This window comes from Hymenobacter sp., from assembly GCF_036387835.1.
GTDB lineage: Bacteria > Bacteroidota > Bacteroidia > Cytophagales > Hymenobacteraceae > Hymenobacter.
The window spans coordinates 115,344-173,014 of record NZ_DASVSY010000105.1; the positions used below are offsets into that span (position 1 = coordinate 115,344).

Genomic DNA, 57,671 nt, shown 5'->3' on the forward strand with positions numbered 1-57,671 from the left:
GGAAATAAGCGCCAGAGGCCGACGTTTCCCGCTCAAGCCGCCATTCCGGCTACCTTTGTTTTTCTCATACCCATTCACGCATACTATATTCCCGATGACCCAAGATCAGGTAAAGGAATTGAAGGGCCGCGCCGAGGCCCTGAGGAGGTACCTTTGACTACGATACCCGTAAAGCGCAAGTAGTAGCCACCGAAGAGCAAACCACCGCACCCGGCTTTTGGGACGACTCTAAGGCTGCAGAAACCATCCTGCGCGAAATCAAAGCCGTTAAAACCTGGACCGACGACTATGAGGCCGTGCAGCAAGCCGTAGCCGATACGGAGGTGCTATTCGACTTCTACAAGGAAGGCGACGTATCCGAAGCGGAGATGCAAGCCGACTACGATGCCACCCTCAAGAAAATAGAGCAGTTGGAGTTCAAGCGCATGCTCTCCGACGAAGAAGACCAACTCTCGGCCATCATCGACATCAATCCGGGTGCCGGTGGCACCGAAAGCCAGGATTGGGCCGAAATGCTCATGCGCATGTACATCATGTGGGCGGAAAGTCATGGTTTCGGCGTGCGCCAAATCAGCTACCAGCCCGGCGATGGTGCCGGGATCAAATCCGCTTCCTTGGAAATCGACGGCGACTTCGCCTATGGCTACCTCAAAAGCGAAATTGGAGTGCACCGCCTAGTGCGCATCTCGCCCTTCGACAGTAGCGGCCGGCGCCATACTTCCTTCGCCTCGGTGTTTGCTTACCCCGTGATTGATGACACCATCAACATCGAAATCAACCCGGCTGATATCAGTTGGGACACGTTTCGAGCGGGTGGAGCCGGTGGTCAGAACGTAAACAAGGTAGAGACGGCCGTGCGCCTCACCCACGCTCCTTCCGGCATCATCATCGCCGTGCAGATCGAGCGCAGCCAGCTCATGAACAAGGAACACGCCCTGCGCATGCTCAAGTCGCGCCTCTATCAAATCGAGATGGACAAGCGCCACGCCGAGCGGGATAAGGTGGAAGCCACCAAGAAGCGCATCGACTTCGGCTCCCAGATCCGCAACTACGTGCTCCACCCTTACAAGCTCGTCAAAGACCTGCGCACCAGCATCGAGCGCACCGACGTGCAGAACGTGCTGGATGGCGATTTGGACGAGTACATCAAGGGGTTTCTGATGCAGAGTTGAGGAACCCAATACGTCTTTCAGAATAGCGTAAAACAAAAAAGCTGTCGATTTCGACAGCTTTTTTGTTTTACGCTATTCTGAAAGACACTAGAATTTGTCCCAGAATATCTTCGTTGTCACAACATCTCCCCCGATAGCAGATGAGGCAGTATTGTAATTCGATTTATTAAGGTTTTGCTCGATAACTGGATAGATAAGGCGAAGAGGCAATGCGCTCAATGCCCCGGATGGTGCTGTCAGGGTTGGAGAGTCTAAACGACGATATTCCTTCCAAGATTCTACCGGTTGGCCGTACAGCGCAATCCACTTCTGGTTACCTATCTTCTGCTTGTATGAGGTTCCAGCTGTTGCGTAAGCCACTGATGGTTGAGCCAAATAAGTAGCCGCTTCAGTTGTAGTACCACCCCATTGCTCAATGGAGGCTGCAACTGCATTATCATAATGAGAGGCAGCAGTTTCACTAACAGCAAAACCACGCTCAACTGCCTCTGCCAGCAGGAACTCAACTTCCGTGTACGAAAGCAGAACTCCTGGCAGGGTTGGATCTTCCAATTTATCACCAGGAGCTGAGAACGAAGCATAGTTGTTGTTCGTGCCATATGCGCCACCTCGATAGGTACCATTAGCAGCGAGCTTGAAGTAATCGTTGCGCCGTGGATCATTCAGCGTGTTAAGCCGGTTGATGAATGTGCTTGCCCCAACAAAATCGTAACGGCCGCTTTGCACTAAATCTTCCCACACCGGATTGGTATTGGGAGCAGTAGACAAAAAGACTAGTTGAGCGTTGTCATCATTGCTAGTGAACACGTTAGGAGCTGCTTGCTCAGCTAGCAACTTTGCTTTCGTTGCATCTACATCGGCAAGGGTGAGGGCCATTCGCAGCTTAAGGGAATTAGCAAACTTCTTCCACGCTGCAATATCACCTCCATAGTATAAGTCGCCGCTTTCAAAAGAGCCACTTCCAGCGCTTTCATTCAACTGCCCAATAGCAGTATTAAGGCGCGTGACAAGGTCATTGTAAACTGTGGCCGCATCATCGTATGCTGGCTGCGAGTTGTTGAAATCCAACGCTTGCGTGTAAGGGATATTCCCAAAAGTATCTACCAGCGTTGCCCATGCGTACACTTCCAGAACTTCCGTGATTGCCAGCTGGTTGGTTCGCACCGCTTCCGAGATAAGCGGGTCAACGGTGATGATCTTTTTAGCTTCCCGCAGATCTGCTAATACATCGCGGTATAGAGCAGTCCAGAAGCTACCAGGAATAGGACGCGTTGTGATATTGTAGATGCTTTCATCAAAATAGGTGGTTTGGCCCCAATACTGAACAAACAACCTAAAGATATTGAGATTAACGCTTGAGCTTGTAACTGTGCGGGCCAAGCTACGTTCGGCGTTCGATACCAAGGTTACCCCTGGTACTGCGGTAGCACTCTTAGGATCTACGTTGTAGTCGTCTAGGCTATCCACGCACGACGTTGCCAGGAACAAGGCCGTTGAGCAGAAAAGAAGGGTCTTTTTCATGGTAATATTTCTTAAAACCGGAAGCGAATGTTAGCACCTAAGCTGCGCGTAGTCGGGAAGGCACCCGAAGAATAACCTTGACCTAAGTTGCCAGAGCTCAATGCATCTTCTGGATCAGCATCAGGCAAATTCTTGTGAATCAACCACAAGTTGCGGCCAATGATTGAGAAGTCGATTCCTTTGACCCCGCCTATCCGGCTAACCAAACCCGTTGGCAAAGAATAGGACAAGGACACCTCACGCAGCTTCACAAAGCTGGCATCATAGATGAAAGTTGAATTAGGGTTGCGCAAGTAACCATACAAACCATAGTTGGTATTGCTGGTCCGAACAGTGTTAGGCTGGCCTGAAACGTCCTGTCCATTGAGTACGGTACCAGCTGCATAAACTCCGGGTAGAATAACTCCCCCTGAAGTAGGTGCATAAGAACCATCTGAATTACGTACAATAGGGCTCCGGGTGGGATTCCCCAATTCGTTGTCGCCAGCTGTTTCCGCCGTCATGCCCGTAGCGAGGCCGTAGTAGCGGTCAAGCGAAAACACGTCGCCTCCTTTACGGATGTCGATCAGGAAGTACAATGACAAGCCCTTGTATGTGATAGTATTAGCGATACCTGCCTTCCAATCGGGGTTTGGATCTCCAATCACTTCGTTGGCAGTAGCCGATTGCGCATAATAAGCCGCGGTGGGCAGGCCGGCTGTGTTCTTAGTTACATTCAGAATTTTATCGCCGTTGTCAGCGTACTGGTAGGTGGAGCCGCGTAATACACCGAAAGCTTGTCCTACTGTAGCATTAGACGTCACTCCGCCTTGATACGAGGCCAACACGATGTTGTCGAGCTCGCCAAGTAACGACAGGATTTCGTTGCGGTTTTTATACCAGTTAGCATTTACCGTCCAAGTGATGTTATCATTCTTAACGGGCGTTACGTATCCTGCCAATTCTATTCCCCGGTTACGCACCTCTCCTGAGTTTACATACCGCTGGCTATAACCAGAGGCAGTTGAGATGTTAAGAGGTATTATCTGGTCGATCGTATTCTGCTGATAAACAGTAGCATTCAACCCAACGCGACTATTAAGAAAAGCAAGTTCTACACCGGCCTCTATGCTTTTAGTACGCTCAGGTACCAGATCTTGGTTGTTCTTGATATTCGGTAAGCTGAACAACGGAACCGAACCAAAACCAGTTGGCTTGCTGTAATAGTCGAATATGCTTTGAACTGGAGCGCCTTGTCCTACTTCCGCGTAGTTGATCAGTGCCTTACCATACGATAGCCAAGGGGCACTTTCCTTCGTTAATTCGGAAAAGGCAAGACTCAAAGCAGCCGAAGGATAATAGAAAGCATTATTGGACTGCAACAGTGTCGTAGACTTGTCTCGACGAACCGTAAGGTCGAGAAACAACATATCGCGCAAACCAAAAGTGGTACTAGCAAAAATACCATCCACTCCAACCTTCTGCTCGCTTTCCAACGGAGGTTGCAGCGGGTCAACCGTATTGGAGAGTGCATATAATCCAGGCACAGCAAGGCCATTGTTGGTTGTGGCCCGAATACTACTGAATGCCTGCCGCCGAAGGTTGGTACCTAATAATCCTTTGAAAGAAACCGTACTGGCAATAGTTGCTGAAAAGTTACCAATCAAATCAAAGTTGGCTTCTTTAGAACTACGGTTAAACCGAGAGTACTCCGATACGCCTACGCTCCCAACTGCAATACGCTCTTCCTGTAGTTCACTATACGTATCAAGTGTTACACGACCTAATACATTAAACCAGTCAGCGAATTTATAAGTGGCTGCTACGTTACCAAAATACCGGTCGCGGGAATCTGTTTCGTAGTTCTGTTCGCGCACCCAATAAGGGTTGTTCCAGTAAATAGGAGTCAAGATATCTGGATCAGCGTAATTGAAAGTGGCATGGTAACCGCGGCCAATGTTGCGCTCATAAGCAGCCTTTTGCTCTTTCAAATCAACGTTTGTCTGCCACCACTGCCGGAAGTTGGTTATAACATTACCATCTCCATAGCCAGTACCATATCGCCCAAGTCCTTTCACATTGGTATAGTTGATAGAGGCACTGGTAGTAAGGCGAGGCGTCAGGTTAAGAGAGCCAGCGAAATTGACAATGTTTTTGGTGATTTTACTGTTCGCTAATACTCCCGTATCGTCTACGCGATTGTAGCCTAACTTGAAATAACCATTGTCGTTACCTCCGTCAATTATGACGCTGTTGTTTACCGTAGAGGCCGTCTCAAAAAAGGTATCGGCACCATTTTTGGCGGCAATCCAGGGAGTAGCTTTTTGGTAGTTAGACGAAGTTGGATCAAAAGAATCCCACTGATAAACTAGTAAGCTTGGATCGAAAGCAGCCCCATAGGAGGCATCCTCAGACATAGGAGCTACTAATTCTTCAGTTCCGTTGCCTTGAATGTCGCGATACAGGAAGTAACCAGTGGGGTCTTCATAGTACTGTCCGTAGCCAGCACCATAGCGCGTTTGATGCTTGATGAATGTGCTTTTGTCGATACGACCTACCGTAGCACCTGTGTTTATAGTAACACCTAACCCTTTTCTCCCTTTTTTGGTGGTGATGAGAATTACGCCGTTAGCTGCCCTCTCACCATACAATGCTGTAGCTGCAGCTCCCTTCAATACCGTGGTTGAAGCAATATCATCCGGATTGATATCGGCGGCAGCATTGCCATAGTCATAGCCTCCGGCTCCGGTTGCTTGAGTAGCTGTGTTGGTATTGGCGTTACTGATTGGCACACCATCTACTACAAACAATGCTTGGTTATTGCCAAACAGGGATTTAGTACCTCGAATAACAACATTCGAAGAACTACCTAGACCATTACTCTGCTGAATATTCAAGCCTGCTACTTTACCTGCCAAGCCGTTTACAGCATTGGGGTTACGAGCTACTGTGATACTCTCTCCTTCTATTTGGGTAGCTGAGAAAGGCAGCGAATTGCGTGTTCTTTCAACGCCTAATGCGGTTACAACTACCTCGCTCAGTTGTTTGGTATCAGCACCTAGACCTACATCAATGCTCGATCCGGTTCCAATCGGCCGCTCAATGCTTGTGTAGCCAATGAAGCTAAATGTGATAGTTGTTGCGTTTGCCGGAACACTTAACGAATAGGAGCCGTCAGCATTAGTGGAAGCCCCTACAGAGGTACCCTTAACGAGTACAGTTACACCAGGAAGCCCTTGGCCAGTTGCTGTGTCGGTTACACGGCCTGTAATGTTGCGATTCTGTGCCGCCGCCTGCTGCATCAGGACAGGCGCGGCTAAAAGCGCACTTAGGAGAAGTTTTCTCATAGTGAAGTGAGTAAGAGTTCAACAAATGTTTACTGTCAAGATTGCAAGTAAAGAAGAGTTTTTTTACAATCTTAGCTTTGACGCATAAATGATGAAAAGAAAAATTATAAAAAAAAATTTCAAGAATGGCCGTTAATGAATTATAAATCAACATTTTCTAACTAATGCACTACTACAAGATATACAAAGAACCCTTTTTCATTGAGTATTTTTTCCAGAAGAAACTATCATATTTATGTAAAAAAGTTATACTTTATTGCAGTTATGATTATAATATCAGACCGGATTAACGCTTAGAAAAAAGCGTAACAAGTTGCCCCCGTCCGACTGGTTGTTGACAGCAATAAGAAAAAGCCCCGCTCGGATCTTCCAGCGGGGCTTTTTCTTATTGCTGTCAACAACCAGCGGATGAGACACAACAGATCCTTTGTGAAATAGCTTAGTCTACTACGTCCCAGAAAATCTTTGTAAACTGGTCAACGCCTTGAGGAACGTTAGCTGAGTTGGTGCTGGCTTCGCTCAGCGGATAAAGCAGACGCGTAGCGAACTTGGTAGCCTGAGGTGAAAGCGGAATTTTCGGCAAACCAGTGCGGCGGAAGTCATCCCAAGCCTCTGTGCTGGCAATTGAATTCATAGCCAAGTACTTCTGGTAGATGATGATCGGCTGCTTTCCAAGGGCCCCATTCGTAGCCGCAACGTCGAAATTTACCAATTGGTTGGCAGCATTGCTTCCACCAGGCGCGGTAGTAGCAATGAACGTATTGTACTGCGAAACACCGGCCAGAGCCGAGGTCGTTACGTCGGCTGGGATGGCAGCAGGAGCGGCGGCGGCCGTACGGTAGAAGTACAGGAAGGAAGCCAATATGCCGTTGTTGAAATCAACTTTCGCAGCCGCATTACCACCAGTAAAGAGGCCTCGGGTTTCAGCTTCAGCTTTATTGAACAAATGCTCTGAAAGCAGCATAAGTGGCGTAGCTTGGTTGAACCCTTTGAAAATACCACCGGGAGTTGCAGTGCCAGGGGTAGTAGTTTCCTGCCCGCGGAAGCGCGAGGCTTGGCGCGTGTTCACTGTAGCAGCTCCGGTAGCGGGAGGTGTTCCTTCACCCAGTACCCCACCGATATAGCCTGATGTTGGCATACCGCCGGCAACTGCCAGGGTTGACCCCATTGTATACAACTGCGACAGACGTGGATCGTTGTTGGTCCGGTACTGGTCGAGGATGTACTGAGTTGGAATTTGGTAGTTGCGCTCTGTTGCTCCCACACCAGCTTGGGTGTAGGCGTACCGGTTATACAGCGGGTTTTGCTGGTTCAGGTTCTGAGAATAGCCTGGCTGCGCCACCACATCTGTGGTGATAAAGCCATCAGCAGCAGTCTGCAGGGCCTGTAGCTGCGTCCGAACATCCGCATCGATAGCCGCATTGCCAGTTTGTGACTCGCGTAGCAGAATGCGTAGCTTCAAGCTGTTAGCAAATTGCTTCCACCTAGTCATGTCACCACCGAACACAATGTCTTCAGCCCCTACTGTGCGTGCATTTGAAGGAGTAGCCGTGATATCTGCAATAGCACCTGTCAGCTGTACCAACAGGTCTTTGTAAATATCTTGGGCCTTATCGTAAGTCGGTGTGACGTTAGTAGCGCCCAACAATGCCTGCGTATACGGAATGTCCCCGTACTGGTCCACTAGCAGTAAGAAGTCGTAGGCCTTCATAATGCGCGCAATAGCGGCGTGATTGGGGTAAGCAGCCGCCCCGTTAATCTGAATGATGTTGTAATCATTCAGATTGTCGTACGTGAGATTGAAAAGGTTCGCGTAGAACGACGTCGTGTAGTTAAACGTTTGCTCCTCGGTATAGCCGTTGATCGTATTGGTCTTGGTCCAATAACCGGCTGCCCAACTAGAGTAGCTGTTGAAGTTCTGCGCGTTAGTAGCGCCACCAACACCGCCAGTATAAAGAGAGGCCGTAGTGTTGAGTGCCTGAGCCAGCACTACGTCCGGCGTCACCGACTCGGGCGTGAAAGCGTTTGGGTTCTGATTGATGTCGAGAAAATCGTCGCACCCGGTGGCAGTACTCAGCAGTGCTGCTGCAAATAAAATTCTAGATAAGGTTTTCATGTAGGTGTGAACTGCTTAGAGAGATACGTTCAGCGTTGCCCCGTAAAACTTGGTCGGCGGCGTGTTCAGATTGGAGTTGATGCCGATGGCGTTGCCGTTTGTGAAACTGAATTCCGGGTCGGTGTAGATGTTCTCCTTGGGCACCCACGTATAAAGGTTACGGCCGAAGAGATTGATGGAAGCTCCTTTCACAAAACCCACTTTGCTCAATAGGGCAGTGGGCAACGTATAGCTCAACGACAACTCACGAATCTTGAAGAACCTACCAGAGGTAACGTAGTTCTCGGCCACCGAATAGTTGGTGTTTGCGGTAGCCCAAAACTCATAGCCACCAGGCGTCAGTCCGCTCGTGTTGGGTACGTAAGTCACATTTCCGGCAGCATCCGTTTGTGGAATCGCCGAGTTGGGATACACGAAATTTTGACGGTCATAGGTCACGCTACGGGCACCATTGCCAGTGAAGTCGAGGTCCTCTCCTATTGAGTTATACACGACATAGCCCGTACGAAGTTCCCCCTGTCCAGCCAATGTAATGCCTTTGTAGCTAAACGAGGTGTTGAAGCCATATTTGTACTTAGGCTGCGTGTTACCCGAACCCAACGTTGTCAGGTCAGCGGCTTTTACCGGCTGGTAGTATTGCGTTAAGTCAGTCCGGTCATATGTGTTTCTGACCGGAGTCATGATAACACGATTAGTGCCATCGGTTGTGCGACTGTAGTAAGAACCACGCAATATCGGGAAGGGCTGGCCGGGAATGGCATATAATTGAGCGTTGCCACCTGTGGTCAGCGCCAACTGCGTTAGCCCATCGGGCAGCGAAATAACTTTGTTAGCGTTGTAGTTGAAGTTACCACCTACCGTCCAGGTAAAGCCGTTTGCCTGGCTAATGGGGGTTAGGTTAAGATCGAGCTCAATCCCGGAATTTTGCACCTCGCCCGCGTTAATCAGGTTCGTGGCCGAACCCGTAGCGCGCGAAATGCTCGTCGAAAGCGTTTGGTCAGTGCTGTTCTGCTTATAATAAGTGGCCGCCGCCGATACACGGCGTTGTAGGAAGCTCAGTTCCACACCAGTTTCGTACGAAAGCGTAGTCTCAGGTGATAGAGCAGGGTTCACCAAGTTATCACCAGCTGTGTAGGAAGCAGTTGCTCCAAAGGGATAACCCGTACCCAAACCGAAGGTAGGCTGCAGGGCATAAGCACCAAAGGGAGCGTACACCCCAATTGTGCTGTTGTAAGCCCCAGAGGTAGTACCGCCCAGGTTGATCTGGCTTACTTTGGTTATACCGCCGCGAACCTTAGCATAGTCGAGGAACGACACTTCTTTCAGCGTCGGAATGGCATTGGTAAGGATGAGGGATGCATCAACGGCCGGATAGAAGAAGCTGCGGTTATCATTGTTCAGAGTCGAAACGTTGTCGTAGCGGCCCGAGCCGTGCACGAATACAAAGTCTTTGTAACCAACCGTAGCGTCGAGGTAGAAGGCATACGAACGCGCTTTAGCACTAGCGTCAGCGCCTATCAGGTTACCCACACGGTTCGACAGGTTGTACAGAGCCGGACCGTTGTTTGCCCCCGAAGCCGCCAAACCGGTTGATTGTACGTTACGGTACTCCGAGCTAAACTGCTGCACATTGTTGCCCAGGATGGCCTGCACTGAAACGTCGCTGAATGTTTTGTCAAAGCTCAAGAAAGCATCTGAGTTGATGCGATTCTGATTGCTGGCAATGTCGCGCACAAAACCACCCGGCTGGTAGGTCTTATACGTGTTGTCGGTGATGAATTTACTCAGTGTGAGCTTGTTCTGGAACTGCAAGCTCGACTGATCGATGTTCGTTATGCCAATACGATATTGCGCACGCAGCCAGTCAGTAAGCTTGTACGTTAGGTCAACACTACCGATGAGCGTGTTGCGCTTGTCGTTCGTGCGGTTGTTGTCAATAATGTAGTAGGGGTTGTGGTAGAAGTTATTGTAGTAGCCATCAGGCGAGGCGAACCGGTTGTTCTGCCAGTCCTTATAAGACGTGAGCGGTACCTGTACGCCCGTGTTAAACCAGTTCCAGTATGCCGTCTCGTCACGGGTCAGGTTCGACGTGGCGTCAACGCGCTGTAGGGTGTACGAAATATTGGTACCAACTGTCAGACGGTTGAACTCGTGCGAAGCATTGATACGAAACGTGTTGCGGTCAAACTTATCCTTAGGGATGATGCCATTGTTATGTACGTTCTGATACGAAGCGTAGTATTTGGTCTTCTCGTCGCCGCCGGAGAACGTTACCCCGTTCTGCATCTGATAACCTGTTTCGAAGAATTTGCGCTTCTCATCAGGGCGGGCAATGTATGGCATTGACTGCACATCACCTGGTGTGGCAGATAGCACGTTGCCTAGTACACGCACTGTTCCGTCGAAACGCGGGCCGTACTGCTGGTTTTCAAAGCTATTATACTGCGTATCTTCGTTGACGTCCGGCTCTAAGGGGTCATCGGTGAATGCCGGCCGAGTTCCAGCCCAAGTGGTCGCACCCAGACCAAACTGGTCTTGAAATTTCGGCAGGAACGACACGGACTCAAATTGCGAAGTCTGTGAGAACGTAACCTGCGACGTAGTGCTACCTTTCTTCGTAGTGATAATCATAGCACCGTTCGAGGCCTGCGAACCATAAAGGGCGGCGGCGTTGGCACCTTTCAGAACCGTGATACTGGCCACATCGTCGGCATTCAGAGCTAAGAGTGCGTCGTTGGTCGAGATGTTGCCATCAATAACGATAAGCGCTTCATTGTTACCGGTAAGAGAGCGGTTACCACGCAGAGTGACGCGCACCTGTGGGTTGATACCTGCGCCAATGGTCTGGATTTGCAGACCCGAAACCTTGCCAGCCAAACCGTTAGTCACGTTAGTTACACGCGCTTGGTTAATTTCTTTCGTATCAAGAGTAGCAGTAGCATAACCTACCTGACCTGACTGGCGCTGAATACCAAGGGCGCTAGTTACTACTACCTCACCAAGCTGCTTAGTGTCAGTAGCAAGAGCAACATTGAGAGCTGAAGCGTCACCGATAGGTCGCTCAAGCGTAGTGTAACCAATGAAGCTGAACGTAAGTGTAGTAGCCGTAGCCGGAACGCTCAACGAGTAAGAGCCATCAGCATTGGTAGAAGCTCCAATAGTGGTTCCTTTAGCAAGGACTGTTACACCAGGAAGGCCTTGGCCAGTTGCCGAGTCAGTTACACGACCCGTAATATTGCGATTCTGTGCGGCCGCCTGCTGCACCAGGACGGGTGACACTAAAAGCGCGCTCAAGAGAAGTTTTCTCATAAAAGCAACTAATTGGTGAGTGAAAGTGAATTAATGAAGAAAGTTTATCCCAAACTTAACGAATAAATCTTTCGCCTCCACACTAAATCCTATCTTCGTCAGCCAGATTATTTTTACTGCGTGGCACCTACCCAAATCTTGTTGGCAGTTCCGTGCTTCATATAAGGCCATGGGATCTAATACATAAAAAAATTTATGTAGATATCTTAAAATATTTACATAAATTTTTGTCTAACTCAATCACTGAATGTGCTATTTCTCACCCGGTCGCTCCGGCATCAAAGAGTGGTCCTATTCCAGTATGCGCTAGCTGTTTTATGCTATGTAACATGTTTATACAGTGACTACGATAAAAGTATTATCCCGCTACAATGAAAGCTGGCGTCACTTTTTACTACCAGTTCTAAAGTGTAGACCCACAACGGAGTGTTCAAACGGCTTTATCTTTTTGGTAAAGTCGCTGATTAAATAGCAGTTGAAATGGAGAGTGGCACTGCCTTGAAGTTTATCAAACCAGGACCCTAGCAGAAGCACCTTGCATCTGGAACTCATGCGCCTGCTCGAGGAGGATTTTAACATGCCATACCTTTAAGGACACATGCTGTACACGGGCGACTACCTGCGCCCGCAGGGCTATACCGTCAATGAAAAGCTGGTTTGCCGCCTCGTGCGGCTCGTGAGCTAGGAATAATGTTGCCTCACACTATACCTGCCGGTGCGGGCTAAGAGTGTCACGTGCCACCCATACCTGGTGCGCGAGCGGGTATTATGTGCCCCCAGCACAACAAATTGTTGAAAGCCGACATCACACGTACCTATAAACAAAGGCTTTTTTCTATCTATTCGCCGTGCTCAATTGAGATTTGAGCAACACGACAGGTCTGGGCTTTTGCCTGATGGCCTGCACACGGCGCTAGCCCGACAACTGGCTCCATTTGTCTTCAATTTCAATCAGCAGCCTGTTTACCAGCCAGCCCTCTGAGCAGGCCCTATCCCGACTGCCAGATCAGCCCTGCCACTGACAACACCTTCATCTAACGCCTCTGGCGCTCTGTGAAGTGGGAATAGATCATCTCAACCCGACCCCAACGGCCAGCACTTCCGCCAGTAACTCAACGTCTGCTTCATCTACTACAATCATCGCTACTCTCATCAAATCTTGAAAGGCAAACACTTGCCCTATTTTGACAAAACCCTTACCTGCAACCCTAATTGAATTTGCTTTATAACTTCCTCGTAAAACTGTCCAGCTTTTAGAGAATTGTACAGAGCCAAAAACAATACTCTCTTCTACTGTCTTTATATCGCCACGTAGCGACTTGAGTTATACAGCGAGATTAAAAGATTTAATCAAACTATTATTCACAAACAAACCTGTTTTAACAACACAATTTCTTAATTCTGTTAACCTCTATTGAGACTTGTATTGCTAAATTTTGGGCAGCATTCAACCTTTAAAGCAAAATTTCAGCTGTTTAACTTAGTATTATATTACTAAAAAGTGGCCCTATACTGTTATAAATTGACTGAAGTAGGAGGGCTGCAAAAACAGAGCAATGAACTACCGGCACTATTATCACTAATTGAGCCTAAATAACTGCTACACCCCCCCGTGTGGATATGTCCATTCATAATGCTGTGAGTCAAGGACTTAAATTAATGCAATTACTACGTTTTACTTGTCACATAGTGAGAACAGACCATCAAGGCATAATTGTCATTACGTAGTTACTTCATGATTATAGTTAGTAAAACTTTAAAACAAGGTAGAATATTCAAAAAAAGGATATAAGTCAGATCAATTAATCAGATTTTATATGAATATTCTCCTTATAATTTAAAATATTATTATTTAAAATATAAAGTATATGTCAATAAAGACCAGAGGTAATTTTATTGCCCTTGTAAATGAAAGGTATTCAAATATTGGGTGTAATTTGTGATTACAAACCGTAGCACTTTTCAACGAAAGCAAATTTAATAATATTCACTTTCAAGTTTTTTACATGAATAAAACATTACTCATGAGTTCCATACTCATGGTTGGCTTGTCACAGCAAGTTGCAGCACAGGACCGTAGTATCTCCGGGAAAGTTACAGACCGGCAAACAGGCGAGGGCTTACCTGGTGTAACCGTTCTGCTAAAAGGCACTACAAATGGGGTGTCTACTAATTCGGATGGCAGCTTCAACTTAGGCAACGTGCCTGCCAACGGCGGTACTCTTGTTTTTAGTTCGGTTGGCTATATTTCAGTAGAGCGTGCACTTGGCACTGAAACAACCCTCAACATCGGTCTTGCAACTGATTCCAAGCAGTTGAGCGAAGTTGTGGTAACGGCTTTAGGGCAAGAGGCACAAAAGAAGTCGTTGGGATTTTCTGTGTCTCAAGTGAAAGCCGAAGAGCTTACACAAGCTCGCCAGACTAACGTGGTAAACTCGCTGGCTGGTAAAGTGGCAGGTGTACGAGTCCAGGCTTCGAACGGCATGGTTGGCTCATCCTCGAATATTTTCATTCGTGGTCTAACCACATTCAATGGTAGCAACCAGCCTCTGTTCGTAGTTGATGGAATTCCTATCGATAACGGTGGTGGTACTAACGCTCTACAAGGTGGTGTGTCCAATTCCAACCGGGCTATCGACATCAACCAAGATGATATTGAAACTGTATCTATCCTGAAAGGTCCAGCGGCAGCTGTACTTTATGGCTCGCGCGCCGCTTCCGGTGCTATTCTCATTACCACGAAAAGAGGTGCAACGCTAGGCTCTAAGAAGCAATCCATAAATGTAACCTCGAACTATAACATAGTTAAAGTAGGTCGTTTACCTGACTATCAGAACATTTACGGTCAAGGCAACCGGGGCAACTTCAACAATATAGCTCAGGGCTCATGGGGGCCGCGCGTTACAGGTCAGACAGTTACCAACTTTCGTGGTGAACAGGAAGAATTGACTATCAACCCTGATGTTATCGAGAATATCTTTAAAACGGGCTCCAACTTCCAGAATAACGTTTCTCTGTCGGGAGCTACCGAGCGTACTCGCTATTTTGCCTCCTATGGCAACTTACATGAAGTAGGAGTATTAGATAATAATGACCTGAAGCGTAATACCGTAACTTTCAACGGTAATGCGCAACTAACGGAGAAGCTGCGCACAGGGGTAAACGTGATTTTCTCTAACAGCGTTTCTAAGCGCACTCCACAGGGTAACCAGCTATCTAATCCTTTTTTTCGAACTTGGTTCTTGCCGCGTAGCTACGACGTGAACAAGTACCCGTTTGAGCTACCAAATGGTGGACAACAGGTTCTAAATGCTGCAGGAGGCTCTGCCATTCCAAGCAATACGTGGTATAGCAATGATGATAACCCATTATGGACGATCAAAAACAACCGTTACAACGATGAGGTCAACCGCATCGTTGGCAACGTCAGCATAGGCTACGATTTCACCGAATGGCTGTCATTGGATTATAAACTCGGTACTGATACGTACGTTCAAGAAATCAAGCAGGTTAATGCCCGCGACAGCCGGGGAACAAGTATTGCTAGTACAAACCCAACCCTTATCGGCAACATCCGAGACGAGACGTATACTCGTCGGGAGCTTAGTTCTTATTTGAACTTAACGCTGAAGCACAACATCAACGAGGATCTGAATTTGCGCCTCCTTTTAGGTAACGAAATCAACCAGCGCCGTGATAACGACGTGGGCGTAACTGGAAGTGACATCCAGGTCCGTGGATTCGATAATATCACCAATACCAGAACTTTCATTCCTTTCGGTCTCAGAACCCAAACCCGACTGATTGGTTTCTATGGTGATTTGAATGTTGGGTATAAAGACTTTGTATTTCTTGGCCTGACTGGTCGTAACGATTATTCTTCCACCTTCAGTAAAGAGAACCGGTCGTATTTCTACCCTGGCGCATCTCTTAGCTTTGTCTTCACTGAAGCTATACCAAGCTTAAAAGACAATAAAATCTTTACTTCAGGCAAACTCAGAGGTGCTGCCGCTACAGTAGGTCGTGAAGCGCCAGTATATTCTACGGATACTTACTTTGCTTCTACCAACAACCCTTCAGACGGCTTTGGCCCCGCAATCAACTTTCCATTCCGTGGTCAGCTAGGGCAGTCGTTGGGTAACGTGGGGGGCAACCCTAATTTGGGTCCGGAATTCACAACTACGTACGAGGCTGGTGTTGATTTAAGTTTCTTTAGTGGCCGCTTGGGTCTAGAAGGCACCATTTATAATCAACAGAGCAAGGACATTATCTTCCAGGTACCGGTTGCTGGCGCTTCTGGCTTTACCAATATATTCCAGAATATTGGTAAATCAGAAGCCAAAGGAATAGAACTGCTTATTACCTCAACTCCTGTGAAGATTGGTGGTTTCACATACAGCAATTCGATCAACTGGACACGAATCCGTAACCGCGTTGTATCGTTGGCTCCTGGCGTAGATCAGATTACTTTGGGTGGTTTCACATCACCTAGCACCCGCCTGATTGCTAAGCAACCTTATGGCGTACTATTCGGATCTGTGTTCCAACGCTCACCCCAGGGTGACCTGTTGCTGACTCCTCAAGGACGCACTCAATTGGCATTGGATAACCAGATTGTTGGTGACCCAAACCCGCAATGGACAGGTGGTATTACCAACACTTTTTCTTTCAAAGGCTTAACCCTCAATACCCTTTTAGATATTCGCTATGGTGGCGACATCATCTCACGTAACGTGAGTGACATGCGTCGTCAGGGTGCTGCTAAAGAAACCGCCGACCGCGATAATGTATATGTTATCAAAGGAGTAATTGCACAGGCCGACGGAAGCTTCGCGCCCAATAACGTTCAGATTACTGCCGAGGATTATTTCGAAGACCTCTACGGGTTTGGTAAAGCCGAGCTTGTTGTGTTTGATGCTTCCTGGATTCGTCTGCGTGAGGTAGCTTTAACTTACTCGCTACCTAAAACACTGACTGACAAAACGTTCTTGGGCAATGTAGAGCTGAGCTTAAACGCTCGCAATGTATTCCTGTATGCGCCTAACGTGCCTCATATTGACCCAGAAGTTAACGCCCAGGGTCAAAGCAATTCACAGGGCCTAGAATTCAACGCCTTGCCTCAGTCACGTACGTACGGCGCTTCAATTCGCCTCACTTTCTAATTGCTTAACCTTAGACAACATGCGCTTCTTCCGCTTTACTAAATACGTTGCATTTACAGCCTCATTAGGGTTGCTGAGCGCTTGCGACGATTTTCTAGACGTGAACCAGAGTCCTAATGCAGTGCTGGTTGCTCCAGCACCTAACGTATTAGTGGCCGCCGAAAGTCATCTAGGCTTTCAGATGGGGTCTGATATTAGCCGCTTTAGCCTCCTGTTTGTTCAGCAATTTGCTGGACAGGGAGGAGGTGGCATTCAAGGCGCCGAATATGACCGCTACAACATTACCGCTACAGATGTCAACAATGTGTGGCGTGCCGGGATTTACGGAGGCGGACTAGCTGACCTCCAGAAACTGATTGATCAGACACAGGCTACCAGTCCGCAATACGCAGGTATCAGTAAGATCATGCAAGCTTATTTGTATGGTATTACAACGGACAGCTGGGGAGACATCCCTTATACTGAAGCCCTTAAGTTCGCTACCAACGTTCAGCCGACTTACAACGGCTCCACAGACGTATATACTGGACTTATTACTCTCATCGACTCAGGTATTGAGGATCTGGGTAAGACATCGGAACTTACACTTGGTGCCGACGACCTGATTTATGGGGGTGATCTAACCAAATGGAAAAAGTTTGCAAATACGCTTAAACTGCGACTGTACTTGCATTACTATCCGAAGGTATCAGCTACTGCCTCCAGCAGCATTGCAACGCTGCTTGGACAGGGAGCAGCCGACTTTATGACCAGTAATGCTGATAATTTTCAGTTAACTTTTGCTGCTGTATCAAACAACGAGAATCCTATTCACCAGTTTGATCTTCGTCGTCCCAACCAGATTTTCCCGAGTGCGACGATTGTTAATCTAATGAATGGTAAAGTAGACCCTCGCCGGGCTTCTTATTTCACTGTATTTCCGTCAAGTGGACAACAGTACACCGGCGCCGTTAACGGTACTGGAACAAACGGAGTTAGCACGTCTTTCTCACGTATTCATACCTTCCTCCGTGGCGCTGCTACCACCACAGGCACTGCCATCACGTACACTGGTGCAGCTCCTATTCGGATGCTGACCTTCGCCGAGTATAACTTTATTCGTGCTGAATATTTCCAACGCACAGGTAATACAACTGAGGCTGTAACTGCTTTGAACGCAGGCATCCGCGCTTCTATGACGATGGCAGAAGTATCCGCTGCTGACGCAGATGCTTACTTAGCAAGAATACCCGCTCAGATTGCTACTACTGGGCTGCTAAGAACAATAATTGAGGAAAAGTTCGTAGCGAACTTTGGCGTAGCAGTGGAGCCTTGGACTGATTGGCGCCGCACCGGCTTTCCTGCCCTGTCGGTTGCCGCTAATGCTGCTGTTCCGCAGATTCCGCGTGTTCTGCCTTATTCAGATCTGGAGCGCGTGTCTAATCCAACGAATACACCCGCACGGACCGATTTAACAGTTCCTTCCGTCTTCTGGGATCCAGGCCGTTAGTAATTGTTGCCCCATGGGAGCCTACAGCAACTCAAGGGCCACCTTTCTCCTCTCAACAAGCTTTAATACATGAAAAAATTCATTTACAATATACTGTTGCTTTTAGTAACAGTTATAGCTCTAACCAGCTGCGAAAAAGAAGAAGAGAACTTTCGGGTAACACCTCAAACCCAAATCATCTTTGATGATAATATCGACAAAATCACCGCTAGCTATCGGTCCGCTGGCAGTATTGTATTGAAGATTGCAGCTCCTGGTGCTACTAGTGTTCGGGTTACAAGCCGTTATACAGGGGGGTCCGTGGTTTTAGGTCCTCTGTCTGTAGCTGATGGTTTTGCTACTCTTAATGTGCCTGCTACATCCGTAAGGACGACAGGTACCTTGGTCGGCTCCTACAGCTTCCAAATAGATGCAACGCTACCTGACGGTAGTGTAGTAACCCGTTTTTTTACAGCTGTAATAACTGCTTAAGAAACCTTACCACGTAACAACCAAGCCGAAGATTAGAAAGAAGCGGCTTATTATTAGCTAAATCTTCAAGAAGCGCCAGCTGTTCAGCTGGCGCTTCTTTTATGTGTTTTGCACAAAATCATGTAGCTACACGCGTGTTAGTAGACGCTGTTCTAAATCATGTTTGGCTGCAATCTACATAGGAATGTGTGCGGTGTACTTACACATATCCCTTATTTATACTGCACTAATTATTCATATTAGCGCCGCAAGAACAACTACTAGTTATTTTAAATCAACAGTTATAATACCAATATGTATTGAAAAATTTTTATTGTATCTCCCATTAAATTCAAATTATGGTTATAAATTGTGAATTCAACTCACTCACCAACTCTCTGACGTAGCACTTTCTCTTTCACTTTCACATCTTTTTTCATGAACAAAACCTTACTCATGAGTCCTGTACTCATGGTCGGCCTGTTGCAGCAGGTATCGGCACAAGACCGAAGCATTTCGGGTAGAGTAACCGATCGTCAAACTGGAGAAGGGCTTCCGGGCGTAACGGTACTATTAAAAGGTACTACAAACGGTGTATCAACAAATTCTGATGGTACATTTACGCTAAGTGCTCCTGCTACAGGAGGAATATTAGTTTTTAGCTCTGTGGGCTTTGTTCAGCAAGAAAGAGCCATAGGTAGTGAGAGCCAGATTAATATTGGCTTGGGTAGTGACACTAAGGCACTAAGCGAAGTTGTTGTTACTGGCTATGGAGGATCGCAAGATGTCAAGGACATTACAGGTTCTCAAAGCAGAGTAACTGAGGAAAAATTGCTGAACCAACCTGTACAAAGCTTTGATCAGGCTTTGACAGGTCGTGCTGCTGGCGTTCAAATTACGAATCCAGGTGGTACTCTTGCTGATGGTGTTGCGATTCGTATTCGAGGAGTAAATTCCCTTTCCAATAGTTCGCAACCATTATTCGTAGTAGATGGTGTTCCATTGAATGCTTTGACGAATGCTAACGTATTTAATGGCGGCAACGGTACTCGCTACAATCCACTAGCTGATATCAATCCGAATGATATCCAGTCAATAGATGTCCTTAAAGACGCAGCAGCAGCAGCTATTTATGGTTCGCGAGCGTCAAATGGTGTTATATTGATAACTACAAAACGTGGTAAGGCTGGTCAGAACCGCTTATCCTTTAATTCCTATGTTGGTTTTCAAGAACCTACTAGGGTTCCCGACCTTTTGAACGGTGATGATTTTATTACCATTCAGAATGAAAAGGCGGCTAACGCTAATGCCGCTCGTCCTACTCAATACCCTACTGCAGTTATTGCTCGTGATATCGATGTAGATGGTGATGGGGTACCTGATCGTACAAACTGGATGGATCAAATATTCCAAAAGGGTCTTCAACAGGACTACCAAGTAGCATTGTCAGGTGGCACTGAATTAGCAAACTACTATGCTTCAGGCAATTGGACAGATCAAAAAGGGATTTTAACTAATAATCGTTTGCGGCGTGGCTCGGCTCGTCTGAATGTGGACGTTACTCCTAAGAAATGGTTGAAGGGTGGCGTGAGTAGTAGCTACTCTAAAACTCTCAATAACGGCTTATTGACTGATGGATATCTAGCTGGCGTTACGCTAGCTGGATATAATGCCCCTCCCAACTTACCAATCTATAATCCCGACGGCACTTATTACCTAAACTCAGCTGGCAACTTAGGAAATGGCAATAACTTAACTCAGTATGTATTAAATAACTATAATCATCCTGTTGCTGTAACTGAGTTACAGCGTAACAACAATACAACGCAACGCATTCTAGCTAACGGATATTTAACAATTGAGCCCCTAGCTGGCCTCAAATTCACCTCAAAAATAGGTATTGACTATTTCGACAATTTCGAGGACCAATACAGCAGCCCTCTAATCTCTGGTTTAGGCCGCTCCTATAATGGATTAGTGCAGGATAACCGCTTGGATCAAACCTTATGGAACTGGCAAAACTATGCCAATTATGACAAAACATTTGGTGAACTCCATACCGTCAACCTAACTGCTGGTGTTGAGTATCAAGAAGAAAAACAGCGACAAATCTATACGCCAGCTGAGAACTTTGTCGACCCTAAGTATAAGGATATTCTCGACGGTCTGTATGCGGGTACTTTCATTGGGGGTGGTAGTAGGTACGCTCGTGGCTTTCAGTCATATTTTGGTCGCGCTAACTACTCTTTTGCTAATAAATATTATGCATCTTTCACAATTCGCAATGATGCAGATTCACGCTTTGGTGTGGCAAATCAACGTGGTACATTTCCAGCTGGTTCGGTAGCTTGGCGTATTTCAGAGGAGAACTTCATGGATCCTATCGACCAAGTAGGTGACCTAAAGGTTCGTGCAAGCTATGGCTTAGTAGGTAACTCAAGTGGAATCGGAAATTATGCATCAGTTACGACGATAGGTGGTGGGCAGTACGCCGATGTTAACGGTTTAAGTATCACTCAAGTTGGTAACCCAAGCTTACAATGGGAAACATCTAAGAAGTTTGATATAGGGCTTGATCTTTCTGTACTGAAAGACCGCATAGGTTTTACATTTGACTGGTATAACACCAGAATTGATGGTTTATTACTGAATGCACCTGTCCTTTTAACAACAGGTCTTCCAGGTGGATCAGTTTCAAGGAACGTTGGTGAGATGTACAACCGTGGCGTTGAGGCGTCGTTCAATACAGTCAACGTTCGTCTTGAAAATGGCTTTTCATGGACTTCCCAATTGAACTTTTCGGTAACTAAGAACCGAGTTATAGCTTTAGCTACCCCAACTGATCTTATACAAGGTGTTCAACGCGCTGGTATCGGCAAATCTGTTGCTGTATACTATCTACCTGAATGGGCCGGCGTGAATTCTGACAATGGTAATGCTCAGTTTTACGACAAAGACGGCAACATCAAGCAGTATAATGCCTCTACACTTACATGGAGCACTCTTGGTGGTGAGCCTACTACTGCTATAGGAGCTGCCGACTTCAAGTATACAAAGAAGAGCGGCTATCCTACTATGTATGGCGGTTTTGATAACACATTCGCTTGGAAAGGGCTAGAGCTTGGTGTATTCCTACAATACAGCGGTGGCAATCTTATTTATAATGCCACGCGAGCTGGACTGCTGACGAACTCCCTCAACAACAACTTGAACGAGATAAAAGACCGTTGGACTCAGCCTGGTGACCAAACAGATATTCCTAAACTGGTATTACAAGACAATATCTCGACTCAAGCATCAACTCGCTGGTTGGAGAAGGGTGACTTCTTGCGCCTACGCCAAGTTAGACTTGGCTACAACTTACCTAAGCAAGTGTTAACAACGTTAGGTGGGTTGAATAATGTGAACGTTTACGTTTTAGTACAGAATGCCTACGTCTTTACAGGCTATAAAGGAACGGACCCTGAAGTAAACTCGAACCGGAATACAACTACTGGTAATATTGGTTACGGCATAGATAACCGTTCAGTACCACAGCCACGCAGTTACACTTTTGGTGTAAACATTGGCATCTAATTTCTTTTTGCTCAAACTCCATGATTTGTAAATCAAATTTGCTTTGGAAGGTAGCACTAGGTGCACTGTTCCTAGCTACCACGTCAAGTTGTGATAAAGTTCTAGATCAGGAACCACCTGCTGCATTCACAACAGAGGAAGGCTACAGCACTCCTGCTCGAATAGCCAGTTCGGCACTAGGCATGTATGATGGGCTTCAAAATGCAGAGTTTTTGGGCGGCAGAGCCTTGATTTACTCTGATGTTCGCTCCGATGACACTGATCCTGCTGCTTACTTTGGCACTATATCCAACTCCACTTATTTAGCAGGAGATGCCACTGTTCAGCTTGCTTGGCAAGGAGGATATCGTACAATATATGCCGTAAATTTCTTTTTGCAACAGTTGCAGGCTCACCCAGGGATAGCACCTGCGGACTTAGAAGCGCAGTATACTGGTGAAGGTAAATACATTCGTGCCCTTACCATGTTCCATCTCGTAAATCTGTTTGCTCAGCCTTACAACTACACGGCTGGAGCTTCTCATCTAGGAATTCCGATTCAGTTAGTAGCTCCCGATGCTAACTCGGCATTTGAAACTGGTCAGAATCTTTCTAGAGCAACTGTAGCTGAGGTTTATACTCAGATAGAAACTGACTTAAACGACGCCATCAATAATTTACCCGAAACGTACACTACAAATTTCAACAAGACAGGACGGGCAACAAAAGACGCTGCTCGGGCATTACTCTCGCGAGTAGCTCTTTATAAAGGAGATTATTCCGGAGCAGGTCGCTTAGCCGGCGAAGTTATTACTGGTGGCCGTCATGCACTTAATCCTTCTCCTCTGACTCCCTTCCGCACTTTTTCTACTAGCGAATCTATATTCTCGGTTGCTATGAATAGTGCAGACAATCCTAATACTAATAATGCTATTGGGCAGCACTACGGTGCCACTGGCGCCCGGAGTGACATCACAATAACTCCGTACATAAATATTCCTACGTCACAGTTTCCTGCAACTGACTTAAGGCGTACCTTATTAACAACTAGGTCAGCTTCAAACAACCAATATTATACTTTGAAGTTTGGAGGTATAGCAGGAGCTGCATCAGCGGACTGGGTTCCCATTTCACGTTATCCGGAAGTTCTCTTAAATCGTGCTGAGTCATTGGTTCGAACTACAAATACAGTAAATGCTGATGCTTTTGCTTTGCTTAATCAGGTTCGTGGTCGGTCAACTACTCCATATGCGGTTGGCACTTTCACGACCCCCGACCAATTACTAAACGCTATTTTACTTGAGCGTCGTTTAGAATTAGCATTCGAAGGTCATCGTTTATATGACTTACTTCGGAACAAACAAGGTGTTCCTGCTCGTGGATCAGCAGCGGCACAACCTTATGGAAGTCAAAAATTGGTTCTTCCCATTCCGTTGAGAGAAATTCAGCAGAATCCTAACTTAGTTCAAAACGAAGGTTATAATTAACTCATAGCAAAAGACCCTTAGCTAATTAGCTAGGGGTCTTTTGCTATGAGGGTTTAGGTATCAAGACTCTCCAATCTTAGCACTATCTCTTCTCCTGCTACCAATGGCCTCTGCAGCCAAGCCACTACCTTCTCCGCTACTTCTTCTGGCTTCACTAGTTTCCCCTGCGAATACAAACCAGCAAATCGGGCCGCCTCACTAAAGCTATTTACATCAGCACCGCGAATGTGCTCCTGCATGGTTGTATCCAGCACCCCAGGAGATAAGCTGCGTAAGCGGATGCCGGAGCCACGCAGGTCTTGCTCTTTTTGGGCGGTACGCGTCAGTGCGTCGAGGGCGGCTTTCGAGGCGCTGTAGGCTCCCCACCCATCGACGGCACGCTGGGCAGCCCCGCTGCTGATGTTGAGGATGGTACGCGGAATGCTGGTTTGCCCGCTGTAAGCACTCAGGAACATGTTCATCAGCATGGCGGGCGCAATTACGTTGACGCTGAAGACGAACTCGAAATGCTCGTTTTTATGCTCGCCTAAGTAGCCAATGTCACCTAGAACGGCAGCATTGTTGATCAAGGTAATGCTGGTAGCGTTAGGGCACGTTGGAAACACCTTGTGCAGGTTGTTTTCGACTGCGGTAATATCTGACAGATCTAAAGGCTGGTGCTGGTACCGTTCGTGCTGAATGGTGGCGTGGCGCGAGACGCCGAGTACGCGCGTATCAGGCTGACTTAAAACGGTTTCGGCCAGCGCCTTGCCAAGCCCGCGGCTTGCTCCGGTGATGATGTAGTAGTACATCCGTAAGAAAAGTAAAACAGGTGATGCCGTGCAATGGCAAGAAGAAGCCCCGCACTAGATACGCGGAGATTCAACTTGCCGTTGAACGGCATCACCTGTGTTACTACTTCAGTGAAGTACTCTTAGAGGATATACTGCGACACGTCGCGGTTGCGAACCATGCTTTGCAGACGCTCGTCAACCAGCTCGCGGGTGATAAGGATGCGGGCATTGGGGCCGATGAGGTCAGGAACATCGAAGAGGATGTCGTTGAGCAAGCGGCTCATGACGGTGTGCAAACGACGAGCGCCAATATTCTCAACCTCTGCATTCACTTCAAAGGCAATTTCTGCAAGTCGCTCCAGTGCTGAATCCTCGAAACTCAAAAACACTTCCTCGGCTTGCAGCAAGGCTTCATACTGCTTGGTGAGGGCATTTTTGGGATCTTTCAGAATGCGGAAGAAATCATCTTTCGTCAGGCTTTGAAGTTCCACCCGAATGGGGAAACGGCCCTGCAACTCCGGAATCAGGTCGGAGGGCTTAGCGACGTGGAAGGCACCGGCGGCAATGAACAGGATGTGGTCGGTGTTGATGACGCCATACTTGGTGCTAACTGCCGATCCTTCTACAATGGGTAGTAAGTCGCGCTGCACCCCTTCGCGGCTTACGTCGGGGCCACCGCCGCCTTTGCCGCTGCGGCTAGCTACCTTATCGATTTCGTCGATGAAGATGATGCCGGCATTTTCGGCTTGCCGAATGGCTTCGTCTTTCACTTCATCCATGTCGATGAGTTTGGCGGCTTCCTCGTCGAGCAGGATTTTGCGGGCTTCGGCAATAGTGACTTTACGCTTCCGGGTTTTCTTCGGGAGCATGGAACCTAGCATATCCTGCAGGCCCGCCAAGGAGGCCTCGTCCATGCCGGGGGCGCCGCCTACTACCCCGATACCAGGGGCGCCGCCTTGCTGCACTTTGATTTCAATCTTTCGGTCGTCTAGCTCGCCGTTGCGGATTTTCTCGCGGAACTTTTCACGAGTGCGCTCATTCAGTTCGTAATCGGAATCAGGCACCGTGGATCCATCGGTTAGGCCGCCGAAGCCAACAGAGGTTTTGCTCACGGCGCCGGCACTGCTAACGGGGGGAATCAAGGCGTCCAGAATCAGGTCTTCCACGGCTTGCGCAGCCTGTGCTTTCACCGCTTCCTTACGGCGCTGCTTTACTTGGTTCACCGACTGCTCCACTAAGTCGCGCACCATACTTTCTACGTCACGGCCTACGTAGCCCACTTCCGTAAACTTAGAGGCCTCGACTTTGGTGAAAGGAGCATCGGCAATAGCCGCCAGACGGCGGGCAATTTCTGTTTTACCGACGCCCGTCGAGCCTATCATCAGGATGTTGTTGGGCACGATTTCGCGCTGCATATCCGCGGGGGCATGCAAGCGGCGCCACCGGTTACGGAGGGCAATGGCCACATGGCGCTTGGCTTCGTGCTGACCAATAATGTACTTATCAAGCTCGGCCACAATCTGAGCCGGGGTAAGAAAGCTGCTGGAATCAAGCATAGAAAAAGAGCTTCAACAAAAGAATAGAACAGCATTCTGTTTCGCTTGGTGCTGAACAGAGCGCTATGCTTACAAAACAAAAAGCTCGACCAGTAAATACCCCCGCAGGCTACTGCTTTTTAGTGAACAGGGTGTTCAGGTTGCGGGCTACGGTGAAGTAGTTCGCGGCCCCGCTGGCGTGTAAGCCGGCGCGCGTGTAATCGAGCTGGAATTGACTGATACGCAACATCACCCCAAAAGAGACGCCGGCTCCCCCGCTTGTGTTATCTAAACGCAGTTCACGGCGTTGTAAGTGATTATATCCTAGGCGGACGTTCAAATTTTTACCTAGAATCAACTCCCCTCCTACCGCGAAATGACGAGCAATCTTGTCACCGAGCGATTTCTTCTTCTTGATTTCCTGGCCGTCTTCGCCGATTTGGCCGCGCTGGTTAGGGTCCAGATATACTATATCAAGTTGCTGAAGGTGATGCGCAGTGATAGAGAAGCGCAGCGGCATGTGCTCGGGCTTGATGGAAGCGCCAATTTGCACGTCGAGCGGCATGGGTTCCCGGTCCGCACCCGCATAGGGCCTAAGCTGATAACCGATGTTGCGCGCCGCCAAGCCTACTGTGAAATCCTGTTCCGGGTGCTTGAACACGGCGCCCACATCAGCCAAGGTTGCTACTGAATGATTACCGGAAATACCGGATACAGCCAGCCGGGCCGTACCAGCCAAGGTGAAATTGCCCTGAGTATAAGAATCGGCGACGCTTAAGGCGTATTCGTTTACCGAGAACTCGCCAAGCGCATTACCGGCCGCATCATATTGCTGAAAGTCGCCATAACTAAGATAGCTCAGGCCGACCCCAAAGCGGCCTGCCTTCTCAGTTTTGAATGCATAGGCTGCGGTGCTTTGCTTGATATCGGAGAGGTAATCAACGAAGCTTAAGGCCAACCGACCTTCCATTTCAGCGTTGAGCAGCGCCGGATTGCTTAGGAACATGGTAGGGTCGGAATCGCGGGACGATACATTGACCCCACCTAAAGCAGCAGTTTTGGCGCCGGGAGGCAAATTCAGAAAGGAAAAGGCTTGCTGCCCCCCAATCTGAGCGGTTGCTACCGGGGCAATTCCCATTCCTAACCCAACAGATAAAATAGCAATAGCTCGGCAATGTAGCAGTCGAATCATAAAAGCAAGATACGGCGTTTGAGAAGTATTACCGAGCTAAGACGCTTACCACAGCGTTTTATTGCGCATCATAAAAACGAGTTTCTGGTTGCTTGTTGCTGGTTTCGGTTTCTCTTGCTCACAGATCTTCCGCACGACCATAAAACCAGCAACAAGCACCTGAAAACAATATTTACTGCACTTCTACGCTCGGCGCTGAAGCGGCTATAGGCTCGTCGCGGACGACCAGTTTCAGGGGATGCTCAACCAACTCGTTTAGCAAAGCCACTTTCAGTACCTCGTCTATCCGGTCCGCGTAGTGTATGGTCACATCCTTGAGGTATTCAGTTGAGATTTCAAGGATGTCTTTCCGGTTTTTACTGCACAAAATAATGTCGCGAATGCCAGCACGCTTCGCGGCCAGGATCTTCTCCTTAATGCCTCCCACGGGCAGGACCTTGCCACGCAAGGTGATTTCGCCAGTCATAGCCAGGTGGCTGCGAATTTTGCGCTGCGTGAACACCGAAGCGATGCTGGTGAATATGGCAATGCCGGCGCTCGGGCCATCTTTGGGCACGGCGCCTTCGGGGAAGTGAATGTGCAGATCGTACTGGTCGAAGAGGCGGTAATCAATGCCAAGTTCCTCGGCCCGACTGCGCAAATAACTCAGCGCCGTAATGGCTGATTCCTTCATCACATCGCCGAGCTGGCCTGACAGCGTGAGCTTGCCCCGGCCCCGGCTCAGCAGGCTTTCGATAAACAGAATATCCCCACCCACCGAGGTCCAGGCCAAACCCGTCACAACGCCGGCGGTTTCGTTGTCTTGGTAGATGTCCCGGTCGAAGATGGCGGGACCGAGAATGCGGGCAATATCCTTGGGCTCGAGAGCAGCCGGGAAATCTTCTTTCATCGCCTTGCTCTTGGCAATGTTGCGCACTACCGCCCCAAGCTTACGCTCCAAACTCCGCACCCCCGACTCGCGGGTATAATCGTCGATTACGCGCTGCAAAGCCGGCGTGGTGATGGCTACATCCTTGATGCTAAGGCCGTGGTCGGTGAGCAGTTTGGGCCAGAGGTGCTTTTTGGCAATCTGGCTTTTCTCTTCCAGCGTGTAGCCGGTCAGATCAATTATTTCCATTCGGTCGCGCAGGGCGGGCTGAATGGTATCAAGCGAGTTGGCCGTGGCAATAAACAGCACGCGGCTCAGGTCGTACTCCACTTCCAAATAGTTGTCGGTGAAAGTGGAGTTCTGCTCGGGGTCCAGGACTTCCAGCAGCGCCGACGATGGGTCGCCACGGAAATCAGACGCGAGCTTATCAATTTCATCAAGCACAATGACGGGATTGGAAGCGCCCGCCTTCTTGATTTGCGAGATAATACGGCCGGGCATGGCGCCCACGTAGGTTTTACGGTGCCCCCGAATTTCGGCCTCGTCGCGGACGCCGCCCAAGCTCATGCGCACATACTTGCGGCCTAAAGCTTTGGCAATGGAGCGGCCTAAGCTGGTTTTGCCCACGCCGGGCGGGCCGTAGAGGCACAGAATCGGAGCTTTCAGATCCTGCTTGAGCTTGAGTACTGCCAGATATTCCACAATGCGCTCCTTCACCTTCTCCATACCGTAGTGGTCGGCATCCAAGATTTTGCGGGTGCGCTTGAGATTGAAGTTGTCTTTGGTTTGCTCGCCCCAAGGCAGGTCGAGCAAGAATTCCACGTAGTTGACGGTGAGCGGGTATTCGGCGGCCTGCGGGTTCACGCGGCTCAGCTTATCAAGCTCTTTGCTGAAATGCTTGGCTACGGCCTCGGGCCACTGCTTCTGCTTGGCCCGCTGCCGAAATTTGTCGACATCCTGGTCGGGGCCTTCCGACCCCCCTAGCTCGTCTTGCAGCACTTTGATTTGCTGGCGCAGGAAATAGTCGCGCTGCTGCTGATCGATGTCGGTATGCACCTTGCTCTGGATTTCATGCTTGATTTCCAGGTGCTGAATCTCTTTCATCATCATCTCCAGCAGCAGGGTGCCGCGCTCTACCCCGTCGTTGATTTCAAGCAGCTTCTGCTTCTGCCCTACTTCTACGTTGATGTTGGAGCTCAGAAAATGCGTGAGGAAAGCCGGCGACTCGATATTGTCGAGGGCAACTTGGGCTTCCTGCGGAATCTCAGGATTGAGCCGAAGCATCTTGGCGGCGGCATCCTTTAAAGATGCTACCAAGCCTTTTACCTCCTTGGTGCTCTTGGTAGGAAACGTTTCCGAAAAATAATTGACCCGGGCCGTGAGATAAGGCGTAACCTGGGTTTGCTCCTCGATATGGAAGCGGCTCTGGCCTTGAATAATGATGGTGGTATTGCCATCAGGCAGCACCAACAGCTTCAGGATCCGGGCCATAGTGCCAACTTCATATAAGTCGGAGAGGCCGGGGTCATCTTGCTGATTGTTTTTCTGGGCTACTACCCCCACTAACTTGTCGCCACGGTAGGCCTTACGTACCAAACGCACACTTTTTTTGCGCGTAACAGTGACGGGTAACACCACGCCCGGAAACAATACTGTATTACGTACGGGCAACAAAGGCAGTGTAGAGGGGGCTTCCTGCATCTCGAGTGGATGCTCTGGATCGGTTGCCACAATGGATACTACTTCAGCGGGGTTATTAGCCATCAATAAGAAAACAAAGAAAAGGCGGGGGGAATAGCGGACATAGCAACGTTAGAAAACAAAGAGCAGAAGGCAGTGCCAGAATGACAGGAACATACTGGATGACCTTGCTCATACGTAGGCTAACTTCCGAAGATACTAGTTTGACAAGTGTTGTGCCACGCTACGTTGATCGTACCTTGACAGGCCCTGGCCGATTCGCCGCACCTATACCCCGTCAGTCCGGCAGAGTAGGGCAGCAATTGCCTGATAGGAAGAATAAGGCCGCGAGTACCTGAAAATTCCTATTTTTGAGCTTTAGCGCTATGCCGTCTGGCTCCGGCGCAATTTATTATTATGCTCCGCTCTCTACGTACATTTTTACTGCTGTTGTTGCTCGAATTGCCGGGTGTACTGTGGGCACAGCAAAAAAGCACGGCGCCTCTCCGGCAGCGTAAGCTTTCAACCCGCTCCATGCGGCAGCTTCGGCTACGCCCCGATGCTACCCCGGTTTTTCCGAACATCAACCGGATTCCTTACTACGAAAATAAGAAGGAGCTCCGCGCTATTCAAAAGGCCGAAAAGCGGCGTAACTACGTTGCTGCCCGGGGGTTGCTCGATGCCTATGTCCGCAACTTCGGCATCGAGAACTTTGCCAAGGATACGCCACTGCTTTGGCGCCTAGCGCAGCTCTGGGAAAAAGCGGGCAACGAAGAGGTAGCAAAAGCCTACTTCCGGCTCGCACTTAAGCACCACCGCCAAGATATTAAGAAGATACAGCTCTACTACGATTCACTAGAGCAGAAAACGGCTGATTTCTACGTTCCGCTGAAGACGTACTACAACTTAGTTGAGTATCGTAAGGGCATTGTGGCTTTCCGGCCGCCGAAAGGGGTATATACCAACATGGGCGACGCCATCAACTCGACTGCCGAGGACTATGGTCCCACGTTGAATTCCACAGCCGGGATGATGCTCTTTTCGTCGAAGCGGAAAATGCGCGGCATTCATGGCGTAATCGACGAGGACTTGTATGTGTCGCGCAAGGAAGGCGAAATGTGGAGCGAGGCCGAACCGTTGCCTAAGCCCATCAACTCGCTTTACAACGAAGGCTCGGCCTGCTTCACCAAAGATGGCAAGACCATCTATTTTGCTCGGTGCGAGTGCCCGAGTTGCCACGGCAACTGCGACTTGTTCACCTCTACCTTCAAGGATGGCCAATGGACAGTGCCCAAAAGCCTGGGCGCCTTCGTGAACTCGTCGGCCTGGGATTCGCAGCCGACGCTTTCGCTTAATGAAGACACCCTATACTTTGCCTCCGACCGGCTCGGGGGCTTTGGCTTATCCGACATCTGGTACACCTACAAAAACAAGAACAACCAGTGGGTAAAGGCCGAAAACATGGGTCCGGTGGTAAATACGCGGGAAAGTGAAGTGAGCCCGTTCTATCACCCGCTCTACAACGTGCTGTATTTCTCGTCGCGGGGGCAACTGCTCAACTACGGTGACTTCGACATTTATAAAACCTATCGGGTGAAAGGGCGCTGGCAGGAACCCAAGAACATTGGCCCGCTGGTGAACGGCAAAGGTTCGGAGTACTACTTCACCATCGACTCCGACTCGCAGAACCTCTATTATGCTCGGTCTGAGGAAAAGGACATGAAAAACCTGGACCTCTATTCCTTCCCGTTGCCCATGGAGGCGCAGCCTCTGGCCACCACGCACATCGAGGGCACCCTAGTTGATTCGGTTTCGCAGAAGCCATTGAACGGCATTGTCACTATTATTGATACCGACGATGGCATTGAAGTAGCCGCCAAATACCTTCGGCCCGATGGCTCTTTCGACTTCGACCTGATCGAAGGCTCGCACTACGTGATGCTCATCCAGAGCCCCGAATTTTTCAGCGTCGAAAAGAAGTTTGAACTGAAGGGCGACACCGTCATGAAGCTCATGACGAACTCCATTGACTACGGTTTGCCGCTGATTTTCAAAAACATCGAGTTCGACCAAGACAAGGCGGGCATTCGGACCTCTATGCATCCTACCCTCGACCGAATTGCCCTCTTCATGGTCGACCACCCGGAGTTTCGCCTCAGCATCTCCGGCCACACCGACTCGAAAGGCGACCCGGATTTCAACGAGAAACTTTCGCAGGATCGAGCCGAAGCCATTCGACGATATATCGAGCAAAAAGGAAAACTACAGCCCAACCGCATCGAAAACCAAGGCTTTGGTAGCACGAAACCGCTGAAGGAGGAAGTAACCGAAGAAGACGCCAAAACCAACCGCCGCGTCGAATTCCGCCTGATAAAACCAGATGAGGGCAAAAAAGAATCTGGTGGAGCAGATTGGAAATGATACAGCATAAGCCTTGGCCCGCGCTATCCTGTACGCGGGTGCTCTTAAAATCAATACGCCTCTTCTACAGCTTGTAGAAGAGGCGTTTTGATTATGATACCTATGCTAGAAATAGCACAAGCTTACCAGCTTATTTTCTGCTCCTGCTCACCGTCCCGGAACAGAAGGCTTTGCTTTTTTCCACCGGCTTCCACATTCACAATATTCATTTGATCAGGAAACGTAGGGAGCAGCAACGAGTGACGCAGACTGAGACCCGTAACGGGCTTGGCTAGCTTCACGGTGCAATACAACCAGTGCGCATCACTCTCCTTCTGCATTCCCAACAGTTGCAGGGGCAATACCTCTCCTGGCTTGGTTCCGAAAGCCAGCGACTTGCGCAGCAGGTCCGTGATTAGTTGCGTCACGAGCGGCTTAGGCGACTGATCAAGGCTGATAGCCATAGGGCGGCCAGCCGAGAGGGCCGTCTCGAAGTCGTCGGTGAAGACTTTAAGCGCAATTTCGAGCTGCTGCTTCTGCGGATTATAGCGCACGTCCATGATGCTGGCATGATAGGCATGCGCCCACGCCAAGAGCGTGGAGGCCAGCAGTAGTATCGGCAGCAGAAACAGTTTGCGGGACATAAGTGAAATGAGGCGGAACTACACTTGTTGGCAGCCCAAAATGGTCACCTTCAAGAACAGTAGATAACACGGCGAGGCAGAACTTGCTGACAGGGGGAGGCTGCCAGCAAGTTCTGCCTCAACGATAAGTTGCTATTTGCTGAATGCGCCCAGAAGCGGTTTAACGATTAGCACAAACACCATCAGACCTAAAATCAGCGTAGTACCTACCTTCTGCGCGTTTTCCAGGAATTTGTCGGATGGCTTGCGGCCAGCTACCATCTCGTAGAGCAGAAACAGAACGTGCCCGCCGTCGAGGGCCGGAATGGGTAGCAGGTTCATGAAAGCCAGCACCATGGAGAGCAGACCCGTCAGCGTCCAGAACCGCAGCCAGTTAACGCTGCCGCCGTATTGCTTGGCTATTTCAATAGGTCCGCCCACCGACTTAGTGAACGAAGCTTTGCCCTGGAAGATGAGGCTGAAGGCTTTGATTTGCGTAGTTATTACGCCAAACGCCTTGCGTGTGCCCACTGGTATCGAGCCAGGAAGGCTGTAGTAGCGGGTAGCAGGGTTCAGCTCGACCTTCGGCATGAAACCAATGTGCCCCGACTCGTCCACGCGCACTTGCAGCGTTTGAGGCTGCCCGTCGCGTTCAATCAACATGGGGGTTATTTTTTCGGCGGCTGGTTGCACCTCTACGCCACGTGCCCAGTTAGTGAAGCGCTGCAGCATAGACGGCGTCTCCACCGTGTTGGCGTTTTCGGCCAAAGCTTGCTGCAAGTCGGAAAAGAAGGGAGTTTCCTGGTTACCAACTTTTAAAATCCGGTCTTTGACCCGCAAACCAGCCTCGGCAGCAGGACTTTTGGCTACCACCGAATCGATGGTGAAAGGGGCGAGCGGCTGCACGAAGTTTTGCTGTCCTTCGTCGGCCAAAGCATCCATCATGTTGTCAGGAATCTGCAAATCCAGCAGCTTTCCCGCGCGCTCTACGGTGTAATATGCATTGGGATTCAGTATTACATCGGAGCTGTATACCTGGTCGAAATCGTTGAAGGGACGGCCGTTGATTTTTACAATTTTGTCGCCGCGCTGAAAGCCAATCTCCTTACCTAAGTCGTTGGGCACCACTCCAAACCGCACTTCCGAAGCCGGTAGGTAGCTCTCACCGTACTTGAAGGTGAGAATACTAAAAATGACGATGCCAGTGATAACATTCATTATGATGCCACCCAGCATCACAATCAGGCGCTGCCATGCCGGTTTAGACCGAAACTCGTCGGGTTGGGGTTCGGCAGCTAAAGTTTCAGCATCCTGTGTTTCATCGATCATACCGTGGATGGCCACGTAGCCACCCAATGGGAACCAGCCGATGCCGTATTCCGTGCCACCTATCTTTTTCTTGAGCAACGCGAAATTAAGCACGTTGGGCAACGGGAAGAGAAAATCGAAAAAGATGTAAAACTTATCGACGCGAATCTTAAAGTATTTGGCCGTGGCAAAGTGTCCGAACTCATGCAGACCCACCAAAAGAGAGAGGCCCAGCAACAAGTTGCCGATCATGATAAGGGTTTCCAAGAGGGATTAGGTAATTAGGTGATGAAATGACATGTCTGTGCAGGCGACAGCACAGGTGATAAGGTAACAGATGACGTGAGCCAGTATGGAAGCAAGACAACAACAAGAACGCGCTGTGCTTGTCACTCCTCAGCTAATTACTCGTCACCTTTTTTTCTTATAACACCTAATACCGCGCCAGCCGTTCCTGCGCTATGCGACGTGCCTCCTTGTCAGTCTGCACGTAGTCGTCGAGCGACGGTTCTGCAAGGTACGAAACGCGCGAAAGGCAATCTTCCACCAGCTCCGACATTTCTAGAAAGCCGACCTCGTCGCGCAAGAAGGCCGCTACGGCTATTTCGTTGGCGGCATTCAGCACGCACGGCGCGTTGCCAGCCCGGCTCATAGCGTCGAAGGCCAAGGTTAAATTGCGGAAAGCCGTTTTGTCGGGCTCCTCGAAGGTGAGCTGCGGATAATCAAGAAACGAGAACCGCGGGAAGCTAGCCGGCAGTCGGTGCGGATATCCTAGCGCATACTGAATGGGCAGCTTCATGTCGGGCAGCCCGAGCTGCGCTTTCAGAGAACCGTCTTCAAACTGCACCAAGGAGTGAATAATACTCTGTGGATGCACTACCACATCAATCTGGTCGTTGCGGAGCCCGAACAGCCACTTGGCCTCAATCACCTCCAACCCCTTGTTCATAAGCGAGGCCGAATCGATGGTAATCTTGGCCCCCATATCCCAATTGGGATGCTTAAGAGCCTGTGCTTTCGTGACGGACGCCAGTTGGGCCCGCGTGCGGCCGCGAAAAGGCCCACCCGATGCCGTCAGAATTATTTTTTCGATGGGGTTGCGCTCCTCCCCTACCAGGCATTGAAAAATGGCGGAGTGCTCGGAGTCAACGGGGTATAGCCCCACGTTGTATTCCCGCACTAGCTGCGTTATCAGCTGACCGGCAACAACCAGTGTTTCCTTGTTAGCCAGCGCGACATCTTTGCCAGCCCGGATAGCCGCCACTGTGGGCAGTAGCCCGGCGTAGCCCACCATAGCCGTCAGGACAATATCGGAGTTGGAGCGGCCAGCTACTTCCGTAAGAGCGGCAGTACCAGCCAGCACTTCGGTTTCAGGCTGTCCGGCAAGGGCTGTTTTTACAACAGCGTATTTTGCTTCGTCGCCAATAACAACGGCAGCAGGCCGAAATTCGCGAGCCTGCTGAATTAGCAGTTCGGCATTGGAGTGAGCCGAGAGGGCAGCTACCGTGAAACGAGCAGCATTAGCACGGACCACGTCGAGGGCTTGCGTACCAATGGAACCGGTAGACCCTAGTAAGGTAACGCGTTTGGGAAAGGCTGAAGGCATTAGAAAGAAAGCTTGCACGGCGAAGGTACGGCAATCCGACCGGGCCTGCTACTTGCGGCCAATCGAGCCTTTCCATATGGCTCCTTCTTCCGTGCCGCTAACCCACCCCCGTAGCTGCCGATTGCGGGCAATAGTTAGCTCCGTTAGTATCGGGCAGCTGCATATTGGGTAGATGGACCTGTATCTACAACAGCTTCTACTCGCCGGGCTACACGGCAATAAGGCTTTCTCCTGCGCAACCCTAAACTTAAAAAAACCACCTGTGAGGCCTTTTGCAATGCTGGTCTTTACATAATGGATTCAATTCGGATTTTCTTCCCGTTGAACATCACTTCCTCGCCCGCGTGCTTGCCAGCCAGAGCAGCAGCCACCGGCGCGGCAGCCGACACGGCGAAGTAGTCTTGCCCATCAACTGTAAGCTTTCCGGCGCTGATGCTGATGTAGAAGCGTCCGATGCTGGTGTGCACCAACGCGCCCGGACGTACAGCGTCGGAAGCTAACTCAGGGCTGATGCGCGCTAGCTCTCCTTGTAGCTGCAGGGCCTGTTGTAGCTGCACCGCATTGCGGTTGCGCTCTTCCTGAGCCATAGCACGGCCGGTTTCATACTTGTCACCGGCGCTGCTTTTGGTTTCAGAATTTGCTGACTCTTGCGCAGTTAGCATAGCGGCTTGCGCTGCTTCGATGCGCTGCGTTATAAAAGCGGCGCAAGCAGCGTGAAGCTGGAATTTGACTGTGAGAGGAAGTTGTGTCATCGGTTACAGGAATGGCAAGCACACTTTCAACTATAAACTGCGCGCATTCCAAGAATTTAGCACGAAACGAACTAGCAGTTTAGAGGGGTATGGCTAAGTAAGTCACAAGCTTCTAAAACGCATTAGCCTTTTCCTAAAACCAAGCATAATAGTTGTAGCGTAAGTTAATGAAAAATAGAGGTAATTCGCAATAAAATACAATAAAAGCTAGAAATAAATGCAAGGCATTTTGCCTATCTCTGTTTATAAACATAGGTAGTTTCAAATTACTGTATAGACCTAGTTGTTTATTGAAAAAGTAAGCTTACAAGCTCAAAATTGAAAGTTACTTTATATAGCATCTTGTGTGCCGAGCTATGATATTGTTGGATGCGACATAGCCAAAAGCTCTTTATGTGGTGACTTCTTGAAATAGTAACGCTTAAAACAGCCCATAAGGAATAAAAATACGTCAATCCATGTAACAGAAATAAAACAAGATTGTACATTTAGAACTTTATTGAACTATACAATGCTACCTATTGCTCCTTCTGTTTCCTCTGATGCGACTTTTGAGTCGCGTATCCTAGCGCAAAATCCTAATCCAATAGTAAGGCTTTCGTTTGCTGCCGAGGTATTGTATGCTAACCCTGCCGCTGAAAAGCTCTTTCAGTTGCTGGCAACAGTGGAAGGCACCTGCCCACGCCAATGCTTTCTGTCTTTGGCACAGCACACAAGTTCTAATTCGGCGCATGAAGTTGCGCTGGCCGGACGTCATTATTTATTGACTGTGGTGCCGGGCAGCATGGCTTACTCTTTATATCTCACCGACATTACGGAGCGCTACAAGACCGAGCAAAGCCAAATAGCGGAGCGTGATTTTTTTGAAACGGTGCTTCAGAATCTGCCTACGGGGGTAGCCATTTTTGATCTGCATCATCGTTACCAGTATGTCAATTTAACGGCAGTACGTAGCCAGGAAGTTCGCGAGTGGATTATTGGCAAAGACAACTTCGAATACTGCACCCATTTCAACCATCCGCGGACGCTAGCCTTGCAACGTGAAGAAAAATTCAGGCAGGCGGTGCAAGAAGGATCGGAAGTGACCTGGGAAGAAACCTTTGAAAGTGCTACGGGACCTCGTCATTGGCTCCGGCTGTTTCAGCCCGTGTTTGGTCCTGATGGTAAGCTACGTCTGATGGTTGGTTCTAGTGCCGACATTACCGACCGATACTTGGCCGAGCAGACTATGCAACAGGCCCGGCGCGAAGCAGAGACGGCCGTGCAAGTGCGCGAAACTTTCCTGGCTAATATGAGCCACGAAATTCGAACGCCTATGAATGGGGTATTGGGTATGGCCGGCTTATTGGCCCGCACCGAGCTAAACGCGCAGCAACGGGAGTACGTCACCATCATTCGCAACTCTGGCAACCATCTGCTCAGTGTGCTGAACGACGTACTGGATATGGCTAAGATTACGGCAGGCAAGCTAGAACTAGAGCATACTCCTTTCAATATAGCTGACACTATTCGCACTACTAGTCAACTGCAAAGTTTCCGGGCCGCTGAAAAAAATATAGGCTTTACGCTTACGCTACCCGAACAGCCATTACCACTTGTACTCGGCGACCCACACCGATTAAGCCAGGTTTTGCTCAACCTGCTGAGCAATGCCATCAAATTTACGGAACAAGGCTATGTAGCCTTGCAGTGCCAAGTGCAAGTTGAAACGGCTAGTCAGCTCAGCATGCGTTTTCAGGTAACTGACACGGGTTTAGGGGTAGCCTTAGATAAGCAAGAGGCTATTTTTGAAAGTTTTGCCCAAGCTTATTCCGATACTTCCCGGCATTTTGGGGGTACCGGCTTGGGCTTAGCCATAAGTAGCCGCTTAGTGGAGCAGCTTGGTGGGCATTTAGTGCTGAGCAGTCAACCTAAGCAGGGTAGTACATTCAGCTTTACGATACCTTTTGCCTTAGCCGGGCCCGAGGTCCAGCTGGTAGAAGAGCTGGCAGCAGTTCAACAAGTGGCTGAGTCAGTGCGAGGCTGGCGGGTACTGTTAGTAGAAGACCACGATGTTAACCGTCAGCTGGCTCAACTGGTGCTTGAGCAGCATGGTATAGTGGTAGATGCGGCTTCTAATGGAGTAACTGCCTTGGACTATTTCCAGCACTCGCTTTATGATGTAGTGCTGATGGATATTCAGATGCCCGATATCAGTGGTTTAGAGGTAACAGCTGCCATGCGTCGTCACCCCGACTCGACTCGGGCTCAAACCCCTATTATCGCTCTTACTGCCAATGCTTTTCGAGCGGACAATGAGAAGTACTTAGCTGCGGGCATGGACGACTGCCTGGCCAAGCCCTTCGATGAGGCGGAGTTGCTTGGCAAGATGTTAGCCGTCCGCAAAACGCCTATGGTGGCTGTTACTCCACTTTTCACCTTGGCCGGGCTTTATGAAATAGCACACGGCAAGCTCGATTTTGTGCGCCGAATTCTCGATCTTTTCCTTAAGAGTACTCCTTTGCTTGTTACCAAGCTTCAACAGGCTAGTAACGCCACCAATTGGCCGGCTGCTGCCGTATGCGCCCACCAGCTCAAGCCTACCCTGAAGCTTTTTCAAGTCTCCTCCTTAGTAGAGGCTAGCCAAACCCTAGAAGATCCTACGGCCTCTGATGCCGCCCGTCACACTGCCACGCAGGTATTGCTCGATACGCTTCCACAATTGATGGTGCAATTGCAGCAGCACGTTGAAAGCTTAGCGCCTTGCGCAAGCGCTTAAATAAAAACACAAAACAGGATTTCCGACAAAAGCTTCGAGTAGTCAGCACTGTGGAGTGCTGACTACTCGAAGCTTTTGTCGGAAATCCTGTTTTCGCGCTACCTTGAGCTCAACTCCGTTCGGCGGCTTATAGCATGCGCGACTGTGGCACAGTACGCAGCCGTTCGGCTACTCGCTGCACAGCTTGCGCGAAACGGTCATAGCCAAAAGGCTTAACCAGATAGTCGACCACTCGCAACTCGAAGGCTTCCCAAGCGCAATGTTCGTGAGCCGTAGTAAGCACTACCTGAGGAGGCTCGGGCAGAAGGCGCAGCATATCCAGCCCGTTTAGATCGGGCATTTCCACGTCTAAAAAAAGGACGTCTACCCGGCGGTCGGTACTAAAGAAATCCAGCCCTTCTATGCTTCCTGCAAGAGAAGCAACTAGCTGTAACGAGTCATTAAGTTTGATATAATGCTCGAGCGTAAACCTATTTATTTCATCGTCATCTAATACCGCACACGTTAAAACGGGAGACGGAGCAGTGTATATATGAGTCATCTACCTCTAATATTCTTTTATGAAACAGCGCTCCGCTAGCAAGCAACTCTTAGCAATAAACTCAACTACTCTTCTCTGATAATCAGACAACAAATATAGGACAATAAGAGGAGTTTTTACTTTTAAAATCATATAGTTAATCGAAGATGATATTTGTTTTTAAGTGCTTTTTTCTGCCCATTGCGGCCACAAATCAGATTTATATGGCCTAATTTTCACTGCTTGTTATTGTCCTTTATCACGGCTACTACTTTTTGCACCCACTTGGTATCCTGCGGCTGAATAATCAGCGCTTGAAACCTGTGCCGTTTTCTTTCCAACCACACCTTCTAAATCATCCAACAATAAGCTGATACCAAAGCTCGGCGGAGGCTTTTTCAGTGGGTACAAGAAACATCATAACAAACCGACGCTGCTTTTAACTTACGTTGACTAAACCATCGGCTAGCTTCCGGTCGTTGCTCAGGCGGGGCACTTTGTTTTGTCCGCCGAGCTTGCCCAAGCTTTTCATATAGCGCTGAAAAGCTCCTCTTGGCAGCGGCGTGAGCTGCAGCGGAACCAGAATGTTGCCAGTGAGCAAGTCGTCGTAGTATACGTTGCGCTTGCGGAGGCCAGCTTCCAGGGCGGCGGCAAAGGCAGCGGCATCGTGCGGCGGCCGCGCAAACTCCACGAGCCATTCGTGGCGGGAGGGCACGGCCGGGTCGTCGCTGACGCGGGGCGCGACGGTGAATTCCACTACTTCCACTTCCGGGTGCTGCTGCATGGCTTCCCGGAGGGTTTGCTCCACTTCTTCGCCAATAACATGCTCACCGAAGGCGGAGAGGAAATGCTTGATACGCCCACTCACCACCACTCGAAACGGATACTTCTGCACAAACCGAACCGTGTCGCCGATGCTGTAGCCCCACAGGCCGGCGTTGGAGTTGAGGACCAGGGCGTATTGTTGATCCAGTTCCACCTCGGCTAAAGACAGGCGGGGCGGATTGGGCTCGAAAAACCGTTCGGCCGGAATGAATTCGTAGTAGATGCCCGCGTCGAGTAGCAGTAGCAAGCCGGGGTTGCCGGGCTCGTCCTGAAAGGCCAAAAACCCTTCCGAAGCCGGAAATAGCTCGATGCTGTCTACGGGTCTCCCAATGGTGTCGAAAAGCTTTTTGCGGTAAGGCTCGAAGTTGACGCCCCCGTACACGAACAGGTTGAAATCAGGAAACACTTCCCCTACCGGCCGGCCAGTGCGCGCTACTATCTGGTCGAAGTACATCTGCACCCACGGCGGAATGCCCGAAATCAGGGTCATGGGCGCTGTTAAGGTTTCATCCACGATGCGTGCCAGCTTGGTTTCCCAATCGTCGATGCTATTGGTGGCGTAGCTCGGCAGCTGGTTGCGGCGCAGGTAGGCCGGCACGTGGTGATTGGCGATGCCGGAGAGCCGCCCCGTTGGGATACCGCCTACTTCCTCCAACTCCGGGCTTCCCGACAGAAAGATCAGCTTACCATCCAGAAAAGCACTTTTACCGGTCCGGCGCACGTAGTGCAACAGCGCGTCGCGGGCGCCATTGATGTGGTTGGGAATACTGTCTTTGGTGAGTGGAATGTATTTGGCGCCGGAAGTGGTGCCGCTGGTCTTAGCCAGATACAGCGGCTTGCCCGGCCAAAGCACGTTGGCCTCGCCGTGCTTCACCCGCTCGAAATAAGGCGCCAATGCTTCGTAATCCCGCACGGGCACCTGCCGGGCTAGGTCCTTTGCGGAGCGGACGGCCCCGAAATCATACTCTTGCCCGAAGGCCGTGTCGCTGGCCTTCGCCACAATGCCGCGAAGCACCCGTTGCTGCGTCCCAAGGGGGTCTTTTTGCCACTGCTGGTAGCGGTTGGTGACAAAAGCAGCCAATGGACGGCTAAGGGCAGATTTCAAACCCATGGGAGGTGAGATTGTGAAGGTGAAGTTGTGGGTAGAAGACGGGGCCACCGTGTTTTTCAAAGATAGAGGCCGTTTCCAAAGCAGCTACCTCAACGAAGGCGTCCCTATTCTGCTTTTTTCTCGTACTCTAACAGAACAGTTACTTTTTACTTTTTACAATCTTACCTTTTGCATCATGATCAACCAACGGGGCAACGCTGTTTGGGACGGCGACATCAAAGGCAGTGGCAACATCACCACGCAAAGCGGCACAGTTTCGGCTCCCTACTCGGTGGGCGCTCGGTTTGAGGGCCAGAAAGGCACTAATCCGGAAGAACTGATTGGAGCCGCTCATGCCGGCTGCTACACTATGTTCCTAACGGGCCAGCTCACTAAAGCCGGCGCCCAGGTAAAGCAGATTCGTACCGAATCGAAGGTAACGCTCGATACTTCAGGTGACGTACCGAAGGTGGTGAAAATCGTCCTCACCACGGAGGGAGAAGTGGAAGGCATCTCGCAGCAAGAATTTCAGAAGCAAGCCGAGAATGCCAAAGAACACTGCCCAATTTCGCAGCTACTGAGCGCCGTACCCGAAATGGAGCTTGCTTCGGCCACGCTGAAATAGACAGGTATCCTGCCACCATTCCGCTTACTGCGCGGCCGAATGAATCCGTACTAACTAGTTCAACGTTCTTACTCAGGCTCGTGCTTTGTCGAGTTGACAACGTCAACTGAGTGCCTTCCAAAACCGGCTGCGCTCCGAGCGTTGCCGGTTTTTCGCTTTCTTTGCCCTTTGTTGCGACCACTTACGCCGCTATGCCTACAGCTTCTACCCGCATTCGTCTCCAACCCGCCAACACCTCCCGCATTCCATTTTGGGGACAATTGTCTTTCGGACTTATTTGGGTGGCCTACACCCTCGCTCTGATTGTTACCGATAGCGGCCTGAACGATATGCACTTCCTGCACTACGTGTTTCTGGTTTTCAGCTTGATATACATTGGATATGTGCTCGTGCACAATGCGCCGGTGTTCGGTACGCAGAGCTACCTGGAGTTTACGCCCGGCTACATCGTGCACAAGAACGGGCTCTTTCGCCCCAAGCAAGTATTTGCCGCTGAGGCCATTAGCCGCCTGGAGTTGGTACAACAGCAAGTGCGGGTGCTTACCAAGGAAGACGGCACCTATTCGTTGAGCTTGCGTGAGGTGCGCGGCCGCAAACGCAAACGCCAACTGCGGGAGCAGCTCCGCAGCTTTGCCACTCAGTATCAAATCCCGTTGAACGACGCACAGCCAAATCTGTAGAATATATTTTGGTCTGGGGTTGAAGCCCTAACCCCAACAAAAAGCAGGGCGCTTCAAACGAAGCGCCCTGCTTTTTTCTATTTAGGATACAGCACGAGCTATTTACCCGCAAACTTCTTGCGTAGCTCCACAATCTGGCCACGGAAGTTTTTGTCGGAGTCAATTAGGTCCGAAACGGTTTGCACCGAGTGGATGACGGTGCTGTGGTCGCGGCCGCCGAAGTGATGGCCGATGCTTTTGAGGGAATGGCTGGTGTGCTCTTTGGCAAAATACATGGCTACTTGCCGCGCCGTTACCACTTCCTTTTTGCGGGTTTTAGCTTTCAGCAAATCCAGGGGCACGCTGAAGTACTCGGCGCAGGTTTTCTGGATGAAGTCGATGTTGACTTCGGCTTCCACCTCCTCGATGATATGACGAAGCGCCTGTTTGGCCATTTCGAGGTCGATTTCGCGGCGGTTGAGGCTACTCTGCGCTACCAGTGAAATAAGCACGCCTTCCAGCTCACGCACGTTGGTGTTGACGGAATGCGCCAGGTATTCCACCACCTGCGGCGGGATATCGATGCCATCCTGCTGCATTTTGTTTTGGATGATGGCCATACGCGTCTCGAAATCGGGACTTTGCAGGTCGGCGGTAAGGCCCCATTTGAAGCGGGACAACAGCCGGTCCTCCAGCCCCACCAGGTCGCGCGGGGGCCGGTCAGAGGTCATCACGATTTGCTTGCCGGCCTGGTGCAGGTGGTTGAAGATGTGGAAGAACATCTCCTGCGTCTTGTCCTTGCCCGACAGGAACTGCACATCATCCAGAATCAAGATGTCAACCAGCAGGTAGAAGTTGGCGAAATCCTGCACGGCATTAGCCCGCAGACTTTCGATGAACTGATTGGTGAACTTCTCGGCCGACACATACAACACAAATTTGTCGGAGTTGCTGGCCTTGATGTGGTTGCCAATGGCTTGCACGAGGTGCGTCTTGCCCAAACCCACGCCACCATAAATCATCAGCGGGTTGAAGCTGGTAGTGCCGGGCTTGTTGGCTACGGCCAAACCCGCCGAGCGCGACAACCGGTTACAATCGCCCTCGATATAGTTCTCGAAGGTGTAGCTGCCGTTGAGCTGCGAGTGCAGGTAGTGCCGATCAACGGCCTTGCTGGCTTCGAAGGGGTTGCGCAGCATGGTTTGCGTGGCCGGCGCGGCCGCGGCAGCCGCCACGTTGCGGGCCGACGACGACATAGGGCCGGAAGCCAGAGCCGCAGCAGGCGTAGCAACGGGTGCCGGGCCCGCCACCTTACGGGTAGTGGGCAAATTGAGGGTGCGGGGCTGGTTTTGGCTGTTGCCTTGGTCCACCACGATGCTATACTCCAGGCGCCCTTCCGGGCCTAGTTCTTGGTGAATGGCCCGCTTCAGCTCCTCGACGTAGTGCTCCTCTAAAAACTCGTAGAAATAGGTGCTCGGCACCTGAATGATGAGCACCTTGTTCTGCAACGCAACCGGAACAATGGGTAGAAACCACGTTCGGAAGCTCTGCTCACCAATGGTAGCTTGGATGACGCGAAGGCAATTGGCCCAAACTGTATGGCAGTCCTTCAACATCAAGTAGTTACAACAAAAGCAGCAGGTGCGTGAATAAAATAGAAGAGGCGCGAATGGGCCTTTGAAAGGCCCATTTTTTTTAGAGGGAGACAAAAATGTGGAAAAGTCAGGAGAGAAAAAACCGTTTTTCCACTTGTATTTGTCGAGGTTTTATCAGGCTACCCGCACGGGCACTACAGCGGCCATGGCTACGCTCGGCCGGCGGGTGCCACGCTCGAACGTATAGTCGAGGCGGCCTAGATTGATGCCCGACCACCCAACCTGGTTGATGAGCGTCTGGTGGCCGTTGGGCCCTGCTACAACGTCTGGTTTGTCGAGGAAGGTATGGGTGTGGCCGCCTAAAATCAGGTCGATGCCAGGGGCACCGGCCGTCAGCTTGAAATCGTCGACTTTGGGGCCCTGGTATTTGTAGCCGAGGTGCGAGAGGCAAACGACCAGGTCGCACTTTTCGGGGCCGCGCAACTTGGCTACCATATCCTTGGCCGTAGCGATGGGGTCGAGGTACTTGGTGGCGCCAAAGTTTTTGTCGGCTACCAAACCGGCCATTTCAATGCCGAGCCCAAACACACCGATACGGTGCCCGACTTTCTCGAACACCTTGTACGGCTGGAAGCGGCCAGCCAGGATGGTACCGCTGAAATCGTAGTTGGCAATCAGGAAGGGGAAGGCGGCGTTGGGCAACTGCTTCTGCAAACCTTCGAGGCCATTGTCGAAGTCGTGGTTGCCGAGGGTGGTAGCGTCGTACTTCATCTGGCTCATGAGCTTGTATTCCAGCTCGCCCATGAAGAAGTTGAAGTAGGGCGTGCCTTGCCAGATGTCGCCGGAATCGAGGAGGAGCACGTTTGGCTCCTGCTCCCGAATTTGCTTGATCAGGGTTGCCCGGTGGGCCATGCCGCCCATGCCGGCATATTGCGCGGCATTGTCGGGGAACGGCTCGATACGCGAGTGCATATCGTTGGTGTGCAGGATGACTAGGCGGCTGGCTTTGTCTTCGGCGGCCACGGCGGGCAAACTCAACCCTAGCAGCCCCAAGCCGGCGGCCCCTACTCCTGTATGCTTAAGAAATTCGCGACGATCCATAAGTTCATTTAACATTTATCAATTAACATTTAGCACTCAGTAGGTGATTAGCAGCTGTTTAGGACTAGAGCAACTGCTTCTTACTGAATGATAGGCACTAATTGATTTGGTGTTGTTCAAGCTTGTTAAATGTTGGTTGTTAAATGTCAATTACTCTTCACTCTTCCTTCTACCTTCGCTTCTACGGGTTTGCCTTGCTTGGTTAATTCCCGAATCTGGTCGGCAATGGCATTGCGGAGCAGCACGCCCGTGCCGCGGGGCTTAATGGACTTGAAGAAGGTCATTTGGTCGCCGCCACCGGCCAGGTAGTCGCTGATGGCAATGGTGTAGAGGCGGTCTTGGGCGGGGTTGAACGGCTGGTTGCCGATGCGGATGTTGGTGGCCTTGCCGCTAGCATCGACGGCGTAGGTGGCCCCGGAGAAGGCCATTTTCACGCGGGCGCCGTAGTCGAAGAGCTGCTGCACCACGGCGGTGGGCGCATCCAGTACGACCAGCTCGTTTTCGAAGGGCATCAGTTCAAAAACAGAGCCTAGCGTTACCGATCCGGCTGGTAGCGGGGCACGCAGGCCACCATTGCTCATTACGCCTAAGTCGATGGGCTGGCTTAGCTCCCGGCTGGCGCGGCTGCGCTGCAAGTCGGCCACGAAATTAGCCAGCGGCGATTCTCCCGAATTCTTCAACATAGCAACAGGAGCCGTTCCGATAACCGCCGTCATCTGTTCGGTTACACGCTGCTGATAGGGCGCGATGGTGGCCACCGCCGTGGGGTCGTCGGCCAAGGTTTTGCTTACGGGTTGGGCCGTAACGGGCAGCAAGCTTGGTTTGGCGACATAGCTGGCCCGCTGGCAAGCCGACGAAAACGCCAACGCAGCCAACAAGCTCAGCGCGGCAAAGCGGGAATGAAACAGGTGCATCAGAGAATCTAGAGAGGAACGGACCACAAAGGTAAGTTATACGGTGCGTTAGTTGATGCCAGGGGGTTGGCGAACCTTAATTCACTAAATTATCTTCTCGCCTAAGTGCTGCTATTCTCTCTTTTCCTTTCCTGAAATACAGGAGCTTCAATCCGGTTTCCTGGCTTGCAGCCATACATCCACTACAAATTATTTCGTTAAATCGTAGCTCAGTAGCAGGTAGTAACGGTTGAGCTTTGTACCAAGATAAATGTTATTACTGAAACCATCGGAACGCTCGTAGCGCAGCTCCAAGGCTAGATTACGAGCGTTTGCTTTAGCAGTAGTTACTCCCACGCTACCCACTATGCCCTGCTCCAGCTCCTTTGGCTCATAGATATAAGGCGCCCAACGGGTATAGGTCCGAGGATTGGCATACACGTTTTCAGTCCGGAACCTGTTATGAGTTCTAAGCAGGTAACTAGCGCTATAACCAACTTGCAGAAAAGGCCTGACACCTCCTTTAGGCAAGGTGTAGCGTACCAGCAGCGGCACCCTGATGCTGGCTAAGTCTACCTCGCCCTGCTGCGGGTTAAGCAGGCCATTGGCCAGGACCCGGTCTCGCTTATACGTAAATGACTGCTGCTCGTAAAGCGCTTCTATTCTAACGGCAAGCTTAGGATTCAGCGCCCCCAACTTAGCTGTCAGGCTAACTCCAACTACCGGCGCGGGAGTTGCTTGCTCGCGGTTGCTGGGTACGTAGTCGCCGTAAAAAATCAGCTGGCTGCTTTCACCGCCTAGTAGTACCCCAAGCCGCACGTTTTTCTCCCGGCTGGCGCTAGCGGGTGCTACCGACACTCCGCCTACGCAACTGTTGTACTGCTGCACCAGCCGGATCATGTCGCTTTCAAAATAGGGCAGGTTACTTATGGTTGCTTGCACTGCCAAACAAGACTGCATGGCATTAGCCAGCGTCCGGCGATAGTGTGTGGTTTTTTGCTGGTAGATGTGGCCTTTGACTTCAGTTTGCTGCGTAGCCTGAATTAGCTCCTGTAGCAAACCAGCCCGCAACTGCAGATAGTAATGGTCGTTGTTTTTGCTGTCGCGCAGGTAGAGCAAACTGGCTGGCCCTTGCACGAGTACTTCCAGGAATACGGGCAGCCGGATAGAATCCCGGACCGTATTCGTCAACAAAGACTGGCGCGCCAGCGAATCAACTAAGGTAACGACGGCGCTTTGGTAGACTTGGCTGCCAAGTGCCCCGTAGCCACGAAGCTGAGGCGGCTGGTACTCGGTAACGGTAGTGGTGCCTACAGAGCGAAAGCGGCTAATACGGGCATTGCGCTGCGCGCCGCGCAGGTCTACTTGTCCGCGAAGGGTATCGCCGGAGGCAAGAACTACATAGCCACGGCGAAAATTGGATTGTGCTAAAAGCGACCCGCACCACAAAATCAAGCCACACAGGAATAGATATTTTTTCACAATTTATATTGAAAGTAAAACAATGGGGTACAAATATATTGTCCTGCTTGCATTGTTCCAATAATAGCCCAACGGGCGGTTTCTGTCCTCGAACCGGTATCTTTAGCCCGTTCCTTCGGGCCGTTTTCATCCTCCCACCTGCGTTTTGCTATGCCTGACACGCCGCGCCCCGCGTCTGTTTCTTTTTCCGAATTTGAACCCGTGAGCACCGAGGCCTGGCGGGCCCGCATTGCGCGCGACCTGAAGGGCACCGACCCCGCCACGCTGCACTGGCAAACCCCCGATGGCTTCGTGCTGGAGCCTTTTTACCACCGTGAAGCCCTAGAGGCCCTGCCCGAACCTCCTGCCCCGCAACTGCGCCCCGGCGCGATGGGCAACAGTTGGCGCAACGTGCCCACTTACTCGGTGCCGGCGGGCGAAAAAGGCCACGGCACCATTCAGCGGGCAGCCGAGGCATTAACCCGCGGGGCCGATGGGGTCCATTTTGTGCTAAATGACGCCGACAGTTTCGACGTGGAGTTTTTGCACGCGCATCTGCCGCTGGATGCCACGTATGTCGGCTTTTCGCTCACGGCAACGCCAGCGGCTTTTGTGCAACGGTTGCTGGCAACGGGAGCTACGCAATTGCGCGGGTTTCTGCAGTGTGACCCCGTCAGTTGCCACTTGCCTAATTTGAAGAGCCAGATGCACGAGCTGCGGGAGGTGCTGACCCTAACGCAAAGTATGCCCGACTTTCAGGCCATCACCATACAAACGGCCTTTTTCGGTAACCGGGGCGCTACGGCTACGCAGCAGGTGGCGTTTGCGTTGGCAGCGGCGGCCGCTTACCTGAACGAGCTACCCACCGAAACCTTAACCCCTGCCGACGTAGCGGCCGCTATGCGAGTGCACCTAGCGGTTAACCCCAATTACTTTTTCGAGATCAGCAAGCTCCGCGCCCTGCGCCGGCTGTGGGCTACGCTGCTGTACGCCTACGGCCTCCCACCCGAAGTTGCGCAAGTGCCCATATTCGCCGAAACAGCGTCGTGGAGCCAGACTACGCTCGATGCGCACACCAACCTGCTGCGCGTAACCACCGAAGCCATGAGTGCCGTGCTCGGCGGCGCCGATGTGCTTAGCGTCCGTCCTTTCGATTGTTTGTTTCACGACTCCAACGAATTTTCGGACCGTTTGGCCCGCAACCTATCGGTGCTGCTGCGCGAGGAGGCGGGTTTCGGACAGGTACAGGACGCGGCAGCAGGTTCCTACTACCTGGAAACACTTACTGATACGCTGGCCCGCGAAGCTTGGGCGCTGTTTCAGCAGATTGAGGCGAAGGGTGGGCTACCCGTAGCTATTGGCTTGGTGATGCAGGAGTTGCACACGGCGGCGCAGGCGCAATTCCAGCGCATTGCCACCGGCGAGCAGGTGGTAGTAGGCACCAACCGGTTTCAAAATACCCGCGAGCATTTCGACTTCAACCCCAAAAAGCTGTTGCGCAGCCGCGAATTCGACTCGACGCGCGCCACCTATCCGTCGGAGGTACTACGGCTGGCCACGAGCCTGCACTTTGAGCGCCGCGAGAAAAAGCGCAAACGGGCTGCCGTGGTGCTGCTTGGCGCGCATACCAACCAGCTGATTGAAGAGTCGTTTCTGCGGTTGTTGCCGGAGCAGGAGCAGTCCACCCTGCGCGAGTCGCATCCGGTGGGGACGCTGTCGGTGCTGTTTTCTTCGACCGAGGAGGCTATTTTGATGTATGCCACGCCGGAACAATTCGGCCGCTTTGCCCGCTACATCTACCGGATTGCGGAAGACGACTCGACCTTTGTACCACCTGTACTGGTCACCGCCGACCTGGCCACCATGCAGGAAGCCGTACGCGTGTTTGGCTTCCAGGAATTTAAGGTCCAAGGCCGTAGCACCGAAGAAGTGCTGGCCCGGTTGCAGGGAAAAGATTGAGTTGCCAGTTGCCGGTTGTCAGTTGCCAGTAGCATTCAGCTAGCAAGGATAACCGGTCGTTGAAATCAAGCTTGCAACTGGCAATTCACAACCCACATCTGATCTATGAAACCCGACTTCTCCATTATTCCTTATAATGCCGCCACGCTGCCAGCTGTACCCATTGCTGAGGCTACCACCGTTACGCCCGAAGGCATAGCGCTAAAAGGCTACTATACTGCCGAGGATGTGGCGGGCTTCGAGCACCTCGGGTTTGGCGCGGGACAGGCACCCTACTTGCGCGGCCCCTACCCTACTATGTACGTGCAGAACCCCTGGACTGTGCGGCAGTATGCGGGGTTCAGTACGGCCGAGGAAAGCAATGCCTTCTACCGGCGCAACCTGGCGGGCGGGCAGAAAGGTCTGTCGGTGGCGTTTGACTTGGCTACCCACCGCGGCTATGACTCCGACCACCCGCGGGTGGTGGGCGACGTAGGCAAGGCCGGCGTCGCCATCGATTCGGTGGAGGACATGAAGATTCTCTTCGACCAGATTCCGCTGGATCAGATGTCGGTGAGCATGACCATGAACGGGGCGGTACTGCCCATCATGGCCTTTTATATAGTAGCGGCCGAGGAACAGGGCGTGAGCCCCGACAAGCTGGCGGGCACCATTCAGAACGATATTCTGAAGGAGTTCATGGTGCGCAACACCTACATCTACCCGCCGCTGCCGAGCATGCGCATCATTGCCGACATCTTTGCGTACTCGGCGCAGCACATGCCCAAATTCAACAGCATCAGCATTTCGGGCTACCACATGCAGGAAGCCGGCGCTACCGCTGATTTAGAGTTGGCCTACACCCTGGCGGATGGGCTGGAGTACGTGCGGGCGGGTTTGGCGGCGGGCATGACCATCGACCAGTTTGCGCCGCGCCTGTCGTTTTTCTGGGCCATTGGCATGAACCACTTCATGGAAATTGCCAAGCTCCGGGCCGGCCGGTTGCTGTGGGCCAAGCTGCTGAAGCAATTCAACCCGCAGAACCCCAAGAGTTTGGCGCTGCGCACGCACTGCCAAACCTCGGGCTACTCGCTCACCGAGCAGGACCCGTTCAACAACGTGGCCCGCACCGCCATTGAGGCGCTGGCCGCCGCGCTGGGCGGCACCCAAAGCCTGCACACCAACGCCCTCGACGAGGCCATTGCCCTGCCCACCGACTTCTCGGCCCGCATTGCCCGCAACACGCAGCTCTACCTCCAGCACGAAACCGACATCACCCGCGTGGTGGATCCCTGGGGCGGCTCTTACTACGTGGAAACCCTCACCCACGAGTTGGCTAACAAAGCCTGGGCGCTGATTCAGGAAGTGGAAGAGTTAGGCGGCATGGCCAAGGCCATTGAAACCGGCCTGCCCAAGCTGCGCATCGAGGAAGCCTCGGCCCGCAAGCAGGCCCGCATCGACTCGGGCAAGGAAGTGATTGTGGGCGTGAACCGCTACCGCCTCACCCCGGAGCAGCAAGCTCAGGAAACGCAAATCGAAATTCTCGACATCGACAATGCCGCCGTGCGGGAGTCGCAGATTGCGCGCCTCAACAAGATTAAAGCGGAGCGCGACAACGCCGCCGTGCAGCAGGCCCTGGCTGCCCTGACGGAAGCCGCCCGTATGACCTCACCCCCTAGCCCCCTCTCCCGTGGAGAGGGGGAACTAGCTTCTGGTTTTCTAGAGCTAAAAGCTAAGGCTAGTTCCCCCTCTCCACGGGAGAGGGGGCTAGGGGGTGAGGCCCCCGCCGAGAACAACCTCCTAACTCTGGCCGTGCAGGCTGCCCGCTTGCGTGCCACGCTCGGCGAAATTTCGGATGCGCTAGAAGTTGTGTACGGCCGCCACCAAGCCACCATTCGTACGGTATCGGGTGTTTACTCGCAGGAAATGGACTACGACGCAGAATTTGCCAAAGCCCGCCAGGCGGCCGACGAGTTTGCCGCCAAAGAAGGCCGCCGCCCCCGCATGATGGTAGCCAAAATGGGCCAAGACGGCCACGATCGGGGCTCGAAAATCATTGCCACTTCCTTTGCCGACGTGGGTTTCGACGTGGACATTGCCCCCCTCTTCCAAACCCCCAACGAGGTAGCCCGCCAAGCGGCCGAAAACGACGTGCACGTAGTAGGCGTGAGCAGCCTCGCCGCCGGCCACAAAACCCTGATTCCGCAGCTCATCCAGGAGCTACAGCAGCTCGGCCGCGAAGACATCCTTGTCATTGCCGGCGGCGTCATCCCCGCCCAAGACTACGATTTCCTATACAACGCTGGTGTAGCCGGGGTGTATGGGCCGGGAACGGTCATTGCTGTAGCGGCGCAGGAGATATTGGAGAAGTTGGGTGTAGAATAAGTTTAAGGTTCACTGATTAAGACGCGTTATATGTCGCTATTCGCAGAAGTGGACCTGTTGAAAAAGGAGTTGGACGAGTTGCGTCCCCTCTCGCCGGAGCAGGAGGCGCGTATTCTGCAAAAGTTTCGGCTGGACTGGAATTATAATTCCAATGCTATTGAAGGCAACTCCCTAACACTTGGCGAAACCCGCTCACTCCTGCTACACGGCCTAACGGCAGCTGGCAAACCTATTCGTGACCATTTGGATATAAAAGGACATAACGAAGCAGTGCTTTGGCTAGAAGAAATTGTACGGAATGAACGCCCCTTGACCGAACAATTTATCCGGGGAATGCATGAAGTATTGTTGGGCGAAGGCTACGATGTACCGGCGCAAACGCCCGACGGACAGCCGACCCGCAAGCATATTCAGCCGGGCCGCTACAAATCTGGCCCCAACAACGTGCAGACGGCCACCGGCGAAATGTTCTACTTCGCCAGCCCCGAAGAAACGCCTGGCAAAATGACGGACCTCGTGGACTGGTACCGGTCGGAAGCCGAGCAAGCTACCCTGCACCCGGTGGCTTTGGCCGCTGAATTCCACTATCGCTTCGTCCGCATCCATCCCTTCGATGATGGTAACGGGCGCATGTCGCGTCTGCTGATGAACCTGATTCTAATGAGACATGGATACCCTATGACGGTTATCAGAGCTACGGACCGTAACAGGTACCTAGCGGCATTAGCCGAGGCCGACGCTGGTGAAATAGAGCCGTTCTTTCATTTCGTCAGCGAAAGTGTGGAATCCTCTCTACAACTTATGATTCGCGCCGCCAAAGGTGAATCCATTGATGAACCTGATGATCTAGATAAGAAGCTGGCTCTGCTAAAAAAACAAGTATTGAGCCGAGAAGATGTACTTGAGATGACCTGGAATATGGATACCCAAGCAAAACTATGGCATAACTTAATTTCGTTCTGGTTTGAAGATTTATCAAAACAGCTTTTACGCTTCGACGAACTCTTCCTATCTAAACAAGTAGTTTTTTATTATCCAGATGTTTCTCCAAGGCCAGTGACATATGGTGATACTCAGTCAAAAGACAGACCTCCTATTTGTAACGCTGACCGTAGTTTTGAAGGCGCTTTATACACAGCTGAAAAAGTATTAGGAATTAATTCTCAGCAGTTAGTTATGAATTTTCAGTTAAATTTTTTTTGGTTAGAATTTAGATTTTTAAAACATGTATTCAACCTCAGCCTTCTAGTGGATTTCAGATTCGATAAGTATAAGCACGATACTTTCGCTTTGATCTCTCATGCCGATGATAAATTTTCTGGCGAAAAAAATATCATACTTACAAGCGTTTACAAAAATCAGTATGATCATTTATACATACAAAAGATAAATTATACTCTCGCTAATAAAGTTTACGAATTCATTGCCGCTAAAATAGCTGAAGCTGGTACCCAGTAACATTCTAATCCTATTACTGGTAACTCATCTCATGCAAATCACCCCCGACGACCAAGAAGACGCGGACATTGACTGGTTTGCCACGGACAGCAACGGACATATCCTGCACGTGGCGTCTGGCGGCGGAATACTACCTGAGTCGGTGGCGGCTTCGCAGGAGGTGCTGCTGGAGCTGCACCAGTATTTCCTGACGCTGCCGGAACTTGAGGTGGCGGAAATAGTGAATGGCGCAGACGAAGCAAGCAGCCACCGGAGCGTGGCCCGCTACGCCCGGCGGGGGCTGTTTTCGTTCGAGAAAACCCGCCTGCACGAGCGGGCCGATACGCGCTACCACCTGGTGGCCCGGCCGCTTCAGCCGCTGCTGGTGACTGAGCTTCCTAAGCCTATTGCCGAACTATTGAGCAGGACCAAGCTACCCATTCCCGTTGCTCAGCAGACTTCCATTGACGGTTCTGGCATCCTGTAGGTCGGGCCTTTTTCGCTTCAGCGAAGTAGCCTTGTTTCAGCCTGGCAGCGGGAACAGGCGGTAGCGTAGCCGCCAAACGCAAACAACCCGCTTCGTCCGGATCCGGACGAGGCGGGTTGTTTGCGTTTAATCTGGCTCGCTTAACTGCGGCGGCCGGAGTCGCGACGGTCGTTGCCGCGCTGGTTGTTTGGGCGGTCAGCCATTTGGCGCTGACGCTCCTGGCGCTTGGCTTCGAATTGGGCGTACTGCTTTTTCGACAATACATCCTTAAGCTTCTTGTCTGAGCTTTCACGAATACTTTTTACGTCGGCCCGCATTTGGCTACGGTCGTTGCCGGAGCGGCTGCGCAGGGCTTGCATCTGTTGCTGCTGCTCCTGGAAGATCTTCTCGATTTTCGACTTTTGCTTGCTGCTCAGGCCGAGCTTCTTGGTCATTTCGTCGAGGCGACGTTGCTGGTTTTGAGCACCACGCTGGCCTTTATCGTGGCGATGGTCTTTCCCCTGACCCTGGCGCTGCTCCTGGCCAAAGGCGGCAGTGGTAGCGGCGAAGGTGCTGGCACCAAACGAGGTGGCGAGGCTAAGGAGAAGGGCGAGGCTAAAAAGTTGCTTTTTCATGGTAAATGGGCTTGAAGTCTGTTTTAGAGGAAGTGTAGAACGTTGCGTTCTGCGTGTCTTCTTTCAAACCCAATGCCGCATTGCGGCCGTGTAAGTCCTACTCTATCAACAGCCCAAAAGAATCGATGGTTTGCCGGGTACGCTCGCCTATCTAGCCGGCTTGAAACAAAGCGCCCGCCTCGTTTCAGTAAGAACGAGGCGGGTGTTTTGTTTTGATGAGCACCTGTGTTTCCTAAACGAGGTAGAGACGCGAACCGAAGGTCGGCGCAGCCAAGTGTCGCGCCTCTACCTCGTTCACTTCGCAAAACGACTTTAGATCTTATTAGGAAGCAGTTGTGCTAGTAGGCGCTGAGAGCGGAATTGCTTCGTAATGAGTAGCTACAATGCCGTGGTCTTCGATATGGGGCGTGGTGAGGGTAGCGCTGCTTACCAGGCTGGCACTAGCTACAGAATTGTTACTCGTTGTGGTACTACCGCTGGTGGTAGTGGTTGTCTTGGCTTTGTTGGCGTCGCGCTTGCCGAGCAGCCACCAGGTGGCGGCGGCGGTAGCGGCAGCCATGAGCGTGTTCTTCAACACGGGGCTGGTATTGGCGCGGGTGTAAACGCTGGTTTTCATGACGTAGCCCGGATGGTCGCCGTGCTCGTGGCCGTCGTCGCCGGCGTGGTGCAGGGCGCCTTGGGGGTTGCGGGGCAACTCGTCGCGCTTTTGCTCTTTGAACATCATGCCTTCGCTCATTTTGTCCATGACTCGCGGCGCGTGCTTGTTGAAAGAGCTCATGAATTTTCCGCCCCCCCCGATGTAGATATCACGCTCCGGATGCTCGGCGGCGTACAGGATGGCGTTGGCTACTTCCTCGGGCTCGTAGACGGGCGGCGGCAGCTTGGGCTCCTTATCCATATAGTTGCGGGCGTGCTGCGGGAAGGGCGTATTGATGGCGGCGGGCTTGATGAGCGTCACCGAAATAGGCGCGCCTTCTTCCTCCAACTCCAGGCGCAAGGCATCAGTGAAGCCTTTGATGGCGTGCTTGCTGGCGCAGTACATGCCTTGCAGCGGAAACGCCACGTCGGAGGCCACGCTACCCACGTTGATGATGGCGCCGCCGCGCTGCTTGAGGTGCCGGGCCGCGGCCAACGAGCCGTAGTTCATGCCCCAAAAGTTGGTTTCGAAGAGGCGGCGGTTGTCTTCGTCGCTCACTTCTTCGAGACGGCCCCAAATGGAAATACCCGCATCGTTGACCCACGTGTCGAAGCCGCCGAACTGCTGGATGGCGGTTTCGGCAATGCGCGCAATATCGGCTTGGTTGGCTACGTCGGCGGGTACGACTACCACGCGGGCACCCTGGCTTGTCAGCTCTTGCTCGATGTGGCGCAGCTCACCTTCGTTGCGGGCAGCCAGCACCAGCTGCGCGCCTCGTTTTGCGGCCATGCGGGCCGTAGACAGCCCGATGCCGCTGCTGGCGCCGGTAATGACAATGGTTTGTTGCTTAAGGGGCTTGAGGTTGAGGGTCATGGGCGTCTTGCTTTACCTAGTGGACGTTCGGTTTCGTGGGCTGCCGCTCCGACTATGATTGCCGGAAAACCAGGCAGGAACAGTACATACGCAGGCCAAGCAGCCAGGATATTGCCGAGCTACCCCTACCGACGAGCCTACGCAGTAGCTTTAAATCGTAATCTTGGCTTGAGAAACCCAACCAATCAGGTCGTCAGGCTAACGAGAGGAAGCATCTCGCGTCCTGAGGTTGTGCTAATCACACCACGTAAGATGCTTCCTCTCGCCAGCACAATAGTTGGTACCACAACGTCAGCACGCGAGATGCTTCGGCTACGCTTCTGCATGACTGTTCTTTTCGACCTTTGTCTATTCGACAGATGCCTTTTAGTTTTCCATTGAACCCCACTGCCTCTATGCTGCCTCGCCCGGATTCAACTTATCCAACCGTTGTTCTTTTTGATTTAGACGATACGCTCTTCGACCATGCCAACACGGCGCGGGCGGCTCTGGCTAACTCCACGGCGGGACTCCCGGAGTTTCAGGGCGTGGACCTGGAAGTGCTTTATCAGCAGTACAGCGAAATTCTGGAAGAAATGCACCCGCAGGTACTGGCTGGTCGCTACTCGTATGAAGATGCGCGCCGCCTGCGTTTCCAGCGCCTGCTTACGCCGTATGGGCTAGGCACCACGCCCACCGAGGCCGACCAGTTTGCGCGCCGGCACTATGCCAACTACCAGCACCTGCGCCGGCCGGTGGCGGGCGCCCTGCCGTTACTGGAAGCCCTGAAGCCGCACCACCGAATTGGCATAGTAACCAACAACCGCACGTCCGAGCAGCAAGAGAAGCTGGCGCAGCTTGGCATGACGCACCTGGTTGACGCCCTCATCACCTCCGAAGACGTGGGCGTGACGAAGCCTGATGCCCGCATCTATCAGGTGGCCCTGGAGCGCCTGCACGCTAGCCCCGCCGAAACAGTAATGGTAGGCGACAACTGGCTGGCCGATGTAGTAGGCGCGCTGGCGGTTGGGATTCGTCCGTTGTGGCTGAACCGCTTTGGAGGCACGCGGGCCTTAGCCCACGTTGATGAAATCACTAGCCTGGAACCACTGGAGGATGTTTCGCTGAAAATCAGGGGGCAGGCGTTTGTTGCAGCCCATTGACTTCACTTACGCCGCCCGTTGACTATGACTTGATTAAGAGGACGCTACGCGGGACCTATCGCCTGCCGTCTAGCTCTAGGTAACGCCAGTCAAGAGCTTCTTGATTGAAATGCAACCGACCGTGTAGTATATTTTGCAACAACAGGCCGTCATTGTTATATGAATAAATATTATTCGGTTTTTTATAAGTTGGCAAGTGCGCTTCTGCTGGCGACCACTCTGCCTTTCTCCACTACAGCCCAACCAACAAAACCTGCTCCGCCCACGGCACCTTATACCTGGAAAAGCGTACAAATGGTGGGCGGGGGCT

General features: G+C 51.3%; 36 protein-coding genes (1 of these 36 only partly in view). 16 read left to right on the forward strand and 20 right to left on the reverse strand.

Annotated elements, in window-relative coordinates:
- The first annotated feature begins 94 nt into the window (after nt 1-94).
- A protein-coding gene (gene prfB, locus VF639_RS20295; protein WP_331147767.1) for a peptide chain release factor 2 occupies nt 95-1,172 on the forward strand; the annotation gives its coding sequence in 2 pieces (ribosomal slippage) (nt 95-145 and nt 147-1,172; 1,077 coding nt in all).
- 87 nt (nt 1,173-1,259) lie between these two features.
- Here prfB and VF639_RS20300 read toward each other — a convergent pair.
- The 4 genes from VF639_RS20300 to VF639_RS20315 all read right to left on the reverse strand — a co-directional run bounded on the left by VF639_RS20300 (nt 1,260) and on the right by VF639_RS20315 (nt 11,444).
- Entirely contained in the window at nt 1,260-2,693 is a 1,434-nt protein-coding gene (locus tag VF639_RS20300; protein WP_331147768.1) for a SusD/RagB family nutrient-binding outer membrane lipoprotein, read from the reverse strand.
- Nucleotides 2,694-2,704: 11 nt separating this feature from the next.
- Complete coding sequence (locus tag VF639_RS20305; protein WP_331147769.1) at nt 2,705-6,019, reverse strand: SusC/RagA family TonB-linked outer membrane protein; 3,315 nt, start codon at nt 6,017-6,019, stop codon at nt 2,705-2,707.
- 439 nt (nt 6,020-6,458) lie between these two features.
- Complete coding sequence (locus VF639_RS20310; RefSeq protein WP_331147770.1) at nt 6,459-8,135, reverse strand: SusD/RagB family nutrient-binding outer membrane lipoprotein; 1,677 nt, start codon at nt 8,133-8,135, stop codon at nt 6,459-6,461.
- Between the two features lie 15 nt (nt 8,136-8,150).
- Nucleotides 8,151-11,444 (reverse strand): SusC/RagA family TonB-linked outer membrane protein, encoded by a 3,294-nt coding sequence (locus tag VF639_RS20315; RefSeq protein ID WP_331147771.1) that lies wholly within the window; start codon nt 11,442-11,444, stop codon nt 8,151-8,153.
- 2,006 nt (nt 11,445-13,450) lie between these two features.
- On the opposite strand from VF639_RS20315, the gene VF639_RS20320 reads away from it, so the two are divergent.
- From VF639_RS20320 to VF639_RS20340, 5 genes are all read left to right on the forward strand, one after another.
- A complete protein-coding gene (locus tag VF639_RS20320) occupies nt 13,451-16,606 on the forward strand; it encodes a SusC/RagA family TonB-linked outer membrane protein (protein ID WP_331147772.1) in 3,156 nt (1,051 codons plus the stop codon).
- Between the two features lie 19 nt (nt 16,607-16,625).
- Entirely contained in the window at nt 16,626-18,095 is a 1,470-nt protein-coding gene (locus tag VF639_RS20325; RefSeq protein ID WP_331147773.1) for a SusD/RagB family nutrient-binding outer membrane lipoprotein, read from the forward strand.
- A gap of 69 nt (nt 18,096-18,164) precedes the next feature.
- On the forward strand, nt 18,165-18,566 hold the full coding sequence (locus VF639_RS20330) for a hypothetical protein (RefSeq protein ID WP_331147774.1): 402 nt from the start codon (nt 18,165-18,167) through the stop codon (nt 18,564-18,566).
- Between the two features lie 417 nt (nt 18,567-18,983).
- The gene (locus VF639_RS20335) at nt 18,984-22,121 is read left to right on the forward strand and encodes a SusC/RagA family TonB-linked outer membrane protein (RefSeq protein WP_331147775.1); all 3,138 of its coding nucleotides are present in this window, start codon (nt 18,984-18,986) and stop codon (nt 22,119-22,121) included.
- 20 nt (nt 22,122-22,141) lie between these two features.
- Complete coding sequence (locus VF639_RS20340) at nt 22,142-23,587, forward strand: RagB/SusD family nutrient uptake outer membrane protein (protein WP_331147776.1); 1,446 nt, start codon at nt 22,142-22,144, stop codon at nt 23,585-23,587.
- 53 nt (nt 23,588-23,640) lie between these two features.
- Here VF639_RS20340 and VF639_RS20345 read toward each other — a convergent pair whose 3' ends face one another.
- From VF639_RS20345 to lon, 4 genes are all read right to left on the reverse strand, one after another.
- Nucleotides 23,641-24,378 (reverse strand): SDR family NAD(P)-dependent oxidoreductase, encoded by a 738-nt coding sequence (locus VF639_RS20345; protein WP_331147777.1) that lies wholly within the window; start codon nt 24,376-24,378, stop codon nt 23,641-23,643.
- A 122-nt stretch (nt 24,379-24,500) separates the two neighbouring features.
- Nucleotides 24,501-25,916, reverse strand: coding sequence for an ATP-dependent protease ATPase subunit HslU (gene hslU, locus VF639_RS20350; RefSeq protein ID WP_331147778.1), 1,416 nt, complete (start codon nt 25,914-25,916; stop codon nt 24,501-24,503).
- A 109-nt stretch (nt 25,917-26,025) separates the two neighbouring features.
- Nucleotides 26,026-27,087 carry a type IX secretion system protein PorQ gene (gene porQ / locus VF639_RS20355; RefSeq protein WP_331147779.1) on the reverse strand — a complete coding sequence of 354 codons (1,062 nt, stop codon included), beginning with the start codon at nt 27,085-27,087 and terminating at the stop codon, nt 26,026-26,028.
- 172 nt (nt 27,088-27,259) lie between these two features.
- On the reverse strand, nt 27,260-29,719 hold the full coding sequence (gene lon, locus VF639_RS20360) for an endopeptidase La (RefSeq protein WP_331147780.1): 2,460 nt from the start codon (nt 29,717-29,719) through the stop codon (nt 27,260-27,262).
- Between the two features lie 333 nt (nt 29,720-30,052).
- Here lon and VF639_RS20365 point away from each other — a divergent pair, with 333 nt between their 5' ends.
- Nucleotides 30,053-32,056: an OmpA family protein gene (locus tag VF639_RS20365; protein ID WP_331147781.1), complete on the forward strand. Its 2,004-nt coding sequence runs from the start codon at nt 30,053-30,055 to the stop codon at nt 32,054-32,056.
- Nucleotides 32,057-32,178: 122 nt separating this feature from the next.
- On the opposite strand, the gene VF639_RS20370 is transcribed toward VF639_RS20365, so the two are convergent.
- From VF639_RS20370 to VF639_RS20385, 4 genes are all read right to left on the reverse strand, one after another.
- Nucleotides 32,179-32,679 (reverse strand): DUF6702 family protein, encoded by a 501-nt coding sequence (locus tag VF639_RS20370; RefSeq protein ID WP_331147782.1) that lies wholly within the window; start codon nt 32,677-32,679, stop codon nt 32,179-32,181.
- Nucleotides 32,680-32,811: 132 nt separating this feature from the next.
- Nucleotides 32,812-34,233 carry an RIP metalloprotease RseP gene (gene rseP, locus VF639_RS20375; protein ID WP_331147783.1) on the reverse strand — a complete coding sequence of 474 codons (1,422 nt, stop codon included), beginning with the start codon at nt 34,231-34,233 and terminating at the stop codon, nt 32,812-32,814.
- A gap of 166 nt (nt 34,234-34,399) precedes the next feature.
- On the reverse strand, nt 34,400-35,572 hold the full coding sequence (locus VF639_RS20380; RefSeq protein WP_331147784.1) for a 1-deoxy-D-xylulose-5-phosphate reductoisomerase: 1,173 nt from the start codon (nt 35,570-35,572) through the stop codon (nt 34,400-34,402).
- 287 nt (nt 35,573-35,859) lie between these two features.
- Nucleotides 35,860-36,324: a 3-oxoacyl-ACP synthase gene (locus tag VF639_RS20385; protein WP_331147785.1), complete on the reverse strand. Its 465-nt coding sequence runs from the start codon at nt 36,322-36,324 to the stop codon at nt 35,860-35,862.
- 511 nt (nt 36,325-36,835) lie between these two features.
- On the opposite strand from VF639_RS20385, the gene VF639_RS20390 reads away from it, so the two are divergent.
- Nucleotides 36,836-39,082, forward strand: a complete 2,247-nt coding sequence (locus VF639_RS20390; protein ID WP_331147786.1) for a PAS domain-containing hybrid sensor histidine kinase/response regulator — start codon at nt 36,836-36,838, stop codon at nt 39,080-39,082.
- Nucleotides 39,083-39,209: 127 nt separating this feature from the next.
- Here VF639_RS20390 and VF639_RS20395 read toward each other — a convergent pair whose 3' ends face one another.
- Nucleotides 39,210-39,623 (reverse strand): LytR/AlgR family response regulator transcription factor, encoded by a 414-nt coding sequence (locus VF639_RS20395; protein WP_331147787.1) that lies wholly within the window; start codon nt 39,621-39,623, stop codon nt 39,210-39,212.
- A gap of 418 nt (nt 39,624-40,041) precedes the next feature.
- Nucleotides 40,042-41,538 (reverse strand): GH3 auxin-responsive promoter family protein, encoded by a 1,497-nt coding sequence (locus tag VF639_RS20400; RefSeq protein WP_331147788.1) that lies wholly within the window; start codon nt 41,536-41,538, stop codon nt 40,042-40,044.
- Nucleotides 41,539-41,713: 175 nt separating this feature from the next.
- On the opposite strand from VF639_RS20400, the gene VF639_RS20405 reads away from it, so the two are divergent.
- Together VF639_RS20405 and VF639_RS20410 are read left to right on the forward strand one after the other, a co-directional pair.
- Nucleotides 41,714-42,142: an OsmC family peroxiredoxin gene (locus tag VF639_RS20405; RefSeq protein ID WP_331147789.1), complete on the forward strand. Its 429-nt coding sequence runs from the start codon at nt 41,714-41,716 to the stop codon at nt 42,140-42,142.
- A gap of 191 nt (nt 42,143-42,333) precedes the next feature.
- Complete coding sequence (locus VF639_RS20410; RefSeq protein WP_331147790.1) at nt 42,334-42,822, forward strand: hypothetical protein; 489 nt, start codon at nt 42,334-42,336, stop codon at nt 42,820-42,822.
- Between the two features lie 98 nt (nt 42,823-42,920).
- Here VF639_RS20410 and dnaA read toward each other — a convergent pair whose 3' ends face one another.
- From dnaA to VF639_RS20430, 4 genes are all read right to left on the reverse strand, one after another.
- The gene (dnaA, locus tag VF639_RS20415; protein ID WP_331147791.1) at nt 42,921-44,414 is read right to left on the reverse strand and encodes a chromosomal replication initiator protein DnaA; all 1,494 of its coding nucleotides are present in this window, start codon (nt 44,412-44,414) and stop codon (nt 42,921-42,923) included.
- A 153-nt stretch (nt 44,415-44,567) separates the two neighbouring features.
- Nucleotides 44,568-45,494 (reverse strand): bifunctional metallophosphatase/5'-nucleotidase, encoded by a 927-nt coding sequence (locus VF639_RS20420; protein WP_331147792.1) that lies wholly within the window; start codon nt 45,492-45,494, stop codon nt 44,568-44,570.
- A gap of 146 nt (nt 45,495-45,640) precedes the next feature.
- Entirely contained in the window at nt 45,641-46,435 is a 795-nt protein-coding gene (locus tag VF639_RS20425; RefSeq protein WP_331147793.1) for a 5'-nucleotidase C-terminal domain-containing protein, read from the reverse strand.
- A 162-nt stretch (nt 46,436-46,597) separates the two neighbouring features.
- Entirely contained in the window at nt 46,598-47,869 is a 1,272-nt protein-coding gene (locus VF639_RS20430; protein ID WP_331147794.1) for a porin family protein, read from the reverse strand.
- Nucleotides 47,870-48,019: 150 nt separating this feature from the next.
- On the opposite strand from VF639_RS20430, the gene VF639_RS20435 reads away from it, so the two are divergent.
- The 4 genes from VF639_RS20435 to VF639_RS20450 all read left to right on the forward strand — a co-directional run bounded on the left by VF639_RS20435 (nt 48,020) and on the right by VF639_RS20450 (nt 54,095).
- Nucleotides 48,020-49,807 carry a methylmalonyl-CoA mutase family protein gene (locus VF639_RS20435; RefSeq protein ID WP_331147795.1) on the forward strand — a complete coding sequence of 596 codons (1,788 nt, stop codon included), beginning with the start codon at nt 48,020-48,022 and terminating at the stop codon, nt 49,805-49,807.
- Between the two features lie 105 nt (nt 49,808-49,912).
- Nucleotides 49,913-52,171, forward strand: coding sequence for a methylmalonyl-CoA mutase (gene scpA / locus VF639_RS20440; protein ID WP_331147796.1), 2,259 nt, complete (start codon nt 49,913-49,915; stop codon nt 52,169-52,171).
- 30 nt (nt 52,172-52,201) lie between these two features.
- On the forward strand, nt 52,202-53,629 hold the full coding sequence (locus tag VF639_RS20445; RefSeq protein WP_331147797.1) for a Fic family protein: 1,428 nt from the start codon (nt 52,202-52,204) through the stop codon (nt 53,627-53,629).
- A 31-nt stretch (nt 53,630-53,660) separates the two neighbouring features.
- Nucleotides 53,661-54,095: a hypothetical protein gene (locus VF639_RS20450; RefSeq protein WP_331147798.1), complete on the forward strand. Its 435-nt coding sequence runs from the start codon at nt 53,661-53,663 to the stop codon at nt 54,093-54,095.
- Between the two features lie 140 nt (nt 54,096-54,235).
- Here the strand turns inward: VF639_RS20450 and VF639_RS20455 are convergent, their stop codons facing one another.
- Together VF639_RS20455 and VF639_RS20460 are read right to left on the reverse strand one after the other, a co-directional pair.
- Nucleotides 54,236-54,709, reverse strand: a complete 474-nt coding sequence (locus tag VF639_RS20455; RefSeq protein WP_331147799.1) for a hypothetical protein — start codon at nt 54,707-54,709, stop codon at nt 54,236-54,238.
- A 322-nt stretch (nt 54,710-55,031) separates the two neighbouring features.
- Nucleotides 55,032-56,219: an SDR family oxidoreductase gene (locus tag VF639_RS20460; RefSeq protein WP_331147800.1), complete on the reverse strand. Its 1,188-nt coding sequence runs from the start codon at nt 56,217-56,219 to the stop codon at nt 55,032-55,034.
- Between the two features lie 395 nt (nt 56,220-56,614).
- Here VF639_RS20460 and VF639_RS20465 point away from each other — a divergent pair, with 395 nt between their 5' ends.
- Together VF639_RS20465 and VF639_RS20470 are read left to right on the forward strand one after the other, a co-directional pair.
- Nucleotides 56,615-57,361, forward strand: coding sequence for an HAD family hydrolase (locus tag VF639_RS20465; RefSeq protein ID WP_331147801.1), 747 nt, complete (start codon nt 56,615-56,617; stop codon nt 57,359-57,361).
- 189 nt (nt 57,362-57,550) lie between these two features.
- Nucleotides 57,551-57,671, forward strand: partial view of a beta propeller repeat protein gene (locus tag VF639_RS20470; RefSeq protein WP_331147802.1) — the start only. It continues 2,159 nt past the right edge of the window; only the first 121 of its 2,280 coding nucleotides appear in the window; its start codon is at nt 57,551-57,553; its stop codon lies beyond the right edge, outside the window.

Bases quoted from the DNA above. Each gene is read 5' to 3' on its own strand.
- lon (WP_331147780.1), bottom strand. From the start codon at position 29,719: ATGGCTAATAACCCCGCTGAAGTAGTATCCATTGTGGCAACCGATCCA.
- VF639_RS20305 (WP_331147769.1), bottom strand. From the start codon at position 6,019: ATGAGAAAACTTCTCCTAAGTGCGCTTTTAGCCGCGCCTGTCCTGATG.
- VF639_RS20315 (WP_331147771.1), bottom strand. From the start codon at position 11,444: ATGAGAAAACTTCTCTTGAGCGCGCTTTTAGTGTCACCCGTCCTGGTG.
- VF639_RS20390 (WP_331147786.1), top strand. From the start codon at position 36,836: ATGCTACCTATTGCTCCTTCTGTTTCCTCTGATGCGACTTTTGAGTCG.
- VF639_RS20445 (WP_331147797.1), top strand. From the start codon at position 52,202: ATGTCGCTATTCGCAGAAGTGGACCTGTTGAAAAAGGAGTTGGACGAG.
- VF639_RS20435 (WP_331147795.1), top strand. From the start codon at position 48,020: ATGCCTGACACGCCGCGCCCCGCGTCTGTTTCTTTTTCCGAATTTGAA.
- VF639_RS20400 (WP_331147788.1), bottom strand. From the start codon at position 41,538: ATGGGTTTGAAATCTGCCCTTAGCCGTCCATTGGCTGCTTTTGTCACC.
- VF639_RS20460 (WP_331147800.1), bottom strand. From the start codon at position 56,219: ATGACCCTCAACCTCAAGCCCCTTAAGCAACAAACCATTGTCATTACC.
- VF639_RS20300 (WP_331147768.1), bottom strand. From the start codon at position 2,693: ATGAAAAAGACCCTTCTTTTCTGCTCAACGGCCTTGTTCCTGGCAACG.
- VF639_RS20340 (WP_331147776.1), top strand. From the start codon at position 22,142: ATGATTTGTAAATCAAATTTGCTTTGGAAGGTAGCACTAGGTGCACTG.
- VF639_RS20405 (WP_331147789.1), top strand. From the start codon at position 41,714: ATGATCAACCAACGGGGCAACGCTGTTTGGGACGGCGACATCAAAGGC.
- porQ (WP_331147779.1), bottom strand. From the start codon at position 27,087: ATGATTCGACTGCTACATTGCCGAGCTATTGCTATTTTATCTGTTGGG.
- VF639_RS20345 (WP_331147777.1), bottom strand. From the start codon at position 24,378: ATGTACTACTACATCATCACCGGAGCAAGCCGCGGGCTTGGCAAGGCG.
- VF639_RS20380 (WP_331147784.1), bottom strand. From the start codon at position 35,572: ATGCCTTCAGCCTTTCCCAAACGCGTTACCTTACTAGGGTCTACCGGT.
- VF639_RS20325 (WP_331147773.1), top strand. From the start codon at position 16,626: ATGCGCTTCTTCCGCTTTACTAAATACGTTGCATTTACAGCCTCATTA.
- VF639_RS20365 (WP_331147781.1), top strand. From the start codon at position 30,053: ATGCTCCGCTCTCTACGTACATTTTTACTGCTGTTGTTGCTCGAATTG.
- VF639_RS20310 (WP_331147770.1), bottom strand. From the start codon at position 8,135: ATGAAAACCTTATCTAGAATTTTATTTGCAGCAGCACTGCTGAGTACT.
- VF639_RS20410 (WP_331147790.1), top strand. From the start codon at position 42,334: ATGCCTACAGCTTCTACCCGCATTCGTCTCCAACCCGCCAACACCTCC.
- VF639_RS20395 (WP_331147787.1), bottom strand. From the start codon at position 39,623: ATGACTCATATATACACTGCTCCGTCTCCCGTTTTAACGTGTGCGGTA.
- VF639_RS20320 (WP_331147772.1), top strand. From the start codon at position 13,451: ATGAATAAAACATTACTCATGAGTTCCATACTCATGGTTGGCTTGTCA.
- VF639_RS20465 (WP_331147801.1), top strand. From the start codon at position 56,615: ATGCTGCCTCGCCCGGATTCAACTTATCCAACCGTTGTTCTTTTTGAT.
- scpA (WP_331147796.1), top strand. From the start codon at position 49,913: ATGAAACCCGACTTCTCCATTATTCCTTATAATGCCGCCACGCTGCCA.
- VF639_RS20450 (WP_331147798.1), top strand. From the start codon at position 53,661: ATGCAAATCACCCCCGACGACCAAGAAGACGCGGACATTGACTGGTTT.
- VF639_RS20330 (WP_331147774.1), top strand. From the start codon at position 18,165: ATGAAAAAATTCATTTACAATATACTGTTGCTTTTAGTAACAGTTATA.
- VF639_RS20455 (WP_331147799.1), bottom strand. From the start codon at position 54,709: ATGAAAAAGCAACTTTTTAGCCTCGCCCTTCTCCTTAGCCTCGCCACC.
- VF639_RS20385 (WP_331147785.1), bottom strand. From the start codon at position 36,324: ATGACACAACTTCCTCTCACAGTCAAATTCCAGCTTCACGCTGCTTGC.
- VF639_RS20420 (WP_331147792.1), bottom strand. From the start codon at position 45,494: ATGGATCGTCGCGAATTTCTTAAGCATACAGGAGTAGGGGCCGCCGGC.
- VF639_RS20370 (WP_331147782.1), bottom strand. From the start codon at position 32,679: ATGTCCCGCAAACTGTTTCTGCTGCCGATACTACTGCTGGCCTCCACG.
- dnaA (WP_331147791.1), bottom strand. From the start codon at position 44,414: ATGTTGAAGGACTGCCATACAGTTTGGGCCAATTGCCTTCGCGTCATC.
- hslU (WP_331147778.1), bottom strand. From the start codon at position 25,916: ATGCTTGATTCCAGCAGCTTTCTTACCCCGGCTCAGATTGTGGCCGAG.
- VF639_RS20335 (WP_331147775.1), top strand. From the start codon at position 18,984: ATGAACAAAACCTTACTCATGAGTCCTGTACTCATGGTCGGCCTGTTG.